Here is a 55514-nt window from a genome sequence, read left to right on the forward strand (position 1 = left end):
GTTTAATGAGCTCGTCGGCGAGCGCCCCCTGACCATGGGCGGGTCTGTCTTCCCGTCGTCTCCTGCACCAGGCCAAGGCATAGTCTCGCCACCGCTTGTCTGCGCGAGATTCGTTGCCAGCGATGACGTTTAACCGCCGATCAGCTTCCTCTTCTTCGGCTTGATGGTGGGCATCAATGGATCTCGAGTGTAGCTGTCGCAGTCGGTGCTCCGCCATGAACTGCCCCAAGTCAAAGCCGAGCTTTCCCGCCACTCCTAGCGTTTTATTCGGATCAGAGAATTCATCCCAGTTTCGACGCAGAACATCTTGGGCGTGGACATAGTTGATAACCCACAACGCCCAATGAAACGGAGCCCCCAGCGGAAAGGCCTTCTGAAACCTCCGACCATTGCCTTCGCTGTTTTGGCAAGAGCGCCACGTTACCTTCGTGGGGATCTGCGCCGACTCGCAATCTGAGCGGCTTTCGCTGCGGTCGAGGTGCCCGTGCTCAGGAATAGGTGCCCAACACAGTTTGGGGCCTATCCACGCCCAAGCGTGCCCAAAGCCGCTCCCATCACCAAATGAGATTCCGACGCGGCCCCGCTCTGTCTCAACCCCCCAATGAGATGGAAAGTCGTGGGCGTGGAGAATCTCTGATGCTTGACGGCGGGCGTCGAAATCAATCCAGCTATCCCCGCGCGCCTCAGTCTGAAGGTCGAGATAATTCCAACGGCGATCAATCTCAATGGGGAACAAGCGACTAGTCGAACTGCCCTGCCCCCCGAGGAAGGCCACTCGCCGCCGATCGATTCCGGAGCCGGCCCAAACGACCTCTCCAATGGATACTGGCTTCAGCTCGCTGCCGTCACTATTCATGGGCAGGTTGACGACCAGCGATCCGTCGTCCCCACCTTTCATGGACGCATCGAAACTTGGCACCGTGACGCTCTCGACAGACGGAACGTCAATCAAGAAGGGCCCACCGCTTTCTCTCCCTCGCAAATGATAAGGCGGCCGGGGCTGAGGGGCTTTGGCTTGCGCCACCGTCTTGATCGGGCGCCACTCTAGCTCCGCTTCTCGACCATCGTCATAGATGAACTTTGGTCCATTCATTGCGAGCCCCCGGAGCGCCGGCACGCGAACACGAGCTGGGCGCCAGTGCGATCTTCCGCGTGAATGATTTCCACGTGGTGGGTCGAGAACGCTGACAGGACACGTTCGATTGAGGCTCGCCGCATCGGCCGCCCGTTCTCAAAGCGGGAGAGCGTGCCAGCGGCGATACCGCTGGCCGATGCGAGATCTTCGAGAGCCCAGCCCAAGAGCGCCCGGCCGGCGCGACACGCCTCTGCAGTCAGCATCAGAAATCGAAACCCCCAGCGTTCTCACGATTGGATGCGAACATACCAAGAAAGACGGGTTTGCCAAATTCAAAGCGTCATATATCTTGACGCTATAGGCGTGGCGACGGAATGCGCGCGCTTGAGGAAAGGGGACAGGAAATGCACAACAACGAGAGACGAGCGGTTATCGAAAACCTTCTTGTGCGCGGACCAATTCAGCCGGCAGAACGAGAAGGCAGCTTGGCCGTGCAATGGAACGAGTTTCTGGAAAGACGAGCCCGCCAGGACCGCGCCCTTGATGCTTTCGCTCCAGCAGAAACAGCACACAGGGACACGCAGAAGGACGCGAGTATATCCGCTGCCGGGCGCGCGATCGTCGAACTGAACTACGTCACCGCAAAAGCCAGCCTGTATCGGGCCTCAGATGCGCTGAACGAGACCGCAAGAGCGATCATGGACGGGCCCTTCCATACTACTCAGGACATGCGCATAGCGCTCTCCGTCGCGGTCCTGGACGAATGGATAGACGATCCAGAAGGCATCGAAGCGATCCTGAAAATCGCCGCCGCTCTCATCGATCGCGAATACGCGGCCGCGTGACGCCGCGGCTCAGATCAGAAAGGAGATTGTGAAATGTCGGATATCCCAACAGGAACTTGCCAGTCCACTGAATTGGGTAAGCGGGTCCAGGTAGCGCTAAGCGGCTGGCAGATCGATACGACCGCGACACCCGAACAGATCGAGACCCAGGAGGAGATCTGTTTTAACAGGGTGAAGGCTGCCGAAGAGGCCGCATCCTGGGCGAGACCGGACAGCGCTGGAGGGGCATTGGTTCATCTCCTGCTCGCGGCCAGTGACGTGGAGGATTTGCCCAGGATGAACCCCATGTATCTCGACCGAACGGAGCGGACAGTTTGCCGGAACCTCTATGCTGTGCGCGATTTTCTCTTGCGTCAGATAAGTGACGCGGAACGGAGCGCCCTTCACAAGCTGATAGAGACTTACATGAGGGAAGACCCGCGCACGGTGAACCCGCTCCTGGATTCTGGCAGAGCGGGGCTGACAGCATAGAACGTTGGCGAGGGGTCAATGTAGTTCGAAACCGCCAAGCCCCAAGTCGGCTTGAGCGGGACAGCCCCCGCCAGGGGACCCCTCATAAGGCCCCAGCGAATGCCGTTCGCTGGGGCCTTTTCGTGTCTCAGGCGAGGATCTGCACCCTGGGCAGGGTGAACGAACCGAGCGAAAGGTGACTTGTCCGTCTAATGGTCTGATTTTGCGGGGTCCCTATGTCATCGTTCCGCGCAAAGGTGACATTGTGGAATGTCGCTCAATGTCATCAATCTCCGGAAGGGTGACTTTGGAGAGGGGTTGACCCGCCTGGAGTGCGTTTCACCGCCCTTCCTCGCCCATTACTACGGGGATGGGGGCCACACTAGCGCGGGGATTTTTCCCTGAGTTGGTTGGGCTGATACCGGAGTGCCGTTCAGATCCATCAAAATCGAGCCGGCCGAACGCCGTTCGGTGAGGTCGGGGGATCCCAGCAGTTCCCACCAGTTCCCACTTTCAAGATTCATGTGTGGTGTAGCGTTCTGGCCTTTCCAGGCATGCTATCCGGGCTGGTCGGTTCCCACGGTTCCCACCGTTCCCACCAAAAGTGTCAACCGGTCGCACCGATCCGCGTGACCGGTGTTGACACTCTGTACGACGAAGACGGCTACTGTATTGAATTGAAGGGAGTTTCGGCAGTATAGGCGCCCAACTGAAAGGGCTGTTCGACGATGGTCAACCAAGGGCGTCAACCATGTTGACGCGCTCTGTGTCTGCAAAACGTCCGCGGCTTGATGCCCCGTATACGGAAAAAGCCCAGGAAGGACCCGCGACCAGCTCGAGGGTCAGCGGGCGACGAGACGGTGACCTGAACTGCAAAACGCTGAATCTCGCGCGCATGTGGCCTCCCCACCCGCCACCGCGGCGGCGGAAGAGGGGCGGCTTACGCCTTCCTCAGGCTGACCACCTCGCCAGATTGTCCCTTCAAGGCGGCCTCTGTAGCGCTGGCCGTACGGTCAGCGGCTTGTTTGACGGGATCGTCGGCCAGGTGAGCGTATTGCGCCGTCGTCTTCACATTCCGGTGTCCCAACAGCTTGCCAATCAGCTGAAGCGGCATGCCCCCAGCGGCGGCCGTGCTGGCATAGCTATGGCGAAGATCGTGCAGACGCACATCGTGAAGTCCGGCTTCTGTCCGGATCCGCCGCCACACAGCCGGCGTGCCGACATAGGGCTTTGCGGGATCGCCTTCGGACGGGAACACGAAGGGCGACCCGTCTGCCCGGTCGATCGACTTCAGGCATTCGAGCGCGGCCGCACCCACCTGGACGACTTTGGCGCCGGTCTTGGAGTCGCCCAGGAAGAGGCAGGATCGGCCGAAATCGACCTCTGACCAGCGCAGCTTCTCGATCTCGCCCTTCCGCGCGCCGGTAAGCACCAGAAGGCGAATGATGTTCTTGCCCTTGGCATTGGCCGGAACGTCCATAAGGGCTTTGCCAAGATCCCCCATTTCCTTGGCTGACAGGTAGCGCTGTGACTGGCCGTCTTGGAAGCGCTTCACGCCCCGAACCGGATTGGAGGGGCATAGGCCGCGCTTTACGGCGAAGGCGAAGACGGCGCCCAGCTGCCCCAGCGTGCGAGAAGCAACGCCCTTGCCGCCTCTGGCAACCGGGTCGGTGCGCTTCCGGTCCCCGCCGTCTCGTTTCACGGCCGTTCGCCCGTTCGCAACGTCCTGCTGAAAGCGTTCGATATCGGCAGAGGTCACGGCGGAAATACGCTTTCTGCCCAGCAGCGGCTTGACATGGCGCTCGATGCGCTGCCGGTCATTGAGCAGCGTCGAGGCCTTTTTCGTGGCCGCGCCTTCCTTCAGATAAAGATCGCACAGATCGGCCACGGACATTTCAGAGCGAGCGTCCGATCTGTCGCCGGCCGGGTCGCCGCCCAGCCGAACCGAGCCCAGGAGCTTCGAAGCTTCGGCCCGCGCTTGGTCAGCGGTGATCTCGCCATGCCGGCCGATCTTGTATTCGCGCTGGGGCGCGCTCCTGCCGCCACCGCCAGCACGATAGGTGATGAAATAGGTTTTGCGGCCGCTCGGCATGATCCTCAGGCCAAACCCGGCGAGGTCCTTATCCCAGACCACATACTTTGTGGCGGCCGGGGTTGCGCTATCGACCACCCGCTTCGTGATTCGTTCGCGTCGATTGAGGCTCATCTGATCAGGTTCCCGCAAGAATTCCAGCACCGTCCCAGCACCGAGAAGGTAGGGCGCTGCGATCCATGAGATAACCAGTATCACATAAGCCGCTCTAAATCAGTGGGATAGTTTAGTCAGTAGTCCCGCAGGAAATCCCAGAGAATGAGGAACATTCACCTTGCCAAGGTGAATGTCGTGAGTTCGAATCTCATCGCCCGCTCCATTCTTCCTTCGGATCATTTTCAGACCGTACGCCGCCAGCGTCACGTGACCCGTGCGTGTTCGGCCAGAAAATCGAGGAAGACGCGCACCCGTTTGGGCAGCAACTCTCCCGCGCCGACATAGACAGCGTAAAACTCCTCGACGTCCGTTTCGCAGATATAGTCTTGCAGAACGGGCACCAGGCGGCCGGCGGCGATGTCGGAGCGAACGGTGAACTCCGCTAGCCTGGCAAGACCGGCGCCTCCGAGAGCGAGGGCGCGGAGACTCTCCCCGTCGCTGGCCAGGATGCGCCCGTCCGGTGGATAGCGGCGTTCGACGCCATCTACGCGAAAGGGCCAGGCTGAAACGGCACGTTCATAGCAGAAGCCGAGGCGGGTATGGCGGCCCAGATCGGCTGGCGTTTCCGGCTGTCCGTGACGCTCGATATAGGCGGGCGCTGCAACGATCCGGTTGCGGCTTGTACCCAGTTTGCGTGCGATCAGGTTGGACGATTTCAGAGGACCCGCGCGGACGGCGATATCGGCGCGCGCCTCCATCAGGTCGACAACATGGTCGGTGAGCGCGAGATCGACGCCGACCCTCGGGTGGCGGGCGAGAAAGTCCGGCAAGACCGGTGCCAGGACGTGGGTATTGAAGGACGCGCTGGTATTGAGCCGCACACGCCCCGTTGCCTCCTCTCCGGACGCCACGGCGCGCTCGGCTTCCTCAATGTCCGCGAGGATGCGGCGCGCATGCTGGTAGAACAGATCGCCTTCCGGAGTGAGGCGCAGCCGCCGGGTTGAGCGCGCCAGCAATTGCGTGCCGAGGCGGGCTTCCAGGCGCGAGACCAGCTTGCTGACTGCGGATGGCGTCATGCGCCGCTCGCGCGCAGCGGCGGACAGGCCGCTCTGTTCCACCACCGCAACGAAGACCTCCATCTCGGCGATGCGATTGATCTCGCGCTGCGTCATGTGAATTCAATTCATATATGAGTTTCTTTTTCCCAGTCTAATTCAATCTTCCCGGAGGAGCCATCTAGAGCCGCACCAGAAGCCGGATCGACGAGGTTCCTCATTCATGCCCCGTGCCCTCTACGCTCTCATGGTCGGTGCCTTTGGCATCGGCGTTACCGAATTTGTCATCATGGGTTTGCTGCTGGAGGTCAGCACAGATCTGGGCGTCAGCCTTTCTGCTGCCGGACTGCTGATCTCCGGCTACGCGCTGGGGGTGGTCGCCGGGGCGCCCCTCCTGACCGCACTCACGGCGGGCCTGTCACGCAAATCGGTCCTTCTGGCCCTCATGGCGATTTTCACCATCGGCAATGCAGCCTGCGCCATCGCGCCGGACTATGGCCTGCTGATGGTGGCGCGGGTCCTGACCGCTTTCGCGCACGGCACATTCTTCGGGGTCGGCTCCGTCGTAGCGGCCGGACTCGTCGCGAAAGACCGTCAGGCATCGGCCATCGCGATCATGTTCACCGGCCTCACCCTTGCGAATATTCTCGGAGTTCCGCTGGGAACATGGCTGGGTCAGCAGCTGGGTTGGCGGGCGACTTTCTGGGCGGTCTCTATTGTCGGACTGCTGGCCATAGCCGTCATTGCCCGCTTTCTGCCCCATGCCCCGGCACCAGGGCGTGCCGGGGGCTGGCGAGCGGACTTCGCTGCCGTGTCGCGACCAGCGGTGCTACTCGGCTTTGCGACCACGACTCTGGGCTTCAGCGGGGTGTTCGCGGTTTTCACCTATATCGCGCCGCTGCTGACCCGCGTGACGGGTTTTGCTGAACCGGCACTCTCGCCTCTTCTCCTGGTGCTTGGCGGCGGGCTGATCGCGGGAAACCTGCTCGGCGGCCGTCTGGCGGACCGGGCGCTGGTGCCGGCGCTCATCGGGACGATCCTCGCACTGTGCGCGGTTCTGGCCTCGATGAGCGTCCTGCTTGAGAGCCAGCCGGGAGCGGTCGTGGCGATTGCCCTGCTGGGCGTTTCCGGATTTGCCACGGTTCCGCCGTTGCAGCTGTGGGTGATGCAAAGAGCGCATGGCGCAAGCCAGAGCCTCGCCTCAAGCTTCAATATCGCGGCGTTCAATCTGGGCAATGCGCTGGGCGCCGGCCTGGCAGGCCTGGCTCTCGACAGCGGTATGCCGCTGCGAGCCCTGCCGCTTCTTGCTTCTGCCTTGCCGCTGCTGGGTCTCTTGCTGGCCCTGGCGGCATTGCGGGCCGGCCGGAACCGGCCGTGTCCCGCGCAGGCGCTCTGATCCCTTTCACTCACAGGAATTTTCAAGATGGAATATCGACATCTGGGCCGTTCGGGCCTGCAGGTTCCGGCTCTCAGCTTCGGCGCCGGGACGTTTGGCGGCACCGGCCCGCTCTTCTCCAACTGGGGCCGCACGGGCGAGACAGAAGCGGTCCGGCTGATCGATCTCTGTCTGGAGGCGGGCGTGAACCTGTTCGATACGGCCGACGTCTACTCTGACGGTGCCTCCGAGAGCATCCTGGGTGCGGCGCTGAAGGGGCGTCGCAATGATGTGCTGATCTCGACCAAGGCGACCTTGCCGATGGGCGAAGGCCCCAATACGGCCGGCTCGTCCCGTCAGCGTCTGATTGACTGTGTCGAAGCAGCGCTGCGTCGGCTGGGGACCGACAGGATCGACATCTTCCAGCTTCATGCCTTCGATGCGTTCACGCCGGTGGAAGAAGTCCTCTACACGCTGGATATTCTCGTGAGGGCCGGCAAGCTGCGCTATGTAGGCGTTTCGAACTTCTCGGGCTGGCAGGTGATGAAGTCGCTCGCGGTGGCGGAGCGCCACGGCTGGCCGCGCTATATTGTGCACCAGGTTTATTACTCGCTGGTCGGCCGCGCGTACGAATGGGACCTCATGCCGCTGGGGCTGGATCAGGGGCTCGGCGCGATGGTGTGGAGTCCGCTCGGCTGGGGCCGTCTTACCGGGAAAATCGCTCGAGACCGTCCGCTCCCGGAGGGCAGCCGCCTGCATGAGACCGCGGGTTTCGGGCCTCCGGTCGATGACGAAAGGCTGTACGACATCGTGGATGTGCTCCAGGCGATCGCCGGCGAAACCGGAAAGAGTGTGCCGCAGATCGCCATAAACTGGCTGACGCGCCGCCCGGGGGTCTCGTCAGTCATTCTTGGCGCCCGGAACGAGGCCCAGCTGGTGGACAATCTTGGCGCGGTCGGCTGGACGCTGAGCGACGCGCATATGGAAAGGCTGGACGCCGTCAGTCGTGTGCCGGCGCCGTATCCGCACGCCCCCTATGAACGTCAGGACGGTTTTGCACGCCTGAACCCGCCGGCAGTCTAGGCGCTGGGTGGGGCGCACGAAAAAGGGCCCGGCGAGATCGCCGGGCCCTTTCTCAGCAGGATCTGTCTGCGTTCTAGTCTGCCAGCGAGCGCAGCAGGTCGATGACGCGGCGGCGGACCGTCTGGTCCTTAATGCCGGCAAAGGCCTGGGCCAGGGCGAGGCCGTCGGGGCTGGCGATGAAGTCGTAGAGCGTGTCGGATTCAGGGCCCTTCAGCTCGGAGGAGCCGTCTTCCTCGAGGCCTTCGAAGAAGTAGGACACCGGAACTTCCATGACCTTGGCGACATGGAAAAGCCGGCTTGCACCGATACGGTTCGTGCCGCGCTCGTACTTCTGGACTTGCTGGAAGGTAACGCCCAGCTTTTCGCCCAGCTCGGACTGGCTCATTTCCATCAGACTTCTGCGCAGGCGCAGACGCGCTCCGACATGCTGGTCAATACTCGTTGGGCCCCTGGCACTCATGGCATCCTCACGGTTGTGGTCTAATGACGTCTATGCCGCAGAACTCACGCGGATGACAGAACTCTTCGCGAAACCAAGGATTGTTTCTACGATTGAATATGTCGGTGATCCAGTCGCCAACACACTTTATTCTGCCAATCCCCTGACTTCCGGGCATATATTTCAGCCAGACCCTGATATCCTGATGAAAGTCGTAGTCGAGTACTACCAATTCATCGGCATAAAGGGCGGCAAGATAGGTCGGTGCCATGGCGATACCGCCGCCATGGCGTACCACCTCAAATAACACCGAACTGAGGTCGGTGCGGAAGGAATATTTAATAAGAGTATCTGCTGCCTCGGCTTTTTCGCCCCACAACGAGAGCGAGCGGTCATACTGTTCCAGCGTCGCGAACCTCAGGTTCATGACATCGACAAGGGACCGGGGTGCACCATAGGTTTCAATAAATTCCCGTGATGCTACAGGCATATAGTGCAGGGTCGCCAAAAGCTCGGCCTGCGTGTCCATGGTCTTTTCCGGCACGAAAGTGACGGCCAGGGACGACGTATTTTCTCCGACCGCAGCCGAGTGGTCGCCGAGCAGTTTCAGATCGATTGCCGGATGGGTCCGCTGGAATTCCGGCACGTGTCTTGCCAGCCAGAAGCTCGACAGCCCGTCCGGCGCGCGCAGGGCGACCTCGCCTTCGATCGCGCGGTCGCGACCGGCGATCCGGGTCTCCAGCTGGTGTGCCGAGCGCTGCATGGTCAGCACATAGTCGAAGGCGCTTTCCCCGGCCGGTGTGAGCATGATCCCGCCGGCATGCCGTTCGATCAGCTGGCTTCCCAGCCGGCTTTCCAGCTGGCGCATGCGCTTGGAAATGGTGGATTGCTGGCAGCCGAGTGCCGTGGCGGCCGCGCTCATCGATCCCGTCGTCGCCACCGCATGGAAAATCTGCAAGTCGTCCCAGTCGAACAGGTTCCGCCGGAGAAGGGTATCTGTTTCCTGACTATCCACTATTCCAACTTTGCAGAAGTCGCCGTCAAGGCGGGGTGTTAACCATTGGGTAACCGTGTTGGCATGAGGAGCGCGACGGTGACTCAGGCAACCCACACTAGTCAAACCCGGACCGGGTTTCAATTTCCCCTGAAGCGGTTGGATCAGGCTTTTGCATCAATGGATTTCGAGCCTGTCACCCTCGACAGGATCGACGAATTTCATGCGCTTGCGGACGCGCTTATAGAGGGCGAAATCGCGAGCGCTGAAGATATCGCGCGTGTTCAGGGCTGGACGCAGAGATCGCTTCACATGCGTGTTTGGAATGGCACCCCTGACGGATTCGTCGCGTCTATCCCGCTGAGCGAAGAAGGCGTGTCTGCGCTGCTTGCTGGGGAGTTCGGTTTCGCGAACGCGCAACGAGACTGGGTCTGCGGTCTGGAAGAAAAGGCAGCCGCGCTCCTGTCCTGGGGGCTGGCCGGACGCACACCGCATGCCCAGGCGGCGGCCCTGCGGGCGCTGCTGGTGGGCTGGCGCGGCTTCTATTCGGATGTGCGGGTCTATGCCCGGGCGCGCACCACGGAGGGGCAGGCGCTGATGCGGCGGCTCGGCTTCGAGGAATGTGCAAGGCCGGACGGGATCAATCCGCTCTATGGCAGCACCGGCTTTCCCGACAAGCTCGGCGCCATGCTGCTGCGGCACAGTATTCTTGGGAACTGGGAGGCGCCGCGATGACGGATGCGACGGACGGGACGGTAATCGAAGTCACGGTGGCCCGCACGCTCGACCAGGTCGTCATGGCGATGACCCTGCGCGGCGTCATCTATCTGGGCGAGCAGGAAGCGCCCTATGCCGAAGAGTATGACGGCAACGACCTGGTGGCGGCCTCGCACCTGATTGCCTGGAAGGGGCGCGAGCCGGTCGGCGTGCTGCGCCTGCGCTGGTTTGCCGACTTTGCGAAGGTGGAGCGTGCGGCGGTGCTGCAGCAATACCGGCGTGACGGGGTGATGCGGGTGCTGATGCAGGAAGCCTTGCGCTACAGCGCCCGCCGCGGCTATCGCCGCGTCATCGGGCATGCCCAGCTCAACCGGGTGAAATACTGGCGGACGCACGGTTTCCGCGTTCGACCTGAGCGGCCGGAATTCTATTTCTCGGACTATGCCTATGTCGAGATCGAGCGCGAGCTGATCCCGCCGGTCAATGCGATCACGGCGGATACGGATCCGATGGTCCTGATCCGGCCGGATGGCGAGTGGGACCGGCCCGGTCCGTTCGACCTGTCGCTCGAACGGCTTGAGGCCGAAAAGGAACAGGCCAGGAAAGACAAGAAGAAATCGGAGGAGGAAGCGGCATGACGAACGCCCATAAGCCGGCGCTGATCCTGCTCGACTGCCAGCGTGACCGGGTCGAGGGGCCGGATGGCCGGATCGATGCGGACAATCATGCAACCATGACCCGGATCGAGGCGCTGCTGCGCCGGGCCCGGGCCGATGGCTGGTCGATCTGCCATTGCCAGCACGCCATCACAGATGGCGTGCGCGCGGACCGCACGCCGGTGCCCGCCTTGCGTCCGTTGACGCGGGAACCCGTCTTCGTGCGGCGGGGCCTGTCGGCGTTTTCAGACAGCTATTTTCATCAGTTCATGGCGCGCAATACCGGCCGGGACTGTCTTCTTGTCGGGTTTTCCGCGCCCTTTTCGATCCTGGCGACGCTGTTCGATGCCCAGACCCGCGACATTCCGCTGACCCTGGTGCCCGAAGCCGTGGGGGCGCTGGCCGTTGCGCCGCGCGATGTCGCGGAAACCCGGGCCCTGGCGTTTGACCTGGCGGGCCGTCTGGCGCCGTCACTCAGCCTGGACGCCATCGACCGGCAGTGGCCGCGCCTGGCCGAAACGGCAGGCTGAGCCCGCTTTCCGGGGCGGGCCGCCGGGCTTCACGAGAGTGTGACGGGCCGTGCCCTTGGCGCGGAGAATGGGGCGCGCCATATCGGTTTTCGAACGCGGCGGAAACTGCTGTGTCCGGGCCGGCGATTTTCGACACTGACGGTCTTGGATTCAGTCCGGGCGTTCCTACATGAATAAGCGAGTGGCCGCCCTGCCCTGTTCTCCTCCCCTCGAGCGGGCAGGAAGACGGCCGCTCCAGACGATCAGGCCTCAAACGAGCGTCCCCCCAGCCTGCCGATGAGGTCTGCCAGGCACCGCCGGGTTCCCTGTCCCTACCCGGCGGTGCCGCTATCGTCACCGCTGCCGCTGGTGGCATGAAATCCCGGCCGGGATGGCCCCGCCTCTCCCAAAATCTGCGCTCTTGCCAAAAAGAATGGCTTGTTTGCGTTTTCAACGGTGTACATGGCTTGCGTGTGGGGAAAACAGGGCTAGGCTCGCCTCAAGAACCACAACAGACCACAGGGAGCGCCACATGGGGGCGGTCGTCGGAGTCGCGCACGCGTACACCCGTGACGAATTCATGGAGGCCGCGCGTTCGCGCTGGCAGGATCGCTATGGCAGCGAGTGCGGAGAGACGGGCACGTCCTTCTTTTCGCAGATCTACGACGATGCCCTGGCCGAAGACCTCGAACAGGTTGCGGCCGCCGATCTGGCATCCATGTGCGTCGATTTCTGGCATTATGGCGAACAGCGCAATGGCGAGGAGATTCTCGTCCGGATGCGCACGGCCACTCGCGACGACGGCAGCGAGCTGCCCCGCGACGTGTTGGAGATCATCGGCCGTGACCGGCCCTTCATCGTCGACAGCGTGATGGGCGAAATCGGTGCCCAGGGTTACGACATCCTGGCGATGTTCCACCCGATCGTTCAGGTGCGCCGTGACAATGACGGTGCGCGGGTCGACCAGGGCGGGCGCTGTCTCGCCGAATCGATGATCCAGGTACATCTGCCGCCGCTGGACGATCTGTCCCGCCGCACGCTGATCGAGGGCGTTACCGCGACCCTCGACGATGTCCGCGTCACAGTCGAGGACTGGGCCGACATGCGCGCCCAGATGGACGAGGCCATCGCCCATCTCGCCCAGGCGACCACGAACGCCTCGCCGGAAGAGCTTACGGAGGCCTGCGAATTCCTGCGCTGGCTGCGCGACGACCACTTCGCCTTCCTGGGCTGCCGCATCTATGACTTCGAGGTCGACGAAAACGGCGGCATGGCCCAGCGCCATCCGCGCGTGCGTCCGGAGACCGGCCGCGGCGTGCTGCGCGATCCCGATCGTCATGTGCTGCGCAAGGGCTCCGAGCCTGCGGTTCTGACACCGGCCATCGAAACCTTCCTGCGCGAACCCAGCCCGATCATTGTCGCCAAAGCCAACATGAAGTCGCGCGTCCACCGCCGCGTCTACATGGATTACATCGGCGTCAAGCGCTACCGCGAAGACGGTGCCGTGATCGGCGAGATGCGCTTTGTCGGCCTGTTCACCGCCGAGGCCTATGACCAGTCCGCCGCGCAGGTGCCGCTGATCCGCCGCAAGGTGCGCCGCGTGCTCGAGCGTGCCGGCAAGACGCCCGGTACCCACAGCGCCAAGAAGCTGCGCAATACGGTCGAGAATTTCCCGCGCGACGAGCTGTTCCAGACAGACGAGAACGACCTGCTGGAAATCTGTCTCGGTATTCTGCACCTGCATGACCGGCCGCGCACCAAGCTGTTCATCCGCCGCGACCAGTTCGACCGTTTCGTGTCGGCGCTGCTCTTCGTGCCGCGCGAGCGCTATTCCTCGAAAGTCCGCGAGCAGGCCGGGGAGCTGATCCGCGACGCGTTCGGCGGCCGCCTCTCGGCTTTCTATCCGCAATTCGGCGACGGTTCGCTGGCCCGGGTGCACTACATCATCGGGCTCAACCCGTTCGATCACCCGGAACCGGAAGTCGGCGAACTGGAACGCCGGGTCGCCCGTCTGGCCCGCACGTGGGAAGACGATCTGGAAACCCATGTGCGCCGCAACGCGCCCGAGGATATCCGCCTGCGCATGCCGTCCTATCAGGATGCGTTCAAGGCCGGCTATCGCGAACTCTACGATCCGGAAGACGCCCTTGCCGACGTGATCAAGCTGGAAGGGCTGGACACGCCCAACCAGGTCGCGGTGCGCGTCTATCGCGAAGCCAATGACCCGGACAATGAGCTGCGGCTGAAAATCTACCGCGTCGGCAAACCGGTTTCGCTGTCCCGGGTGATGCCGGTTCTGGAGAATCTCGGCCTTTACGTGGTGCAGGAGACCGGTTTCCCGGTGGATCGCCGCGCCAGCGATGGCCAGGGCGTCGACCGGGCCTATGTGCACGACTTCGAGATGAAGTCCGACGCGCTGAAGGGCCAGGACGTCAAGGCACTCGCGCCTGTGCTCGAAGATGCGCTTCTGGCGATGGCTGACCGCCGCGCCGAGGATGACGGGTTCAACCGCCTGATCGTCGAGATCGGCGTGACCTGGCGCGAGGCGGCTTTCCTGCGCACCTGCGCGCGCTATCGCCAGCAAACGGGGCTCGACCCGTCCCAGGCGATCCAGGAAGAGGCGCTGGCCGCCTATCCGGACATTGCCCGCGGCCTGCTGGAACTGGCCCGCGTCAAGTTCGATCCGGCCTTCACCGATGACCGCAAGACGCGTTCCGATGCTGTCTGGGACGTCGAGGAGCGGATCGGCAAGGCGCTCGATGGCGTCAAGAGTCTCGATCACGACCGGGCCCTGCGCCGGATCTTCCATCTGATCCGGGCGACGTTGCGTACGAACTTCTACCAGCTCGGCGCCGACGGTCAGCCCAAGGCGCGGATCTCGATCAAGATTGCCAGCGAACTGCTCGAAGAGCTGCCGCTGCCCAAGCCCTATCGCGAAATCTTCGTCTGGGCACCCGATGTCGAAGGGGTGCACATCCGCTTCGGCCCGGTTGCCCGCGGCGGCCTGCGCTGGTCGGACCGGCGAGACGATTTCCGCACCGAAGTCCTGGGCCTGGTGAAGGCCCAGCAGGTGAAGAATGCCGTCATCGTGCCGGTCGGTTCGAAGGGCGGTTTCTATCCCAAGGCCCTGCCGCGCAATGGCAGCCGCGACGAGATTTTCGAAGCCGGACGCGAGGCCTACAAGACCTTCATCCGCGGCTTGCTCGACATCACCGACAATATTGTCGACGACGTGGTCAGGCATCCCGAGGCGACGCTGTGCTGGGATGATGAGGATCCCTATCTCGTCGTTGCCGCCGACAAGGGCACCGCGACCTTCTCGGACACGGCCAACGGGCTGGCGACCGACGAGTTCGATTTCTGGCTCGGTGACGCCTTCGCCTCGGGCGGTTCGGCCGGCTACGACCACAAGAAGATGGGCATCACGGCGCGCGGCGCCTGGGAATCCGTCAAGCGCCACTTCCGCGAGATGGGCAAGGACATCCAGTCCGAACCCTTCACCGTGATCGGCGTCGGCGACATGTCCGGGGACGTGTTCGGCAATGGCATGCTGCTGTCGAAACAGATCCGTCTCGTGGCGGCCTTCGACCACCGCGACATCTTCATCGATCCCGATCCGGGCGATCCGGAGACGATGTGGAATGAGCGCAAGCGTCTGTTCGACCTGCCGCGTTCGTCCTGGCAGGACTATGACACCTCGCTGATTTCAAAGGGCGGCGGCGTTTTCTCGCGGGGCGAGAAGTCGATCAGGCTGACCGACGAGATCAAGGCGCTGACCGGCCTGACAAAGGATGCGGTCAGCCCGACCGAGCTGATCCACGCCCTGTTGAAGGCCGAAGTCGAGCTGCTGTGGTTCGGGGGTATCGGCACCTATGCCAAGGCGACGCACGAGCAGCACTGGGAAGTCGGCGACAAGACCAATGACGGTCTGCGGGTCAATGCCGACCAGGTGCAGGCAAAGGTCATCGGTGAGGGCGCCAATCTGGGCTTCACCCAGGCGGCGCGGATCGAATACGGCCGTCTTGGCGGCCGGGCCAATGCCGACTTCGTCGACAACTCGGCCGGCGTCGACAGTTCCGACCACGAGGTCAATATCAAGATCCTGCTGCGTCCGATGGTCCGCAATGGCGAGATGAGCCGGGAAGACCGCGACACGCTGCTGGAATCGATGACCGACGATGTCGCGGAACACGTGCTGCGCCACAATTACGACCAGACTCTCGCCCTTTCCATGGCCGAGCATACGGCCGAGGCCGATCTGGATGCGCATGAGCGTTTCATGCTGTCCCTTGAGAAGCAGGGACGCTTGGACCGTGAAGTCGAGGGCCTGCCCTCTTCCGAAGGCATGCGCGCGCTCAAGGGCCGTGGCCAGGGCCTGACCCGGTCCGAGCTGGCGGTGCTGAACTCCTATGCCAAGATCACCCTGTTCGATCAGCTGGTTGCCTCCGACGTGCCGGACGATCCGCACTTCCGGGACATGCTGACCACCTACTTCCCGGAGGGTGTCCACAAATTCTCGGCCGCGATGGACGGGCACCGCCTGAAGCGCGAAATTGTGTCGACGGTGCTGGCCAACGAGATGATCAATCTGGGCGGTCCGACCTTCATCCACCGGGCGATCGACTCCACCACGGCGACCGTGCCGGCGATTGCCCGCGGTTTCGAGGCCGGACGGGGCATTTTCGGCTTTGCCGAACTGACGGCGGCGATCAATGCGCTGGACAACCAGGCTCCGGCCGACGTCCAGATCAAGCTGCACGAGGAGATCATCCGTCTCCTGCGCCGCCAGACCTACTGGCTTGTCCGCCGCGGCCGCAATGAGGCCACGGCCAATGCCAGCTCGATCTCCGACGTGATCGCCTCCTACCGGCCGGGCGTGCAGGAATTACGCTCCATGGTGCACGAGATCATTTCCGAGCACGAACGCGCTGGCGTGAAGAAGCGCAAGTCCGCCTTCGTCAAGGCGGGCGCTCCGGCCGAACTGGCCCAGTCGGTTGCCGAATTGCGGCCGCTGACCTCGTCGACGGACGTGATCGACATGGCCAATAATTTCGACTGGCCGCTCGCTTCGACGGCCTACATCTACCACGCGGCCGGTGCGCGTTTCCGCTTCGACCGTCTGCGCGGTCTCGGCCAGGAGGTCTCCTCGGATCTGCACTGGGACCGTCTGGCCGTGCGGCGCCTGATGGAAGACTTCTACGCCAACCAGCAGGCGGTGACGGCGTCGATGATGCGCTTTGCCCGCCAGGCCGGCGGGTCGCTGGAAGCGGGTATCGAGAACCCCTCCCGCGACTGGGCTGATGCGGTCGTCGAAGCCTGGAATACGGTCAATGAGGAAGAGGCCGGCCGGGTCGACTCGGTGCAGCGGCAGCTGGACGAGTCCGGCGCGTGGACCCTGTCCAAGCTGGCGATCGCCTCGACCCAGATCGGCGAGATGGCGGCGGTCGCTCAGCCCTGATCGCGGAGGTCGCGGTCAAGAATATCGACGATGCGGGCGCGCGCGCGGGCTGCCGCGTTCGCATCGTATTCCATCCGCGGATCCGGCGGTGCGGCCGGCTCGTCGAAGGCATGGGTGATGCCAGGCCAGGTGACATGATCGACCGGGTGTCCGGCCGCCTCCGCGCGGTCGAACAGGCGTGTACAATCGCCTGTCGGGGCCACCATGTCGCGTTCCGCCAGGATGGCGTGAATGGCAATGTCTGACGGGAATGCCCGTCCGTCGGCCCGCACCGGAAATCCGCAATAGGGATAGAGCAGGATGGCCGAACGCACGCCGGCCAGGGGCGGCGTCGTCACGCCGGCAAGGCCGGGCGGAACCCGGCCCTCGCCGGCATAGTCCAGCGCATCCAGCACGGTCCAGCCGCCATGGCTCCAGCCGATCAGGGCGAGGCGGGTTTCGTCGATCCGTGCATCCTCGCGGGCCAGCATCAGGGCGGCCTCGATATCCGAAGCCCGTTCGCGGCCCCACAGGCGCAGCGCGGTGCAGACCTGGCTCATCGCGGCAAGCCGGCCGATGCCGCGGGCGCTGTTGGAATCCACCGTGATCACGCCATAACCGGCCTCCAGAAGGGCGGCGGCATAGTCCGGCTGGACCTGGCGCAATCCGCCACAGCCATGCAGCAGGATCGCTGCGGGCACCGGCGTTTCGGCATCAGCGGGTATTTCGATCGTGGTGTGCGGCCGGATCAGCGCGACCTGGTCGGCGATATCGCGCCGGGGCGTGGTGATCCCGGTCGCCTGTCCGATGGCGCAGCCGCCCAGCCCGGCGAGCAGAAGGATGAGCGTGGCCAGTCCGCCGCGCAGGATTGTGTTTCCCGACATGAAAAGACCCTGGCGGGCAGCGCCGGCCAGGGTCAATGAAAAACGGATTCACGCGCAGTGGCGCGACAAGCCCCGCCCTAGTGGCGGAAATGGCGCATGCCCGTGAAGACCATCGCGATGCCGGCCTCGTCGGCGGCAGCAATGACTTCCTCGTCGCGGATCGAGCCGCCCGGCTGGATCACGGCCGTGGCGCCGGCTTCGGCCGCGGCGTGCAGGCCGTCGGCAAAGGGGAAGAAGGCGTCAGACGCACAGACCGAACCCTGGGTGCGCGGCTCGTCCCAGCCGTTTTCCTCGGCGGTTGCTTCAGCCTTTCGAACCGCCAGACGTGCCGCTTCCAAACGGCTGGTCTGGCCCATGCCGATGCCGGCGGTGGACAGGTTGCGGGCATAGACGATCGCGTTCGACTTGACGTGCTTGACCACTTTCCAGGCGAACATCAGGTCGGCCAGCTCGGCTTCGGTGGGTTCGCGCTGGGTCACGGTCCTGAGGTCCTTCACCGAGATCATCGCGGTATCGCGTTCCTGGACCAGAAGGCCGCCGGCGACGGTCTTGGTCAGCCAGCCGGACTGTTTGGCGTCGGGCAGGCCGCCGGTCAGCAGGACCCGCAGGTTCGACTTGCCGGACAGCACCGACAGCGCGTCTTCGTCGGCGTCCGGTGCGATCACCACTTCGGTGAAAATCTTCACCAGCTCGCCGGCCGTGTCGGCGTCCAGCTTGCGGTTCATGGCAACGATGCCGCCGAAGGCGGAAATCGGGTCGGCCGCAAAGGCCTTCTCATAGGCGACGGCGAGATCGTCGTGCGTGGCCACGCCGCAGGGATTGGCGTGCTTGACGATGACAACGGCGGCCTTGTCGGCCGGATCGAACTCGCCGGCCAGTTCGAAGGCGGCGTCGGCGTCGGCCAGATTGTTGAAGCTCAGCGCCTTGCCCTGCACCTGGCGGGCTGTGGCGATGCCGGGCCGGTTTTCCGGTGTGGCGTAGAAGGCGGCACTCTGGTGCGGGTTCTCGCCATAGCGCAGCGGCTGGGCGAGCTTGCCGCCGAAGGCGCGCCAAGCCGGGCTGGTATCTTCCAGCGTGTCGGCAAACCAGTTCGAGATCGCCGCATCATAGGCGGCCGTGCGCGCATAGGTCTTGGCCGCCAGGCGCTTGCGCAGCTCGAGCGGCGTGTGGCCTTCATGAGCCTCCATGGCGGCGAGCACGGCGTCGACATCCTCGCCATCCGTGCACACGCTCACCCAGGCATGATTCTTCGCCGCGGCGCGCAGCATGGCCGGCCCGCCGATATCGATATTCTCGACGCAGTGGGCCTCTTCGGCACCCTTGGCGACGGTTTCCTCGAACGGGTAGAGATTGACATAGAGCAGGTCGATATTCGGGATGCCGTGATCGGCCATCGCAGACCGGTCCTCGCCATTGTCACGCCGGCCGAGCAGGCCGCCATGCACGCGCGGGTGCAGTGTCTTGAGACGGCCGTCCATCATTTCAGGAAACTCGGTCACCTCGGACACGTCACGGGCCGCGATACCGGCTTCATTGAGGGCGCGCAGCGTGCCGCCGGTGGACAGGATTTCCACACCGGCATCGACGAGCCGGCGGGCTCGCTCGACCAGTCCCGTCTTGTCGGACACGGAAATCAGGGCGCGGCGCAGAGGCGCAAGATCAAGGTCGGACATGGCTGGGGCTCCGTTGTAACCATCCGGATGTGCGCGGCGAGGTATCTATCACGGCGCAGCAAGTCAATCCGCGGCCGTGGCAGGCCGCAGGGCGCACAGGGCGCCCAAAGCTTCGGAAACGGCTGCGGCGTCACCGCTGCGCGCCGCATCGAGCAGGCATTCCAGTTCGGCGGCCACCGCCCCGGTATCGAGGACCGGGCCGGTGATCGACCAGACACCGTCAATCGCCGTCGGTTCGCGGCGTTCGAAGGCGTAGACGAGGTTTTCATGGCGCTTCTCCCCGGGCCGCAGGCCGACGATCGAGATCGCACCGGGCGCGTCCGGGTCGCGGCCGCGCAGGCGCAGGAGCTGCCGCGCCAGGCGCAGGATGGAAACCGGCTCGCCCATATCCAGCACGTACAAGGCGCCATTGAGGTCGGCGTCGAAGGCGGTCTGGGCCGCGGCATCGAGCACGAGGCCGGAAGCTTCCTCGACCGTCATGAAATAGCGGGTGGCATCCGGATCGGTCACGGTGACCGGGTCGCCGGCCTCGATCTGGCGCTCGAACAGCGGCACGACCGAGCCGGTCGAGCCGAGCACATTGCCGAAGCGCACGACGCAGATGCGGGTGTCGGAACCCTCGGCGGCAGCCGAGCGGGCATAGAGTTCGGCGGCGCGCTTGGTCGCGCCCATGACATTGCCCGGATCGACGGCCTTGTCGGTCGAGATCAGGGCGACGATGCGGGCGCCGTAGCGTTTGGCCATCTCGATCGTGTTGACCGTGCCGATGACATTCGTGCGCACGGCCTCGCCCGGATTGAGCTCGCTCATCGGCACGTGCTTCAGCGCAGCGGCGTGCAGAACCACATCCGGGCGCTCTTCGGCGAAGGCGGTTTCCAGACGCTGGGTATCGCGGATATCGCCCAGCATGGCGCGCCATTGCATATGCGGCCGGTGGCGGGCGAATTCGAGATCGATCTCGTAGAGATTGGCCTCGGACGCGTCGAAGAAGATCAGCTTTTCCGGATTGAGCGTCGCGGCGAGCCGAGCCAGCTGCGAGCCGATCGTGCCGCCGGCACCGGTGATCATGACGCGGCGGCCCTCGATGAGCGGCCGGGCCGGCTCCAGGTTTGGCGGCCGCGGCGGACGGTTCAGGAGGTCGGCGGCTTCCACCGGCGAGAAGGCGCCAGGACCTTCGGACGGACGGGCGCGGGACAGTTTGGCGCCGGTGCGGGCGGCCACGCGGATCAGCTCGTTGACGACTTCCACATCGGTATTCGTGCCGGCCAGAACCAGGCGCGGCGCCAGGGTTTCGGCCTGGGCCAGCCGGTTCAGCGCCGGGGTCAGCGCATGCAGGCCGCCCAGCACGGGCACGCCGCGAATGGCGTGACCGGTGAGCTGCGAGCCCGGCTCGATCAGGCCTTTCGGCCGGAAGGGCGCAGATCCGTTGCGCCGGACAATGTCGCGCAGGGCCTCATCCAGATCGGCTTCCGAGCCGACCAGGATCGCGGCGGGCTTGGAGCGGTCTTCCACCTGCAGCACACCGCGCAGGCCCTGGGTACGGAAGGCGGCCAGCAGGAAGCGCGGCGCCAGCAGGAGGCCGATCAGGATCGGGATATCGATCAGGATCGCCGTCCGCGGAAAGCCGTCCAGCCGGTTGATCAGGAACAGCATCGGCAGGAAGACCAGATTGGCCACCAGGACCGAGCGGACGATGCGGGCGGCATCGTTCAGCGCGGTATAGCGCCACAGGCCGCGATGCAGGCCTTCCAGTGGGAAGACGATGGCACAGGCCAGGGCAAATACGGCCACTGACTGCAGCATCACCTGGTCGGGCGGACCGTCCGGTTCGAACCGGTAGCGCAGCAGCACTGCCGCCCACATCGAGAAGGCGCCGGCGGCGAGATCGAACACGGCCACCGCCACCATCGACAACTGGTTGCGCGTGGCGGTCAGATTGCCTGAAACGGTTTGACGCGCTCGCCTGCGGCGTCCGTCCTGAGGACGCGGTGTGCTCATCCGGTTTCCCCTTCTGCGCCGCCGACCTGGCCGAGACGCTGAAAAGCCCAGCGAACGCGATTGGGCGGCCGGTCCCCGGCACCAAAGGGTTCTGCTTCTCCCTGTACTACAATCTGCGTGGCGCGTTGTGGAGGTGCGCCCGCAGCCAGATACACAGAACGCTCCAGCCGGATCGGGCCGCCATCGGTCCGGAACCGCCAGCCATCGCCATTGGGCTGGACCAGAAGCGCGCTCATGGAATCGCGCGACAGGGAGGCGCGGACTTCGGGGTGCAGGTGGAAGCGGATCGCAAAGCGCCAGCGCACATCGACATCGTCCGGCGCACCATCATTGACGGGCCGGAACAGCGCATCCTCGCCGCGCACATCGCCGCCATCGGCCGCCAGGAAGATCCGCCGCCGGTGCGACAGGCCGTAATCCTCGCGATAGCCTTCGTGAATGCCTTCAAGCCAGATGCCCATCTCCTCCTCATTGCGCCGGGCCGAGACCGAGGCCGGTGCTGTGGCGAGGCGCGGACCCAGGAGGTCGCGCTTCCAGCCGGGCGGGAAGAGGCGGGCCGAGGAGGTTTCGTCGAGGATGAGGGTGGAGTGGGCCGCCGTCGCGCGCACGGCCTCGCGCCAGCTGGCGGGCTGGTCGTCGTGCCAGCCGCAATTCACCACCAGGCGGCCACCGGACGTGCACAGCTCGAAAGCCAGGGCACTGGCATGGGCGCCGGTGCTTAGCGGACCCTTCGGGGCATTGCCGACATCGAGCAGCACGGTGGCTTCGCCGGCTTCGGCGCGGTGATAGCCGGAATGGGGGGCAAAGCCGAAGGGGCGTGCGCGGGTGTCGTCATGATCGAGCGCGGCTTTCAGCGCGTGGCGGTCGCCTTCGCCGCCGCCATGGAAACTGGCCAGCCCGTCATCCGACATGCGGAAGAAGCGGACCATGGGCGCCAGCCGGTCGATGGCGCGGCGCACCTCCTGCGGCAGGTCGGCACCGGCGGCCTGGGCCGCTTCGCGCACGGTGACGAGGTCGATCAGGGCTTCCGCGCAGGCGCGCGGCGAGCGGGTGACATGACCGCCATCGGGCAGGATCTGGCGCTGGACCTCGCGGGCAAGCGCCTGGAAGCCGGCGCGTTGCAGGGCATCGCGGCCCGGCAGGCACAGACCGGTCAGGGTGAGCGCGGCGGCGCTTTGCAGGCGGGTCGTGCCGTCCGGCGCGATCGCGATCGAGCGTTGCAGATAGCGCGCCTGGCGCAGCAGTGAGCGGAAACGGGCCTGGCGCGCCTTGCGGCTGTCCTCGTCGCCATTGAACAGGGCATCGCCGCAGCGCAGCCAGTTCAACAGGCGCATCGACAGGATGTCGTGCGACCAGGCGAAACTGTTCCAGCGGCCGAAATTATCGATCCAGCTGTCGACATAGCGCCGTATCGCGTCGGGACCGGCTTCCGGGTCGGCGGCGAGGCAGTCGCGCATCCAGCCGAACGCATGCAGGCGGCGGGCGAAGGCGCGGGTCGGTGCGGGTTGCAGCCAGGTGGCGGCGGGACCGTCGGTCGACAGGCTTTCCCCGGCCAGGGTGAAGTGGCCGTTCAGGATCGCTTCGCCGCGCTCGCGATTGGGGGCGTAGACATCTTCGGGCAGCACGCTCAGCGCGTCGGGCAGCCCGCCCAGATCGCTCAGCCCGGATGGCAGGCCGATGGCGTGCAGCGTCGAGGAGGCCTCGCGCCGCAGCGCCATGACGGTGGCAGCGGTATAATCGGACAGACGCACCGCACGAGCCATGACGATCAGCCGCGAAGCGCTGTGATATTGTCGCGATAGGCGTCGGGCCCGCCGCGGAATACCGCCGATCCGGCGACCAGCGCGTGGGCGCCGGCCGAGATACAGGCTTTCGCCGTGTCCGGATTCACCCCGCCATCCACTTCGATCAGGGTCGCTAGGCCGCGACGGTCGATCGACTGGCGCAGGCCCTCGATCTTGCGCAGCTGGCTGTCGATGAAGCTCTGGCCGCCAAAACCCGGATTGACGCTCATCACCAGCACCAGGTCGAGCTCGTCGAGGACATAGTCCAGCGTCTCGCCCGGGGTGGACGGGTTGAGCGCGGCGCCGGCCTTCTTGCCGGTGCTGCGGATCTTCTGGACCGTGCGGTGGAAGTGCGGACCGGCTTCGGGATGTGCCGTGATCAGGTCGGCCCCGGCCTCGGCAAAGGCGTCGATATACGGATCGACCGGCGTGATCATCAGATGCACGTCGAACGGCTTTTTCGAATGCGGCCGCAGCGCTTTGACGACGCCCGGCCCGATCGTGAGATTGGGTACGAAATGACCGTCCATGACATCGACATGGATCCAGTCGGCCCCGGCTTCGTCAATCGCACGAACCTCTTCGCCCAGCTTGGCGAAATCGGCCGAAAGAATTGACGGCGAGATGATTACGGAAGCGCCCATGCAAGTCCGATAACAGGGGGGCCGGACCGGCGCAAGACGGCCGGTGGTCCGTCCTTCGCGGCAGGCGGCCGGTTAACTGCGCTTTTCGAAGCGGGCGGCAAAAAACCCGTCCATTCCGCCGCGGTCTGCCCACAGGGCCGGGGTCAGGCGCAGCCAGCCTTCCGGCGTGATGGCTTCGGCCAGGCCGGGCACTTCCCCGTCCTGGATCGCGACGGGCTTCAGGTCCTTGCGGGTTTCCAGCAGGCGGGCGGCGAGCTGTTCGCCCTCTTCCGGCTGCAGCGAGCAGGTACAGATCACCATCCAGCCGCCGGGACGCAGCATGCGGGCGGCGGCGCCGGCCATCTCCAGCTGCAGCCTGGACATGCGCTGGACATCGCCCGGCTTCTTGATCCAGCCGGCTTCGGGATGGCGCCGCATCGTGCCGGTGGCCGTGCAGGGCGCGTCCAGCAGGACCGCATCGGCCGGGCCCTTGGGCCGGAAGCGGCGGACATCCTCGACCGCGACCGCGGCGCGCAGCCCGGTGCGCGAGAGATTGTCCCGCAGGCGTTTCAGCCGGCCCTCATTATCATCGACAGCCGTGACGCGGGCGCCCAGCGCGGCGAGCTGCAGCGTCTTGCCGCCGGGGGCGGCACACAGGTCGGCGACGTGGTCGCCGGACTTCACGCCGAGCAGGGTGGCCGGGATCGCGGCGGCGGCATCCTGGGCCCACCAGGCGCCTTCGCGGAAGCCGGGCAATTGCGTGACGTCGCCGATCTCCTTGCGGCGCAGCGTGCCGGTCGGCAGGATTTCCGCGCCCAGCGCCTCGGCCCAGCGTTCGCGCTCGAGCGGGTTCTTCACGGTCAGGTCCAGCGGCGGCGGCTGCATCTGCACATTGGCGATGCGCGACAGCGTGCCGGGGCCGTAGGCCTTGCGCCAGGAACGCGACACCCAGTCGGGAAGATTGTCGCGCGGGGCGGTGCGGGCGGCGAGGTCCGGCCCTTCCGTGCTGACCTTGCGCAGGACGGCATTGACCACGCCCTTCAGCCCGTAGGTCTCGGTCGTGTCCTGGCACAGGGCGACGGTGGTGGAGACGACCGCGTGCGGCGGACCGTCCATCCACAGAAGCTGGGTCGCGCCGGTGACCAGAAGGGCGGCAGCGTATTCCGTGGTTTCCTCGAGCGGCTTGGCGAGGAATTTGTCGAGCACTTTGCGGGTCTGGCCGAGGCGGCGGAATGTGGTCGCCAGGATGGCGCGCGCAAAGGCCCGGTCCCGGTCGCTCATCTTGCGATAGCCGGGCGTGTGCTCCAGCGCGGGTTCCAGGGCGCGCCGGTCGCGCAGGATGGTGGCATAGGCCAGGGCGCCGCAGCGCCGCGGGGGCAATCCGTCTTTCATGGCGCGGGAGCTAGCACGCGCAGGCGCGCCCGTCTAATGCGATGCGCGGCATGATCAGGGCTCGCCCCGCTTGCGGGGGAGCTGCCCGCGTAGCGGGCTGAGGGGGCGGCGCAAAGCGCCGCGGAGCGCGTAAGCGCGCAGACTCTCCCCCATCGCCTCACTGCGCTCGGCACTTCCCCCGCTTCGCAGGGGAAGCCTTTACCCCCACGGACCGCGCGGCGCCCAGGGGCCGGAGCGGACCGGGGCGGCGGCGCCGGCCATTTCGCGCAGCCTGGCGATCCGGTTGGCGGTGTCCGGGTGGGTGGAGAAGAGATTGTCCATCCGCTGGCCGTTCAGCGGGTTGATGATGAACATGTGGGCCGTCGCCGGATTGCGTTCGGCGCTGTCATTGATGGTGCGGCGGGCCGTGCGCTCGATCTTTTCCAGCGCGCTGGCCAGCGCCATCGGCTTGCCCATGATCTCGGCGCCGATCCGGTCGGCCTCGTATTCGCGGGCGCGGCTGATCGCGCTCTGCACCAGCATGGCGGCCATGGGAGCAAAGATCATCAGGGCGATCGAGCCGATCAGCCCGGCGCGGTTATTGCCGCCGAAGAAGAGCGCGAAATTCGCCAGCATGCCGATCGCACCGGCCAGGGTGGCGGTGACGGTCATGGTCAGCGTGTCGCGGTTTTTCACATGGGCGAGCTCGTGCGCCATGACGCCCTGCACCTCTTCCCGGTCGAGCCGGGCGATGAGGCCGGTCGTCGCGGCGACGGCGGCGTGACCGGGGTCGCGGCCCGTGGCGAAGGCGTTGGGCTGGTCGCTCTCGATCACGAAGACGCGCGGCACCGGCAGGCCGGCGCGGCGGGCGAGATGTTCGACATCGGCGGCATACTGGCGCAATTGCGGATGGCGTTCGTCCGGACCGATCTCGCGGGCGCCGTGCATGCGCAGCACCATGTCGGCACTGTTCCACCAGGCAAACAGGTTCATGCCCCCGGCAATGACCAGGGCGATCATCGCGCCGGCGGCTCCGCCCAGCACATAGCCGATCGCCATGAAGAGGGCGGTCATGCCGGCGAGCAGGAGGAAGGTACGTAATCCGTTGGCAGTCATGGTTCTGGCAGCATCCATTCTTGGCGACAGGCCCCTGTCGGACTAGATAAATGGGATGACCCAGAATGAACGGCAAGACGGGACGGACATGGCGGGAATCCCTGCTGATGCGGCGCCCGGCAAGACATTGAGCCCGGCCGCCCGGCGGGCGCTGGAAGAGGCCGAGGCGCGCCGAAAGGCGCAGGTGGAGGCCGAGCTGCCACCGGAAACCGGCGGACGCCGCAACGGGCCGGAACCCACGCGCTATGGCGACTGGGAGAAGAAGGGCATTCTAAGCGACTTCTGAGGGGGTGGGGACAGGTGTGTGCTTATCCCCGGTTTCGCGTGCCGGGTGCACGGGCTTCGCAAGGCTGACCGTCCGCGATACTGTGCCGGAATGGCACACGCTTTACGCCCTGTTTTCATGGTTTTGGCGACCGCCCTCCTGGCGGCTCCGGCGGCATTTGCGCAGACCGGCAGCGCGCCGGCGCGGGAGTGTTCGCCCGAGGATATCCGCCAGGCCCTGGCGGGGGCGTATACTGGCCCTGCCTGCCGCTTCACCCAGATGCCGGATGAGGCGCAACGCCCTCATTCGTCAGGGTTTTCCGCCGATGCGGCCCGGCTGGAAGGGGCACCGCGGCAGACCCGTCGCACAGACGTCGCACAACTGCACCATTCGTATGACATAGCGGCCACATACGAGACCCGTTACAGCGACACCCCGCGACACCCTGTGACACAGACCGCGGATTTCGCGCCGGCTCGCCGCGAGACCGTCACCCTGGATCCGAGCTTTTTCACCGGACCGCTGGCCGGCGGGGTCGAGCGTCCCTTCACGCCGCTTTACAGCTATCGCGGGATCGTGCTGATTGCCGCCTCGGGCGAGGTGCGCACGCGTCTCGCCGGCATGCCCCACGCCACCAGGCGGGTGCGCGCTATGGATACGCAGGCGCGTGCGGCTGTGCGGGCCTATCCTTACGATTAGGCGGGTTTCGGTTCGGGCGGATGCCGATTGCGCCTATCCCCACCGACCGTCATCCAGACGAAAGTCAGGACCCAGTTCATAGGGCGGGGCTGGTGCAAATTCGCGCTCATCCCGCACGACGGCCTGATGTGATCCGAACCCATCTCGCGCAAATCGCGCTTTGCGATCTGGGTCCTGACCTTCGTCAGGATGACGAGGTTTGGTTGAACAGGGAGGAAGCACCCATTTCTCCCGGCCACCCGCCTTCGCGGGCGCAGGCTACAGCCTGCGCAAGCAGGCTGCAGATCCGGGATCGACCGAAGGTCTCTTCAAGCGATGAGTTTCCCGTCGGTCCCGGCGCTTCGCCCGGCCTGCGCCGGGCTTTCAGCCGGGAAAAACGTGGAGGCGGTATGGGTAAGCGCGAACTCGCACCTACTTCGCGCTATGAACTGGGCCCTGACTTTCGTCAGGGTGACGGCGGATGGGAGCGGCCGGAATGGTGTCTATCCATCCGCGATGACAGCAGAAAAGCGTGAAGCGCTCAGGCCGGGACGCCGGCCATCTCTTCCACGATCGCCCGGGCGGCGGCGGCGGGATCTTCGGCGGCGTTGACGGGGCGGCCGACCACGAGGTGGGTGGCGCCCTGGGCGAGGGCTGCGGCCGGGGTGGCGACGCGTTTCTGGTCGCCGATATCGGCGCCGGCCGGCCGGATGCCCGGGGTGACGATCAGGAAATCATCGCCGAAGCGCTGGCGGATTTCGGTGGCTTCGTGAGCGCTGGCCACGACACCGTCGACACCGGCCTCGAGCGCCTGTTCCACACGGCGCAGGACGAGATCGCGGGCGCCATAGGCATAGCCCATCTCGGCCAGCATGGCGTCGTCATAACTGGTCAGCACGGTGACGCCGAGAATGCGCAGTTTCGACCCTTCGCGCCCGGCGACGGCGGCGCGCATCACCGGCGGTTCGGCGTGCACGGTCAGCAGGTCGGCGCCGCCGGCGGTGATCGACCGGGTCGCCTTTTCCACCGTGGCGGGGATGTCGTGCAGCTTGAAGTCCAGGAAGACGTCCTTGCCGGCACCCTTCAGGCGGCGGCAGAGGTCCATCCCGCCCACGGGGAGCAGCTGGAGACCGATCTTGTAGAAGCTGACGGCATCGCCGACGGCCTGGGTGATCGACCAGGCCTGGTCGGTCGTCGGCACGTCGAGCGCGACAATGAGGCGGGGATCTGCAGTGTGTGACATGGGCGCTTTCTAGGTCGCATTGCCCGAAAAGATCAAGCGCAGACCGAGTCCGCCGAACGCCGTGGCGGCAACGCCGTTGAGCACGCGGCGGGAAATCCGCGAGGATTTCAGCTGCTGCTGGGCGGCGCCGGCGGCAAACACGATCACGGTCAGCACGCAGCCGCCGATGGCGAAGAAGACCAGGCCGAGCGTCAGCATCTGCAGCCAGACCGGACCCAGTTCGGCATTGGTGAATTGCGGCAGCAGCGCCAGGAAGAAAAGGCCGATCTTGGGATTGAGCAGATTGGTCACCAGGCCGCGGCGGAAGGCGCGTGCGGCGCTGCCGGCGCCCTCGGCCTCGATCGGCGCATCCAGGCTGCGAAAGGTTTTCCAGCCCAGCCAGATCAGATAGGCGGCCCCGGCATAGCGCACGGCTGTCAGGGCATGTTCGGAGGCGGCGATCAGCGCCGCCAGCCCGCCGGCAGCGGCAATCGTCCACACCAGACCGCCGGTGCAGATGCCTGCGACAGCGCCCAGACCGGCGCGCGGCCCGCGCGAGGCGGCGGTGGCGAGGGTGAAGGCCATGTCGGGACCCGGTGTCAGGGCCAGGGCGATGCCGGCGGCCAGGAAAAGCGGGAAAAGCGAGAGGTCAAGCATGGCGGACTCCGGGCCGGTTTCCGGCACTATGACGCCATCCCGCCGCTCTGGCGAGCGTTGTCAGTCTGCGGCGACGCGGGTTCAGTCGGTCGCGACGCCGGCGAAGATGTGGAACGGGTAGTCCTCGATCAACCGCCGGGAAAACTCGATACCACGCACGCAATTGCCCTGCCGGTCGAGCCGCGGCGAGAACAGCGCGATACCGGCGATACCGGGTATGACGATCATCAGACCGCCGGACACACCGGACTTGGCGGGCAGGCCGACCGAGAAAGCGTATTCGCCGGAATAGTCGTACATGCCGCATGTCAGCATCAATGACAGCGTATTGCGCACGATGCGCGGGTCGATCACCCGGTGGCCGGTGAGCGGACACACCCCGCCATTGGCCAGCATGGCGGCTGCCACTGACAGGCCCTGACAGTCCAGCGTCAGCGAACAGGTGCGGAAATAAAGATCGAGCGCGGCTTCGGTATCGGCGCCTTCGGGAAAGGCGTCATGCTCGTCCATCAGCTTGACCAGGGAGAGGTTGCGCGCCGCCGTCTGGCGTTCGGAGTGATAGACGGCTTCGTCAAAGCCGCATGCCGCTCCGCCCGCTGCCGAGGCCACGAAGCGCTGCACCAGGTCCTGGCGGTCGGCAACGGTGCGCGAGGGGCGGATCATGGCGGTGCACATGATGGCGCCGGAATTGATCATCGGATTGTGCGGCCGGTTGTCCGGGTCCAGCGCCAGCTCGTTGAAACGGCGGCCCGAAGGTTCGCGGCCGACATGGCGGTGCACCTGGTTCTCGCCGTTCAGCGCCAGGGCGAGGGCATAATTCAGCGGTTTCACCACCGATTGCAGGCAGAAGGCCTGCTCCGCATCGCCCAGCGCGAGACGCTGGCCGTCCAGGCTGCACACGGCCAGGCCGAACTGGTCCGGGTCCTGGCGGGCCAGTTCGGGGATATAGCTGGCCACCGTGCCGGCGCGGTTCTCGCGGGCATAATCGAACAGATTGGCGATGCGGCCGGAAAACCCGCCGAAACCGGCAATGGCCAGCTGGCCGTCCAGCGCGCGCTCCATGAGGCGCAGCGCGTCCGCCGGGATTTCCGCGCTGCCCTCGAACACGTCCGGTTTCAGCGGACGGGTCTCCCCTTCCAGCGCCGCTTTCAGGCCGGCAAGGCGCGGAATGGCGAGATCGATCCCCTCGCGCGCCAGCCGCTCCGCCAGCGCCTGCGTCGTGCCGATCCCGGCCTGTTTCGCCGTGCGGCACAGCGCACGCAGCCGCTCATCCTGCGCCGCCCGGTCACTGCGATCATGCTCGAAGCGCGCACGGCGCCCGCGAAAACGGGAAAATCGGGACAGTCCGGACCGGTTCATACGGCGAGCATGACGCGGATTGCGTGTGTGTCCAAGCGGGGTTGGCGGTTTGTCCGATTTCGCCCCGTGCGGCCTCACTCGCCGTCATCCTGACGAAGGTCAGGACCCAGTTCATAGAGGGAGATTTGGGCTTTAGGGGCTCGGATCGAGCGGTGCCTTCACGAGGGATAGGTGCGAGGTCGCGGCCACTGCGCTCTATGACCTGGGCCCTGACCTTCGTCAGGGTGACGGTGTTTGTTGCGGCGTTTGCGCTTTCTACTTCCAACTCTCTCCACTTTTCCCGGCCACCCGCCTTCGCGGGCGCAGGCTTCAGCCTGCGCAGGCAGGCTGTAGATCCGGGACCGACCGAAGATCATTTCAAGCGATGAGCTTCCCGTCGGTCCCGGCGCTTCGCCCGGCCTTCGCCGGGCGTCCGGCCGGGAAAAATGTGGGGGAGAAGGCGGTCTTTGCAGTGCCAAACCTGTGCACCCGATCATTCCCCTTGCGTGCGCACGGGCTTGGCGGTAGGCGAACGGCAGACGAAAAGGAAATGCGCCATGCCTGCCAAAAAGCCTGTGAAAAAGGTTGTTCTTGCCTATTCCGGCGGTCTCGACACGTCGGTGATCCTGAAATGGCTCCAGGATCAGTACGGCGCGGAAGTCGTGACTTTCACGGCCGATCTGGGCCAGGGCGAGGAGCTGGAACCGGCGCGCAAGAAGGCCGAAGCGGCCGGCGTGAAGGACATCTTCATCGAGGATCTGCGCGAGGAATTCGTGCGCGACTTCGTCTTCCCGATGGTGCGCGCCAATGCGGTCTATGAAGGTCTTTACCTGCTGGGCACCTCGATCGCCCGGCCGCTGATCTCCAAACGTCTGGTGGAGATTGCCCACGAAACCGGCGCCGACGCCGTGGCGCACGGCGCGACCGGCAAGGGCAATGACCAGGTGCGGTTCGAGCTGGGGGTCTATGCGCTGGACCCGGACCTGCGCGTGATTGCACCCTGGCGCGAATGGGATCTCAATTCGCGCACCAAGCTGATCGCCTATGCCGAACAGCACGGCATCCAGGTGGCCAAGGACAAGCGCGGTGAGGCGCCCTTCTCGGTCGACGCCAATCTCTGGCACACCTCGTCGGAGGGCAAGGTGCTGGAAAATCCGGCCGAGGAAGCGTCCGACATCGTCTTCCAGCGCACGGTCGACCCGGTCGATGCGCCGGACACGCCGGAATATGTCACGATCAGCTTCGAGCGCGGCGATGCGACGGCGGTGAACGGCAAGGCCATGAGCCCTGCCACCCTCCTGACAGAACTGAACGAGCTGGGCCGCAAGCACGGGATCGGCCGTCTCGACCTGGTGGAGAACCGCTTTGTCGGCATGAAGTCGCGCGGCATCTACGAGACGCCGGGCGGTACCATCCTGATGGCGGCCCATCGCGGCATCGAACAGCTCACCCTCGACCGCGGTGCCGCGCACCTGAAGGACGAGCTGATGCCGAAATACGCCAAGCTGCTCTATGAAGGCTTCTGGTTCTCGCCGGAGCGCGAAATGCTGCAGGCGGCGATCGACAAGAGTCAGGAGTATGTCACGGGCGATGTTCGACTGAAACTCTACAAGGGTTCGGCCAATGTCGTCGGCCGGTCTTCCGACCACACGCTGTATTCCGAGGCGCATGTGACCTTCGAGGAAGACGATGTCTACGACCAGAAGGACGCCGAGGGCTTCATCCGCCTCAATGCGCTGCGCCTGCAGCTGATGGCGCGCCGCAAGCGCCGTCTGGGCCGCAACGACTGACCCCGGCGGAGCGCAATTTCCCTGTTCCTGCCGCCTGTTCGCCGCATTCCGTCGCGATGAATGAAAAATTCATTGCGCCGGGCGGCGCTTTACACCGCCACCCCCCGGGGCAAGGGTTACCGACTGCCGGCAGCGAGGCCGGCGGCGGATATGGAGCAGAGCGGGCGTTTGACCATGTGTACCCCGGTCAGGGGCGGGTGAGGACATGCACTCGGCCCTGCTGACGATATTGCTGGATTTGCTCTTCGTCGCGGCCGGGACGGTCGCGGCCGCCTATCTGTGGACGCATGCCCGGTCGATCGAGTTCGCCGGCGCGGTGCGCGCCGTGCAGGTGCTGTCCGTCGGTATCGTGCTGTGGGCCGCCTATTATCTCGCCGATGCCCTCCTGCACATTGCCGGCCCGCTGGTACTGCCGCCGGATGTGCTCGCTGTCTGGGTGGACCTTGCCGGCCACCGCATCCGTCCGCTGTCCGATGCCGTGGCCGTCGGCCTGATGCTGATCGGCTTCGTGATGCTGATCCGGCGGCTGGGACGGCTCCTGTCGCGGATGCGGCGCTCGGCGAGCCGGATGCAGGTCGAGCTGTCCTCACGCGATACGCTGGAGGCGGAACTCAAGACCGAGGCCGAGATGCAGCGTGCCCTGCGCCAGTCGAAATCGGAATTCCTCTTGGGGCTGAGCCATGAGCTGCAGACCCCGCTGAACGGCATTCTCGGCCTGGCCAGCCTCTTGGCCAATACCGAGCTCGATGCCGAACAGCGCCGCCTGCTGACCACGCTGGAACAGTCGGCCCAGTCGACGCTGCACCGGGTCAGCGATGTGCTGGACCTGTCGCTGCTGGAAAACGGCAAGGTGGAATTACGCAGCACGGTGTTCGAGCCGTGCGAGCTGATCCGGTCGGTGACCGGCCTGTTTGCGCCGCTGGCGGCCGAGCGCGGCCTGGAACTGGGCCCGGCCTGCGGTGATGACGGCAAACAGCCGATGATCGGCGATCCGGGCCGGATCAAGCAGATCCTCACCCATCTCGTCTCCAACGCGATCAAGTTTACCCCGCAAGGGCGGATCACCGTCCATGTGAAAGCCGAGCCCATCGATCCCGATCATGCGCGCCTGACCTTCACCGTCACCGATACCGGGATCGGCATGACGCCGGAAGAGCTCGACCTCGCGACCGAGACGCGCACGCTGCGTACCGGATCTGGCAGCGGGATCGGCCTGTCGATCTGCCGCCGCCTGGTCGATCTGATGGAGGGCGAGCTGACCTTCGACAGCACGCCGGGCGAGGGCACGCAGGCGCGCGCCTGCATTGTCGTGCAGGTCGAGCCGGACACGGTTGAGGTCTGATCTGCGGGCGAGGTCTGAGCCCCGGCGGCGCGCCGGGCCGCAATCTGTCCGCTTCCTCATGGAAGGGTAATTTGCCTGCCGGGCTGTCGCGGCTAGTCTCGCCCGGACAAGGGGAGGTTCATCATGATCACGACTTATCTTTCCGCACTCATGCTCACGGCTGCGGGCCTGGACGGCGCCGCTGCGGCGGATTTCGACCGTCCGGCCCTGCTGGAACTGGCACCGGCGGACGTGCAGGCCGATATCGCCGCGTCCGGCCGCCACATCCTGGTGGTGCGGCATGCCTACAAGATCTCGCCGGACTGCAACGGCATGGAATGCCCGCTCAGCGAGGCGGGCGAGGCGATGGTGACGCGGCTGTCCGGCCTGCTGGGCGAGGCGCCGGTCGACCGGGCCTATGCCAGCGCCGCCTGCCGCACCCGGCTGACGGCGGCGGCCGGCCATGCCGAAGTGGTCGTGCACCAGGCCGTTGACGGCTATGCCGCCGACTGCACGCCGGGCGCCACGATCGAACGCCAGCGTTCCGCGGCCTTCGCCGAAGCCCGCGATGGCGAGGCCCGCTGGACGCTCGCCGGCGAGCATTCCAACACCTCCTGCCTGTGGCTGGCCGAGTTTGCCGGCGTCTCCGCCGCCGAAGCCGCCGGCTGCGAAGAGGGCCGTCTGCCGGAAACCGCCTATGGCGACATCTACTGGCTTTACCAGTCCGGCGGTGACTGGCAGCTCGCCGTGCTGCCCGGCGCCTTCAGCGTCGATGCCGAGTGATGCGTCTGCTCTTCGTGTGCACCGGGAATATCTGCCGTTCGCCGACGGCGGAAGCGGTCGCACGGGCACGGATCGAGGCGCTGGGGCTGGACTGGAGCGTCGATTCCGCCGGCACCAGCGGCTGGCATGAAGGCGAGCCGCCGGATCCGCGCAGCCAGGCGGCGGCCGCCGCCCGCGGCTACAGTTTCGACGGGCTCGCGGCGCGGGCCCTGGTGGCGGAAGACTTCACCCGCTTCGACAATATCCTGGCCATGGACAGTGGACATGACAGCCATCTGCGCCGTCTTGCACCACCGGGCGTGTCGGGCCGGATTTCCCGCCTGATGGACTGGGCGCCGGACAAGCAGATGGGCGATGTGCCGGACCCATATTATGGCACCGATGCCGGGTTCGAGGATGTGCTCGATCTGGTTGAGGCCGGGGTGGACGGGCTGATTGCCGCGCTGCGTGCGCAGCCCGGTCAGGCCAGCGGGTAATCGGCCTCGGCTTCGTAGATATTGGCGTCGCCGCGCGTGATCCAGCTGGAATAGAGGCTGAAATGCGTGGCCATCCAGGCCTCGGTCTCCAGATCGCTGGCGCGCTGGGTAAAGCGGTTGGCCTTGTCCACGGGCGTGCCCTGCAGATAGGCGATCGTCATGTGCGGGTGGAAATTGCGCGTCTCCGGCTTCAGACCGGCGCGCCGCGCCGCCCGCTCGCACTTGCCCGCCAGCGTGGCAACGGCCTCGCCGGCCTCGACGCCCAGCCAGAGCGCGCGCGGATCGGCCTTGCCGAACCAGCCCGCCCCCTTGAGCCGCACGGTGAAGGGGTCCATCCGGATATTCGCCAGCTCGGCATCGAGATCCTCGGCCGTGCGCTCGTCGATCTCGCCGAAAAAGCGCAGCGTGATGTGGAAATTCTCCACGGGCCGCCAGCGCGCGCCCGGCACGCCCTTCTGCAGGCGCACCAGTCCGGCGCCGATGTTTTCGGGCACGGGCAGGGCGGCAAACAGGCGCAGGGACATGGTCCGGAACTCCGCAACGGGCTCTTTAGTGCCTAGGACAGTTTGTGCCGGCTCGGCAATGGCGCCCGGGACGTGTCAGCGTCTGACAGGGGGGACGCGACCCCCGTTGCGTCCCGCCTTGCCATTTTCGCCGGTCGCCCCGATATTGCCCGTCAAAGCGCCCTGTCGGCGCGCGGCGTGTTTCCGCACGCCCTGACTACGAGAGAGACGTAACGATGAACGACTTTTCCCGCACCTATTCCGGCGCCCAGTCGATGGACATGTCGCGGGATGCCGGCCTGCGCAAATTCATGCTCGGCGTCTACAACAAGATGGGCCTGGGTCTGCTGATCTCGGCCGCTCTGGCCTATGCGGTCGGCACTGTGACGCCCCTGACCATGCTGGTCTGGGGCACGCCGCTGCTCTTTGTCGTGCAATGGGGCCCGCTGGCCCTGCTGTTCGGCTCGATGTTCTTCATGCGCAATCCCTCGCCCACCGGCTCGGCCTTGCTCTACTGGGCAATCGTCGCCCTGATCGGTACGGGTCTGAGTGTCTGGGTCGTTGCTGCGGGCGGGTACGCGCCGGAAGGTATCACCACGTCGGGCGGCCGCACGCTGGCGATCAGCTGGGCGACCATCGTCCAGGCCTTCACCATCACCGCCGGTGCCTTCCTGGGCCTGTCGGTGTTCGGCTATACGACGAAGATCAACCTGCAGCCGATCCAGTCCTTCCTGTTCATGGGTATGATCGGCGCGATCATCCTGGGTGTGCTGAACGCCTTCTTCTTCCACTCGGCCGGCCTGGAACTGCTGCTGCAGTTCGGCGTGCTGCTGCTGATGGCGGGCGTGACGGCCTGGCAGACCCAGAGCCTGAAAGTGATGTACTATCAGGTGGCGGGCGACCAGCGCTCGATGGCCGTGCTCACCAATATGGGCGCGCTGAACCTCTACATCGCCTTCATCAACATGTTCCAGATCATCCTCTCGCTGCTCGGCAGCCGCGAATAGGATCAGCGGACATCGCACAGAAAACGGCCCCCGGGGAAAACTCCGGGGGCTTTTTTGTGGGTGTTGGGGGGCCAGGCGCGCTGTCATCCCGGCCGTATGGCCTGCGCAGGCAGGCCGGAGGGCCGGGACCCATACGCTCGCTGTCTGCCGAAAGCAGGTTCGATACCGACGACATCTGGGCACGCACCGGGATTATGGGTCCCGGACGTGCGCCCCGCCTGTACGGGGCATTCATCCGGGATGACAAGTGTCGCTGAAGTTTCAGTCCACCACGTGGAAGCGCTTCTTGTCGAAGATGCGCAGGACCTGGGCGAGGTCGTGGCCGCGCTTGAGGATCTGGCCGTCCATGCCGACCACCTTGTAGGCGCCCTGGCGCTGGGCGTCGGCGGGCGTCTTGATCACGGCATACATCGGCATCTCGCTGTGCCGGCGGAAGATCGAGAACACGGCCTGGTCGCGAAGGCCGTCAATCGCATAATCCTTCCATTCGCCGCGCGCGACGAAATGGCCGTAGACGCGCAGGATGGTGTCCAGTTCCCGGCGCTGCCACATCACCGATTGTGGCGCCGGACGCACGCTGTGAGGGCTTGCTGTCACCCGCATTCTCCCATGGGTTGAATGGCCGTTTACAGCTTACAAACATTTCACGCGGTGCCGCAAAGTCGCCACATTCCCGACCAGTTCCCGCCATACCGCGAAGCCACCGTCCAACGCGTCGGCCGGTCGCGTCAACGTTCCGGATCCTGGATTTAGACAGCCCCCCCAGCCCCCCGGGTCAAGGAGCGGCGGTCCGGTCGACACCCTCACCCCCTCTTTTGCCCGCCTGTTTCGCCTCTGGCCAAGCGCGCGCCGGCACGCTAACGCTAGGGTCCTCTCAGCCTGGAGTCTCCGAGCGTTACATGCTGGTTGCCGACCATCTGACCAAGGATTTCGGACCGCGGCGCGCCGTCGACGACGTCTCCTTCACGCTGGAGCGCGGCGAGGTGCTGGGTTTTCTCGGCCCCAATGGCGCGGGCAAGACCACCACGATGCGCATGCTGGCCGGCGCGCTGGAAGCGGATGAGGGCCGCGCCTCGATCGCCGGGCATGACTGCGTCGCGGCACGCCTGGAAGCACAGGCCCGGCTGGGCTATCTGCCCGAGGGCGCGCCCGCCTATCCGGCCATGTCGCCGCGCGATTTCGTCGCTTTCAGCCTGCGCGCGCGCGGCTTTTCCGGGGACAGTCTGAAACGCGCCGCCACGCTGGCGCTGGAGCGTGCGAATCTGGGCGGTTATGAGCATCAGCCGATCGGCACGCTGTCCAAGGGCTATAAACGCCGCGCGGCGCTGGCGGCCGCCATCGCCCATGATCCGCAGGTGCTGATTCTCGACGAACCGACCGACGGGCTGGACCCCAACCAGAAGGACGGGGTGCGCCAGCTGATCCGCGACATGGCACCGGACAAGGCGATCATCATCTCCACCCACATCCTCGAGGAAGTGCCCGCCGTGTGCTCGCGCGCCATCGTGATAGCCCGCGGGCGGCTGCTGTTCGACGGTTCGCCGCGCGAACTCGCCGAGCTCGCTCCGGAACGCCAGATCGAGGCCGCCTTCCGCCAGCTCACCCTGGCCCCGGCCGGTGATGGCAATACGCCGGAGGCGGCCGCGTGATCCACACACTCTGGGCCATCTACCGGCGCGAACTGGGTGCCTATTTCCTGACGCCGCTGGCCTATGTCTTTCTGGCCGTGTTCGGCTTTGCCGCGCCGGCCTTTGCCTTCCATGTCGGCCGTTTCTTCGACACCAACCGCGCCGATCTCGCCCCGATGTTCGACTATCTGCCCTGGCTGCTGGTCATCCTGATGCCGGCGCTGGCGATGCGCGCCTGGGCCGAGGAGCGCGATCGCGGCACGCTGGAATTCCTGATGGCCCTGCCGATCCCGCTCTGGGCGACGGCGGGCGGCAAATTCCTCGCTGCCTGGACGATGGCAGCCCTGGCCATCGCGCTGACCTTCCCGATGTGGATCGCGGTCAATTATCTCGGCGAGCCGGACAATGCGGCTATCGCCACCGCCTATCTGGGCACGCTGCTTCTGGCCGGGGCCTATCTGGCGGTCGGCCAGGCCCTGTCGGCCACCACGGCCAACCAGGTCGTCGCCTTTGTGCTCGGCGCCGGAGCGGCCTTCCTGCTGACCATGGCGGGCCTGCCCTTCGTGTTGTCCGTGCTGGGCGCCAGCGCCCCGGCAGCGGTAACCGAATTCGTCGCCGGCCTGTCGGCGCTGGATCACTACAACGCCTTCCGCAATGGCGTGATCGGCCTGGCGGACCTGGTCTACTTCCTCGGCCTGATCGGCATCTGCCTGACCATGGGCGGCGCGCTGGTGTCCGAACGGCGCGGAGGCGGCCGATGAAACGCGCCCTCTTCACGCCGCTGATGCTGCTGGCGCTCGCCGTGATCTTCCTGGCGGGCAACCAGATTGCCGGGCTGACCCTGCGCAGCTGGCGGCTCGACCTGACCGAACAGGGGCTCTACCGCCTCTCGCCGGGCACGGAGGAGGTGATCGCCCGCCTGACCGAGCCGGTGGAGTGGCGCTTCTACTATTCCCGCGCCGAGGCCGCCCAGTATCCCGCGATCCGCGCCTATGCCAGCCGGGTGCGCGAAATGCTGGAAGCCTATGCCGACCGCTCCGGCGGCATGATCCGCCTGACCGAGATCGACCCGCAGCCCTTCTCGCCGGACGAGGATGCCGCGCTGGAGGCGGGGCTTCAGGCTGTACCGACCGAGGCCGGCACCTCGCTCTATTTCGGCCTGGTGGCGCGCAATTCCATCGACGAACAGGCGGTGATCCCGGTCTTCCGCGAGGATTCCGAGGCGCGGCTGGAATACGATCTCACCCGTGTCATCTCCGATCTGGAACGGCCGCGCCGGCCGCGTATCGCCGTTGTCACCAGCCTGCCGATCACGCCGGATACCGGTGCGCCCAACCGTTTCGTCACCGAGCTGAGCGGCGCCTATGAGATTGTCTGGGTGGATCGCGATTTCCAGGACCTGCCCGAGGCCGACGCACTCCTGCTGCTGCATCCGGGCGAGCTGAGCGAGGCGCAGCTCTACCGTATCGACCAGCATGTGCTGACCCGCGGGCGGCTGCTCGCCTTCATCGATCCGCTGGCACATGTCGCCCTGCGGCCGGGACCGGACGGTCTGCCGCCGATCCGCGCACGGCGGTCTTCGGATCTGGGGCCGCTGCTGGCACGCTGGGGCGTGCGCTATGACGCCCAGAGCGTCGCCATGGACCGGGCGCTCGGCCTGCCGGTCGAGATTGTCGATGCCGACGGGCGGGCGCGCCGCCGCGCCTATCCCTTGTGGTTCTCGGTCGGCCAGGCCCAGCTGTCCGGCGAGGACCTGGCCACGGCCACGCTCGATCTGGGGATCAATTTCGGCTCGCCCGGCTATCTCGAACCCGTCGGCCAGCCCGGCATGACCGTGACACCGCTGGCCGTCACCTCGCCGGAAGGTGCCGCTGTCGATGCCGATATCGCTGCCGGTGCGCCGGGGCCGGACGATCTTCTGCGCGGTTATCAGCCCGCACCGGCACCGCTGGTGCTGGCCGCACGCCTGTCCGGCCTGCCGGAGACGGCCTTCCCGGACGGCCCGCCCGCAGGCGACACGCTGTTCAGCCCGGCCGATCATGTCGGCCAGGCCGATGCGCCGGTCGACATCACCGTGGTCGCCGACGCCGACTGGCTGGACGACACTTACTATGTCCGCTCCGACCCGGCAGTCGGCGACATGATGGTGGCCGACAATCTCACCCTGGCGCTGAACCTGATCGACATGGCGGCCGGTGACCGGGCGCTGATCGAGGTGCGCTCGCGCACGCCCTCGCTGCGGCCGATGAGCCGGGTCGACCGGCTGCGCGAGGCGGCCGAGACCCGCTATCTGGAAATCCAGGATGCGCTGGAGCAGGAAATCGCCGATGCCGAGGCGCAGCTGGACAGTCTGACCGGTTCGGGCCAGGCCTCGGCCTTCCTGTCGGCCTCGGGCGCGGCCCAGCGCGAGGAGGCCGAACGCCTGCGTCACCAGATCGCCGAGACGCGGGCCGAGCTGCGCGCCGTCGAGCGGGATTTCCGCCGTGATATCGACGCGCTGAACGCCACACTGCAATTCTGGACCATCGGCGTGCCGCCGGTGCTGATCATCCTGGCCGGGATTGCCGGTGCGCTGGTGCGCCGCCGCCGGGGGAGGCCCTCATGAGCCAGCGGATGGACCGGCAGCGCGGCATGCGGCTCGCCATTGCGGGCATACTGGCGCTGGGACTTCTCGGCCTCGCGGCCGGGCTGACCTGGAACCAGGCGCGCCAGGCCTGGCAGCCGGAGGTTTCCGGCCCGGTCCTGCCCGACTGGCCGCAGGCGGTGAGCGAGGCCGCCGAGATCGAGATCGACAGTGCCGAAGACCATTTCACCCTGACGCGCAGCGAGACGGGCTGGATCATGCCCAGCCGCGACGGCCATCCCGTGGTCGCGGGCCGGCTGGCTGAACTCGACGCTTTCCTGGCGGGGCTGGACTATGCCGGGGCGCGCACGGCGGATCCGGCCAAACATGCCCGCCTGGGCCTGGGCGGCCGGGGCGAAGAGGGCGAGGCGACCCGGGTGACGGTGCGCGACGCTTCCGGCGCCGTGCGGGTCGATATCCTGCTGGGACGCGAAACCGAGACCGGCATTTATGTGCGCTTCCCGGGCCGCAACCGCACCTATGCGGCGCGCCCGGCCGAAACGGCGGCCAGCCTGCCACCCATCGCCGAGGCGGGGCACTGGCTGGATCTGGATTTCCTGGAACTGGGCGCCAACGCCATCGCCGTCAGCACGATCGTGCCGGAAGCGGGCCCGGCCTACCGGCTGGAACGCCCCTCGCCAAGCGTACGCAGCTTCGCCCTGCGCCAGCCGGGCGGCTGGACGCTGATCACGGCGGCGGCGGGCAATGGTCCGGCCAGCGCGCTGGCGCGGGTGCGCTTTCGCGATGTGCGCGCAGCTTCGCGCCTTGAAGGCGAGGTCGTCGCCCGCCATATCGCCGAGACCTTCGACGGCGTGCGCGTAAGCCTGGACGTGCTGGCGCTGGGCGAAACGCGCTGGGCGGTGTTGCAGGCGGAAGCCCTGACCGACGATGCCCGCGACGCGGCCGGGGCGATCAATGCGGCAGCGGACGGGTGGGCCTTCCTCCTGTCGGACCTGACGCTGGACCGTCTGATCCGGCCGCTGGACCAGATTGCCGATCCCAGGCGGGAGACCGAAACCGATGCAGCTGAACCAGATAACCCTCCCCGTCAGTGACATCCCGCGCTCGAAGGCCTTCTACCTTCAGCTCGGTTTCCGGCTCCTGGTCGACAGTCCGCACTATTGCCGCTTCCTGGCGCCCGAGGGCGACACCACGTTCTCCATCCATGTCGAGACCGGGCCGGTCCATCCCGGCGCGGTGATCTATCTGGAAGACGCCGACATGGATGCGCGCGTGCGCGAACTGGAGGCGAAGGGCCTGGTCTTCGAGACACGGCCGGAAGACCAGTCCTGGCTGTGGCGCGAGGCGATCCTCACCGATCCCGACGGCCACAAGATCAAGATCTACCATGCCGGCGAAAACCGCATCGACCCGCCCTGGCGCGTGAAGCCGGAGGCTTAAGCACGGCACGTGCTGCCAGCGAGATGCGGTGGTCCTTCCCCTTGATGGGGAAGGTGGGCCAGCGCACAGCGCTGGGTCGGAAGGGGTGAACCCCGGTGCCGGTCCTTATAGTGCATGGTCTCGGATATTTCGCGCCCACCCTTTCCGCCCCTGCGGGGTACCTTCCCCATCAAGGGGAAGGACAAGAGAGCTCCGGATTCGTGTCGAATGGCCCGATTTGCCCCATGAATGGCCTTTGGGCCATAACGGGGTGAGGCTAGGGTGGCGGGCATGGATACACCGCACACCATCGTTTTCCTGATCTATCCCGGCTTCCAGCTGCTCGACCTCACCGGGCCGCTGGCCATGTTCTCGGCCGCCAACCGGGCCGCAGGCCGCCGGCTCTACGATATCCGCGTCGCCGCACCGCAGGCGGGCAATGTTGCGAGCTCGTCCGGGCTGGCCGTCGCCGCCGGGGACAGTGCGGCCGCCGCAGCGGCCAGGCTGGGCCCGGGCTCTACCGCGATCGTCGCCGGCGGCGAGGAACCGGGCGTGCGCGCGGCACTGGACGAAGCGGATGTGCAGGCCTTCATCGACACGGCTTTCGATCGCGCCGGACGCATCGCCTCGGTGTGCTCCGGGACTTTCCTGCTCGCCCGCCGGGGCCATCTGGACGGCTGCCGTGTCACCACGCACTGGCGGTCGGCAGCCCGGCTGCAGCGCTATTATCCTGCGCTCGAAGTCGAGCCCGACGCGATCTTCGTGCGCGACGGCAAGGTGTGGACTTCGGCCGGCGTGACGGCGGGGATCGATCTCGCCCTCGCCCTGATCGAGACCGATCATGATCGCGATCTCGCCCTGGCCGTGGCGCGCGAGAATGTCGTCTACCGCATGCGGTCCGGCGGGCAAGCACAGTTTTCCGCCGATCTGGCCGCCCAGGGCGCCGATGATCGCCGGCTGGCGCGCCTCGCCGAGGCGGTGCGGGCCGCGCCGGAGCGTGACTGGTCGGTCACCGCGATGTGCGACACGCTCGCCGTCTCGCCGCGCACGCTGAGCCGTCTGTGCCGCCGCGAGATGACCACCTCGCCGGCCGCTTTCATCGAACGCGTGCGGATCGATCTGGCGCGCTGCCTTCTAGTCGAGACCCGCCAGCGCATCGACATGGTGGCGCAGGCCTGCGGCTTCGGCACGCACCAGCGCATGGACCGCGCCTTCATGCGACAGCTGGGCGTCACGCCCAGCGATTACCGCGCCCGTTTCACCTCCCCCCTGAAAGAAGAGGCCTGATCATGACCGCCACGCTGAATATCGGTTTCCTGCTGTTCGACGATATCACCCAGCTGGACTTCACCGGCCCGCTGCAGGTCCTGTCCCGCGTGCCCGGCGCGAAAGTGCACCTGGTCGGCAAGACGCTGGACCCTGTACGCACAGATTGCGGCCCCTTCATCCTGCCGGACACGACGATCGCCGCCTGTCCCGATCTCGACATGATCTGCATTCCCGGCGGATTCGGCGTGGATGCGGCGATGCAGGACGCGGAGATCGTCGATTTCGTCAAACGCCAGGGCGCCCAGGCGCGCTATGTCACCTCGGTCTGCACCGGCGCTTTCATCCTGGGTGCAGCGGGCCTGCTGGCGGGGCGTCAGGCAACCACGCACTGGCGCTATCACGAGCTGCTGGCAGCCTTTGGCGCCGAACCGGTGAAGGCGCGCGTGGTGCGCGACGGCAATCTCTTCACCGGCGGCGGCGTGACGGCGGGGATCGATTTCGCCTTCACCGTCGTCGTGGAACTGGCCGGCGAGACCGTCGCCCAGGCGATCCAGCTGGGCCTGGAATACGATCCGCATCCGCCCGTCGATTGCGGCAGCCCGGACAAGGCCTGCCTGCACGTCCGCGGCGCTGTGGAACAGCGTTTCGCCCCGCGCGTCGAGGCTTTCGAGGGGCTGCTGCGCGAGATGCGGGCCGCCGAGGCGGTTTAGGGGGCAAGCGTTGTCATCCCGGATGGATGCCCGGCGAAGGCCGGGCGCAAGTCCGGGACCCATAACCCCGGTGCTGGCTGGGCTGTCGCGTATGTCGAGCCTGCTTCCGGTCAAAAACGAGCGTATAGGTCCTGGCCCTTCGGCCCGCCTGCGCGGGCCATTCGGCCGGGATGACAGGTGGGATAGGCCGGGAAGGAAGCCCCTACTCCTCCACCCGCATCAGCCGGTCGGCGGCGGCGCGGGCGAAGCGCAGGGTGAGGGCCTTGCGGCGGGCCGGGGCGAGGGCGAGGACGGGGCTTTCGCGCACCACAGCCCCGCCGAACCCGTCGGCGATGATCAGGCCGGCATGTTCGGGGATGAGGTCGTGCGGGAAGCGCTGGGAGACGGCGAAATACAGCCGCTCGCAATAGCCGGCATAATTCTCCCACTTGTTGTCGGCGCGGAAGTCGGCAATGCCCGACTTCACCTCGACAATGGTGATCTCGCCCTTGCGGCCGAGCGCGGCGAGATCGGCGCGGCGGCCGTCGGGCAGGATGAATTCCGGGATCGCGCTATAGCCCATCTGCCAGAGCAGGCGCGCCGCCCCGCGCATCAGCGCCTGGGCGTCGTCGATATCCGGATTGGCGGCGGAGGCAACGTCGGACAGGTCCATGCCGCAAAGCATGTTCCATATTTGTTCGCGGCGCAAGCCTGCCGCGGAAACGGACTGACAGCGCCCGCCGTGGCCGGTATACGGGGACCATGACCCGATCCCTGCCCCACGACCTTTTGCCGCCCTCCCTGGAAGATTTCGAAGCCCTGGCGGGCGGGGCCTGGGAGGGTCTGCCCGACGGCTTCCGCAAGATGTGCGGCCGGGTGGAGATCTTTGTCGCCGACTTCGCCGATGGCGAAACCCTCGACGCGCTGGGCATGGCGGACGCGTTTGAACTGACCGGCGTCTATATCGGTGTCGACCTGGCGCGCAAATCGGTGATCGATCCTTCGCCGGAACCGGACCGGGTCTTCCTGTTCCGCCGCCCGATCCTGGACGAATGGGCCGAGCGCGGCGACATCCCGCTGGGCGAGCTGATCGCCCACGTCCTCGTGCACGAGATCGGCCATCATTTCGGCCTCTCCGACGAAGACATGCACCGCATCGAGGATGAGGGCTGATGAGGAATAGCGATACGGCAGTAAAGGTTGTCGACTGCGTTGCCGACTTTGTGCGGGCGGTCGAGAGCTACGACCACCAACTCGAAACGTCGTGGGTATTCAGAGGGCAAACGCAAGACTGGGATCTGATACCAAGCGCAGCGCGACACGGTTGGTATAATTTTGTGGAACTGGACCTAGTCCAACGGTGGCATCGGGAAGCCGCAGGCATTCTAGGACTCGAGGATCGCGCCGATTTAGTCGAATTGCTCCCCCATGCTCAGCACCACGGCGTTCCGACGCGGTTGTTGGACTGGACTGAAAATCCGCTTGTAGCGCTCTGGTTCGCAGCAATCGACGGCATTGAACTTACATACCGTTATGCGAGCGTAGACGAAGCCGCTAAGAGGCGTGAAGAAATTTTATCGCAGATTTCGAACGGATATGTGTATATAACCACGCCTTATAACATAACAGACGGCTCGAAAGACATACTGAATTCAAAAGAAACAAATTTCATATTTCCAAAATTTAAAAACCCCAGAATGAATGCGCAAAAATCTGTTTTTTCATCGCATAGTCTTCCGTTTAATGATTCCATTGGTCAATTTATGTTCATCAATAAAATACAAGTTCGTGACTTCGCGAAAGGAAAAATTCTAATAGAATTAGACAGATTGGGTATAAGTTATTCAACAATATTTCCAGATATTGAAGGATTGTCGTTGCAGTACAAATGGAACGCGCGTCGAGAAAATAGACGAATTCGCTCACCCAAGCAGGCCTAATTCAATCCAGAAACGCCTCGGCCCAGGCGGGTACGGCGGCGCTGGCCGGGCCGGTGATGTGGCTGTCGAAGACGGGCGAGGTATCGGTTTCCGCGAGGTTGATCTCGGTGAGATGGGCGCCGGCGCGGCGGGCGATTTCGGAGAAGCCGGCGGCGGGATAGACCGTGCCGGACGTGCCGATCGCGACGAAATGAGTGCAGGCCTCCAGCGCCTGGAAGATCAGGTCCATCTCCAGCGGGATTTCGCCGAACCACACCACGTGCGGCCGCAGGAAGCCGGGCTGCTGGCAGCGCGGACAGGGCGTGTCCGTACCGATCTCGCCGAAGGCCGTGGCGACCGTGTGGCAGGCCTCGCAACGCATCTTCTGCAACTCGCCATGCATGTGAATGAGGCGCTGCGAGCCGGCCTGCTCGTGCAGATCGTCGACATTCTGGGTGACCAGCAGGAAATCGCCGCCGTGCGCCAGCCAGTCGCGCTCCAGCCGGGCCAGGGCCGCATGCGCCGCATTGGGTGAGGCGTCTGCCAGATTGGCGCGGCGGGCATTGTAGAATTCATGCACTTTGAAAGGCTGGGCCGCGAAGGCTTCCGGGGTCGCCAGCGCCTGCCAGTCAAACTTCGCCCACAACCCGTCCGTATCGCGGAACGTGCCTAGCCCGGACTCCGCCGAGATCCCGGCGCCGGTGAGAATAACGAGCGAGCCTGTCATGGGGCCGAGTTAAGCGGGATTGGCGGGTGAGGTGAAGGCTTGCCTCACATTCTTTGTCATCCCGGCCGGATGGCCCGCGCAGGCGGGCCGCAGAGGCGGGACCCATACTCGTGTTTTGAGCCGGAAGCAGGCCCGGCATCGGCGACACCCGGGCGAGCACCGGGGTTATGGGTCCCGGACTTTCGCCCCGCCTGCGCGGGGCGTTCATCCGGGATGACAAGTGTGACGCCGACAAACGCAAACCAAAAAACCCCGCCGGTTTCCCGGCGGGGTCTTTGAAATCGCGCGAGGGCGGAAGCCTATTTCTTGGCTTCGCGCTTCTCGATGCCGCGGCCGGTGACGCGTTCGGCGATACGGGCCGACTTGCCGCGACGGTCGCGCAGGTAATACAGCTTCGCGCGGCGGACCTTGCCCTTCCGCTTGATCTCGATCAGCTCGACATTCGGCGAGTAGACCGGGAAAACGCGCTCGACACCTTCACCGAAGGAAATCTTGCGGACAGTGTAGCTCTCGTTCAGGCCGCCGCCATTGCGGGCGATGCAGACGCCTTCGAACACCTGGATCCGCTCACGGTCGCCTTCCTTGATGCGAACATGGACGCGCAGCGTGTCGCCGGCGCTGAAATCCGGGATGGTCTTCTCGCCCAGAACGCGGGCGGCTTCTTCTTTTTCAAGCTGCTCGATCATGTTCATCGTGCATTCTCCTTGCGCGCCACGTACCTCGCCCAGAGGTCGGGGCGCCGCGCCTTCGTAATCTCTTCCGCCTGTTCCCGGCGCCAGGCCTCTATCCGGCCGTGGTGCCCCGAGAGCAGGACTTCGGGGATCTCTTCATCCTCGAACACGCGCGGACGCGTATAGTGAGGATATTCGAGGAGATCGCCCTCGAAACTCTCATCTTCGGCCGAGGCCGGATCACCGAGCACGCCGGGGAGAAGTCTCACACAGGCCTCGATGAGAACCTGGGCAGGGCCTTCGCCACCGGCCAGAACGGCATCGCCGACACTGACCTCTTCCATCCCGCGACTGTCGATGACCCGTTGATCGAGCCCTTCGAACCGGCCGCAGAATACGACAACGCCAGAACCGGCCGCCCATTCCCGGACCCGGGATTGAGAGAGCGGTCGTCCTCGCGGCGTCAAATAGATCAACGGCCGTTTCCCGCCTTGCCAGCGAGACTGCACCGTATCAATCGCCTCCGCGGCTACATCCGGCCTGAGCACCATACCAGCGCCTCCGCCGGCCGGGGTGTCGTCCACGGAGCGGTGCTTATGACGGGAAAAATCCCGGATGTCCACAGTTTCCAGCGCCCACAACCCACGATTCGCAGCTGCGCCGATCAGCGACACGCCAAGCGGTCCGGGAAACGCCTCCGGAAAGAGGGTCAGGGCCGTTGCAGTCCACGGCAGGGAAGGGACAGGCGCGTCAGTCATGGCGCGCGGGTTTAGCAGGGATGGGGGCCAATGGGGAGGGGATTAGCAGACGAGGCGCAAAATCCCGGTTATCGAAGGCCTCATTCCCGCGAACACAGGCTGGGCAGGCGTGACGGGTCGGGCATGGGGCTTGGGGGTTCGGCATACTGGGCTTGCCCCGGGCGCCCGACGATGACGTGTGCGGTGTCGAGGGTTTGTTCATCGATGCAGTACCGCACGGCGACCGGAAGATAGCGCCAGGTCTGTACGCCCTCGCGCCCTGCTCGCGTCAGCCGTCGTTCAGAGCCGGAGGCATCGCCGAAGCATTCCACCTCGACATCGGCGGGCCGGCCGTTCGGGTCCGGTTCGATGGCGAAGGCACAGAGCATGTGCCGGACGCCGCGCTCGACGGCGCGCGTCGGCATCTGCATTCCTGACCCGACAACGCGTTGTCCGGGAAGCGGGGTCCAGCCAGTACCGGAGTTCTGAAAATGGATCTCTTCGGCGAAGGTCAGCGTCCGGTATCGCATCGGGCGGATGTCGAGGTCTAGGGCGGCAAGGGCGCCGTCTGCGGCCTGTTGCAGGCCGGGGAGGTTGGCCGGGCATTCGGCCCGGAAGCTGTCCGGCCCACGGCGTTCGGCATCCTCGCCTTCGGCGATCAGCGCACAGCTGGCCTGTTGCGGGCCCTCTTCATCCATGTGGGCGATGGCCAGCAGCCCCGCTGCGCCGAGAAGTCCTGTCAGCCAGCTCATCCTGTCCCTCCGGTCTCTACCCCAGAGTTGCAGCCTTGTGTGCTACGTTCAAGTGGAGACGCACCCATCCGGGAACAAAGCGGGGACCGGGCCGTTGGTCGGGGTGAAACCTGATCCGGAGATACCGCCATGGTCCGCCTGTTCCGCATGCAAACCGCCGCCTGCCGTTTTCTGGGGCTGGGCGCTGTCAGCGTCCTTGCGCTGGCGGCCTGTTCTGAAGGGGCGACCGGGCCCGGCGCGGCCGGAGACGCGGAACCGGGCGTCGAGATCGGCACGCTCACCGCCGACGATATCCGCGGTACCGACCTGCCGGGCGAGCTGGCCTGCGCCTTCGACATCGACGACACGCCGCAGCCGGTGATGCTGGTGCGCGCGAATGTGGTGGACGAGGAATTTTCCGAAGGCGTGATCAAGGTCGATGGCCGCATCGAGCCGGTGCGCAGCCAGACGCCCGGCGGCTTCAATGCGCTGCTCGACGGCGAGACCCTGGCGGGCGGCGGCCTGACGGTGGATGTGATCGTGACAGGCGAGCCGGAGACGGCGGGCGAGGAATCCCCGCCCATGCCGGCGCGCCTAGTCTATCTCGGCGATGATGGCGCCCGCATGGTGGTCGAAGGCGAGTGGCGCTGCGGGCCGTAGAGTCTGTCTCCGGTTTCCCCGGACCCGTTCCGGGGTCTGGCGGCGCTTCAGAGGCGGACTCAACCAGGCCCCGGCACAAGGCCGGGGAAAGTGAAAAGAGATAAGCGAAGAAGACGGCAGGCGTGAAACCCGCTACTCTCCCGCCTCTTCCTCGGCCTTGCTCCCGACTTCCTCGGGCGGGTCGATCGTGATCACGCCGTCGCTGATCGAGATATGGGGCACGAAGTCGCGGGTGAAGGGCAGCATCCAGGGGCCGTTGCGGCCCGGCGTGCCGGTGATTTCCAGCAGGTCGCCCGAACCGAAATCATGGATCGCCCGCAGGGTGCCCATGGCGCTGCCGTCCAGCGCCTGCACCTTCAGGCCGATCAGGTCGGCATGGTAGAATTCGTCATCCTCCAGCACCGGCAGGGCCGCGCGGGGGATGTGAAGCCGGGTGCCCTTGAGGGCCTGGGCCTGGTCGCGGGTCAGGTTTTCGGCAAAGCGGACGATGAAACCGTCCTTCACCGGACGCCAGCTCTTGGGCGTCAAAAGGACCGCACCATCGGCATCGCGGAACGCACCGTAGGAAAAGGCGGCGTCCGGCTCGCCGGCAAAACTCTTCACCTTGCATTCGCCCTTCACACCATGCGCACCGGCAATGGCGGCGATGAAGACAAGGTCGTCGGCGGTCTGGGTCATGGTTTTGGGTCCGGCTCAAACCATCCTTCCCCTTGATGGGGAAGGTGGGCCGCGGCGGAGCCGCGGGTCGGAAGGGGTGAATCCCGGTGCAGGCAAACTCGCCAACCCCTCGCCCCCACCCCCTCCACCACGGCTGTGCCGTGGTCCCCCTCCCCCATCAAGGGGGAGGAGGGGTGTCATCGGTTGGCCGGAAAAGTCCTATTCGGACTTCTCTTCTTCGGCAGCAGCCTCTTCGGCCGGGGCTTCCTCGGCTTCAGCAGCCGGCTCTTCAGCCGGGGATTCGGCAGCCGCCTTGGCTTCCTCTGCGGCAGCCTTCTTGGCTTCTTCCTTCTCGAGGCGCTCGGCTTCGCGCTCCTTGGCCTTCTCGCCCGGCTCGCCCTTCTTCGGGTTATTGCCGTGTTCCCAGGCCCAGGCATCGGCCTCGAGCTGGTTCAGGAAGCGGCCGACGCGGTCGGTCGGCTTGGCGCCCTTGGCGATCCAGGCCTTGGCCTTTTCCATGTCGATCTTCACGCGCTCGCCATCCTTGGGCAGCATCGGGTTGTAGGAGCCGATCTTCTCGATGAAACGGCCATCGCGCGGGGCGCGGCTGTCGGCAACGACGATGCGGTAGTAGGGACGCTTCTTGGCGCCACCACGGGCGAGACGGATTTTCAGAGCCATTGTTCGATTTCCTTCGGGTCTAAAGCTTTGAAACGGGGATTACTTCTTCGGGAGGCCGAGCGGCAGGCCGTCCGGTCCCAAGGGGCCGCCGCCGCCCAGTCCGGGCAGTGACGAGCCTGAATTCTTCGAGCCGGAACCGCCAAGGCCCGGCAATTGTGCGCCTGCGGGGGGCTTGCCGCCCAGCAGGTCCTGGGTTGCCCGGCCCATATCGGCCGGGTTCATGCCGCCCGGCATTCCACCCATTCCACCGGGCATTCCGCCCATCATGCCGGCGAGGCCGCCGCGCCCCTTCTTGCCGACCTTCTTCATCATGTCGGCCATCTGGCGGTGCATCTTGATCAGCTTGTTGACGTCGGCGACGGTGACGCCGGAACCGGCGGCGATGCGCTTCTTGCGCGAGGCTTTGAGGATTTCCGGCTTGGCCCGCTCCTGCGGCGTCATCGACAGGATGATCGCCTCCTGGCGGGAGAGCATCTTGTCGTCCATGCCGGCGGCGGCCATCTGCGATTTGGCGGCCTTGTTCATGCCCGGCAGCATGCCCATGAGGCTGCCCAAACCGCCCATCTTCTTCAGCTGGCCGAACTGTTCGCGCAGATCGTCGAGGTCGAACTTGCCCTTGGCCATCTTTTTGGCGAGGCGTTCGGCCTTGTCCTGGTCGACGTCCTGGGCGGCCTTCTCGACCAGCGAGACGATATCGCCGCGGCCCAGAATGCGGCCGGCCAGGCGTTTTGCGTCGAACGCGTCCAGACCGTCCGGCTTTTCCGAGACGCCGAGGAATTTGATCGGCAGGCCCGTGACATGGCGCATGGAGAGCGCCGCACCGCCGCGGCCGTCGCCATCCATCCGGGTCAGCACCAGGCCGGTCAGCGGCAGGCGTTCGTGGAAGCGCTTGGCGGTCTCCACCGCGTCCTGGCCGGTCAGCGCGTCGGCGACCAGCAGGGTTTCGCGCGGGCGGGTGACGTCGGCGATCGATTTCGCCTCGGCCATCATGTCCTCGTCGATCGAGGTACGGCCGGCGGTATCGAGAATGACGACGTCATAGCCCTGCAGCTTGCCGGCATTCATCGCCCGCTTGGCGATGTCGACGGCGCGCTGGTTCGCCATGATCGGCAGGAAGCCGACGCCGACCTGAGCGGCCAGCTGCTGCAGCTGTTCCATGGCCGCCGGGCGGCGCGTGTCCAGCGAGGCGAGCAGGACTTTCTTCTTGTGGACGTCCTGCAGGCGCTTGGCGAGCTTTGCCGAGGTGGTGGTCTTGCCCGAGCCCTGCAGACCCGCCATCAGGATGGCGACCGGCGGTTCGCCCTCGACCATCAGGCCGGGCTGTTCGCCTTCGCCGCCCAGAAGGTCGACCAGGGCATCGTGGACGATCTTGACGACCTGCTGGCCCGGCGCGACGGCGCGGATCACGTCTTCGCCGACGGCGCGCTCGCGGATTTTCGCAACGACATCCTTGACCACCGGCAGGGCCACATCGGCCTCGAGCAGGGCAACGCGGATCTCGCGCAGCGCTGCATCGACGTCCTTCTCCGACAGCACACCGCGGCCGGTGAGCTTGTCGAATACGCCGCCAAGTCGTTCTGTCAGTGCGTCGAACATGCGTTCGTCCTCAATTCCGTTTCATCCTGCAAGGCCACAGCCCGGACGTGCGATCAGCCGCACGCGCAAAGCGTCGCCGCCCCGCTGAGCGAAGACTTCGCCGAGCGGGGTTCTCGCCGGCCTCCCCCGTCAGTTGGGACGGATGTGCCGGTAAGACAAGCGTGTGAGCTTGCGTGATGAAGGCGGGGCAATACGCGGCAGGGCCTGCAGAGTCAAGCCTGCCTCAGATGCGGCGGGCCGTATGGCCGTGGATCAGGCCGCCCTGGTAGAATTGCGCGGGCTCCGAAAATCCGGCCGCGGCGATCAGCGCGGCGAGGTCCGGCGGCGGCAGGAGGCCGACCGATTTGTCCAGATTGGTGCGGTAGGCGGCGACGCTGTCATCGTCCAGGCCTGCCGAACGCAGTGTGGACAGCCAGACATGCTCCAGCGCATCGAAGGTCGCGGCCTTCCGGTCACCGGCAAGATCGGCATTGATCAGGATGCCGCCGGAGCGCAGGCGTTCGGCGATGCCGGTGAAATACGCCAGGCGCTCGGCGCGGTCGGTGATGAAGTGGGAGGCGAGGATGGAGGTGGCCGCGTCGTAAGTGATGCCGTCATCGAGTTCATCGACATAGCCTTCGAAGAGGCGCACACGGTCGGCGATGCCGGCCGCCTCGACCTCGCGCTTGCAGACAGCGAGCATGTCGGCGGACGGGTCGAGTGCCGTGAAACGCCAGCCCGGGGCGAGGCTGGCCAGATGCAGCACTTCCTTGCCCGTACCGGCGCCCACGCAGAGGATGTCCGCTGTCCCGGGCAGGTCCTGCAACAGCAGGCGCCCGGCCAGAAGGTGAAGCGCGTCGCGCAACGCCGCCATGGGTTCGTTGCGGGCGTCATAGTTGGCGGCCATGTCGCCTTCGAAGGCGGGATGGATCTGACGGTCGGACATGCTTCCCCCTCAAAATGTGATAACATCACATATCGGGAGCCCGGTTGCGTCTGTAAAGGCTTGGGTGTGAGACCGGGGCGGATTTATCGCTGTCGGGGGATGCGCTGTTGCCGGATCAGCCGGCAGCCTTGGCTTCGTGGATCGCCATGACGGGCTGCGGCGCGGCTTCGCGGAAGCTGACGGCCGGACGGTCAGAGCTGGCCGACAGAAGGGCGCCGAAAACGGACGCGAAGACCAGTCCGGCGGTCAGCCAGATCAGTCCGGATTTCGCGATCGTTCCCAGTCCGTAGTCAGCCTTGCTCATCGTCCTCACTCCACTTGTGGCGGCCAAGCCGCCTCCCGTGTCGCTACACGGGCGATTCCAGCGTTGAATCGTTTAACGAAACCTTTCCGGCATCGGTTCCGTTGAAAGCGTCGTTAAGACTTCGACAATTCACATCGAATTGCGGCGGAACCGGCCGGTGACGGTCAGATGGGAAAGGGCCCGGCCGGTTTCAAGAGGCCGCCAGGCGGCGGAACAGTTCCGGCGCGCGCCAGGCGAACCAGATCGCCGTCCAGACATTGCCCAGCACGAAAACCGGCGCGATCCAGACGATGCGCAGGATCCAGCGCCGCTCGAAACGGCCGATCACGATCGCGGACAGGATGAAGCCGATATAGAGGTCGGCCAGGATCACGCGGCCCCAGGGGCGCGTGAGCAGCCAGTCACCCGCCGCGGAAAAATCCCCGGTTCCGACAGCGAGGGCAATCAGGGCCGCCAGAACCAGGGATAATGCGAGCAGGAAAAGGCGGGTCATGTGGGGGACTCCTTCTCCCGTTCGCGAGGGACAAGGAGGATACGTCCGCAAGCGCGGTATGGATCACCCGGCCTCGTCGGGGCCTGGTTCGGCCGACCAGTCGGCGATGTCGCAGCGCGCCACCGGTTCGCGGGACTGGGCGGGAAAGCGGGCCAGCCAGCAATCCTCGAAGACCGAGCAGTAGCAGACATCGAACCGCAGATCGTGCCGGACCGAGTCGAGCGCCTGCCAGACAGCGTGGCCGCGCGGCCGGGTTTCGGCGTCGGGGCGGTCGAAGGCGATGAAGTTGACGCGCTCCTGCGGGGCGAGGAAGCGTGACTGGACGTCGTCGAAGACCAGCGCCATCTGCCCGTCACGGAAGGCCTGGTGCATATAGCCGAGCCGTTCGTCTGCGGGGACGCTGTCCGGCGCACAGCAGCGCGCAAGGAATTCCGACGTGTCGCGGATCGGCTCGCCCTGCCAGCGCATGCCGAAATAGCGGATTTCCGCCGGCCCCAGACCGGTATTGTGGACGGTGATGGTCATCACCCAGCTCTGACGGTCCTCACCGACATTGCCGTGGCCCACCTGGATCACCGGCATGACCGAGGCCTTCATGGTGCGGTCCATGACAATGCCCTGGAAGACCGCCACGAAGAGCGAGGCCAGCGAGATCACGACGACGCTCGCCGCGACGACGAGTTCGATGGTGCGATAGTGCATTTTCATGGCCGTCCCCGGTGCCGTGATTGCATCCGCGGACCAGCCTAGTCAGGACAGGCGCTGCCGCCAAACATTTTGCGGCCGGCCGTTACGCCGCCCGGATGGTGGCGAGGAAGCTGTCGACCTGGTCGCGCAGCATTTCGGACTGGCGCGACAGGTCCTTGGCGGCGTCGAGCACCTGCACGGATGCGGTGCGGGACTCGCTGGCGGCCTCGTTCACGCCGGCGATATTGACCGTCACGTCCCGGGTGCCGGTGGCGGCTTCCTGGACATTGCTGGCGATCTCGCGTGTGGCGGCGGCCTGTTCTTCCATGGCACCGGAAATCGAACCGGCAATCCGGTTCAGGTCGGCAATCGCCTCGGCGACCGAACCGATGGCTTTGGCCGAGACGCCGGTCGCGCTCTGGATTTCCTCGATCTGCTGGGAGATTTCCGTGGTGGCGTTGGCGGTCTGGGCAGCCAGCTGTTTCACCTCCTGGGCGACGATGGCAAAGCCCTTGCCGGCTTCCCCGGCACGGGCCGCTTCGATGGTCGCATTGAGGGCCAGGAGGTTGGTCTGCTCGGCAATGTCCTGGATCAGTGACACCACTGTGCCGATGCGATTGGCGGCCTCGGTCAGCGCCTCGACCCGGCGCACGGTGACGCTGGCCTCTTCCTCTGCCGTGGTGGCGCGCTGCGAGCTCTCGACCGCCTGGCGGCCGATCTCGCCGATGGAGGCCGACATTTCCTCGGCGGCCGTGGCCACAGTTTCCACATTGGCGGTCGCCTGTTCGGCCGATGCGGCGACGGAGACGGCCTGATTGCTGGTCT

56 protein-coding genes and 1 tRNA gene (2 of these 57 only partly in view) are annotated in these 55514 nt (G+C 65.7%); 26 read left to right on the plus strand and 31 right to left on the minus strand.

All coding sequences use genetic code 11. From position 1 onward, the window contains the following. Positions 1 to 1093 carry the 5' portion of a hypothetical protein gene (locus JJ918_RS00840; protein ID WP_291882061.1) on the minus strand. Its footprint begins 152 nt before the window's first position, so 1093 of the gene's 1245 nt are visible here — the first part of the coding sequence; the start codon lies at positions 1091 to 1093; its stop codon lies off the left edge, out of view. Next, complete coding sequence (locus JJ918_RS17195; protein WP_367277610.1) at positions 1090 to 1338, minus strand: helix-turn-helix domain-containing protein; 249 nt, start codon at positions 1336 to 1338, stop codon at positions 1090 to 1092. The genes JJ918_RS00840 and JJ918_RS17195 overlap by 4 nt, the downstream gene beginning before the upstream one ends. Positions 1339 to 1449: 111 nt before the next feature. On the opposite strand from JJ918_RS17195, the gene JJ918_RS00845 reads away from it, so the two are divergent. Continuing rightward, positions 1450 to 1920, plus strand: coding sequence for a hypothetical protein (locus JJ918_RS00845; RefSeq protein ID WP_291882063.1), 471 nt, complete (start codon positions 1450 to 1452; stop codon positions 1918 to 1920). Between the two features lie 33 nt (positions 1921 to 1953). Next, complete coding sequence (locus tag JJ918_RS00850) at positions 1954 to 2391, plus strand: hypothetical protein (RefSeq protein ID WP_291882065.1); 438 nt, start codon at positions 1954 to 1956, stop codon at positions 2389 to 2391. Between the two features lie 919 nt (positions 2392 to 3310). Here JJ918_RS00850 and JJ918_RS00855 read toward each other — a convergent pair. After that, complete coding sequence (locus tag JJ918_RS00855; RefSeq protein ID WP_291882067.1) at positions 3311 to 4576, minus strand: site-specific integrase; 1266 nt, start codon at positions 4574 to 4576, stop codon at positions 3311 to 3313. A gap of 102 nt (positions 4577 to 4678) precedes the next feature. Between JJ918_RS00855 and JJ918_RS00860 the strand changes: the two genes are divergently transcribed. After that, positions 4679 to 4781, plus strand: a tRNA-Gly gene (locus tag JJ918_RS00860). Positions 4782 to 4821: 40 nt separating this feature from the next. On the opposite strand, the gene JJ918_RS00865 is transcribed toward JJ918_RS00860, so the two are convergent. Next, on the minus strand, positions 4822 to 5730 hold the full coding sequence (locus tag JJ918_RS00865; protein WP_291882070.1) for a LysR family transcriptional regulator: 909 nt from the start codon (positions 5728 to 5730) through the stop codon (positions 4822 to 4824). A gap of 106 nt (positions 5731 to 5836) precedes the next feature. Between JJ918_RS00865 and JJ918_RS00870 the strand changes: the two genes are divergently transcribed. Both JJ918_RS00870 and JJ918_RS00875 read left to right on the plus strand, forming a co-directional pair. Beyond that, on the plus strand, positions 5837 to 7009 hold the full coding sequence (locus tag JJ918_RS00870; RefSeq protein WP_291882072.1) for an MFS transporter: 1173 nt from the start codon (positions 5837 to 5839) through the stop codon (positions 7007 to 7009). 27 nt (positions 7010 to 7036) lie between these two features. Continuing rightward, on the plus strand, positions 7037 to 8071 hold the full coding sequence (locus JJ918_RS00875) for an aldo/keto reductase (RefSeq protein WP_291882074.1): 1035 nt from the start codon (positions 7037 to 7039) through the stop codon (positions 8069 to 8071). A gap of 73 nt (positions 8072 to 8144) precedes the next feature. Here the strand turns inward: JJ918_RS00875 and JJ918_RS00880 are convergent, their stop codons facing one another. Continuing rightward, on the minus strand, positions 8145 to 8531 hold the full coding sequence (locus JJ918_RS00880) for a helix-turn-helix domain-containing protein (RefSeq protein ID WP_271187202.1): 387 nt from the start codon (positions 8529 to 8531) through the stop codon (positions 8145 to 8147). Between the two features lie 7 nt (positions 8532 to 8538). Then, entirely contained in the window at positions 8539 to 9525 is a 987-nt protein-coding gene (locus JJ918_RS00885; protein WP_291882077.1) for a LysR family transcriptional regulator, read from the minus strand. Positions 9526 to 9684: 159 nt separating this feature from the next. On the opposite strand from JJ918_RS00885, the gene JJ918_RS00890 reads away from it, so the two are divergent. The 4 genes from JJ918_RS00890 to JJ918_RS00905 all read left to right on the plus strand — a co-directional run bounded on the left by JJ918_RS00890 (position 9685) and on the right by JJ918_RS00905 (position 16844). After that, on the plus strand, positions 9685 to 10239 hold the full coding sequence (locus JJ918_RS00890; protein WP_291882079.1) for a hypothetical protein: 555 nt from the start codon (positions 9685 to 9687) through the stop codon (positions 10237 to 10239). Beyond that, positions 10236 to 10859, plus strand: coding sequence for a GNAT family N-acetyltransferase (locus JJ918_RS00895; protein WP_291882082.1), 624 nt, complete (start codon positions 10236 to 10238; stop codon positions 10857 to 10859). The genes JJ918_RS00890 and JJ918_RS00895 overlap by 4 nt, the downstream gene beginning before the upstream one ends. Then, the gene (locus JJ918_RS00900) at positions 10856 to 11407 is read left to right on the plus strand and encodes an isochorismatase family protein (RefSeq protein WP_291882084.1); all 552 of its coding nucleotides are present in this window, start codon (positions 10856 to 10858) and stop codon (positions 11405 to 11407) included. Before JJ918_RS00895 ends, JJ918_RS00900 begins: the two co-directional genes overlap by 4 nt. Positions 11408 to 11918: 511 nt before the next feature. Beyond that, positions 11919 to 16844 (plus strand): NAD-glutamate dehydrogenase, encoded by a 4926-nt coding sequence (locus JJ918_RS00905; protein ID WP_291882087.1) that lies wholly within the window; start codon positions 11919 to 11921, stop codon positions 16842 to 16844. Here JJ918_RS00905 and JJ918_RS00910 read toward each other — a convergent pair. From JJ918_RS00910 to htpX, 7 genes are all read right to left on the minus strand, one after another. Then, positions 16835 to 17707 (minus strand): dienelactone hydrolase family protein, encoded by an 873-nt coding sequence (locus JJ918_RS00910; protein ID WP_291882089.1) that lies wholly within the window; start codon positions 17705 to 17707, stop codon positions 16835 to 16837. The two genes, JJ918_RS00905 and JJ918_RS00910, sit on opposite strands and share 10 nt — an antisense overlap. A gap of 77 nt (positions 17708 to 17784) precedes the next feature. Continuing rightward, positions 17785 to 19380: a bifunctional phosphoribosylaminoimidazolecarboxamide formyltransferase/IMP cyclohydrolase gene (purH, locus tag JJ918_RS00915; protein ID WP_291882091.1), complete on the minus strand. Its 1596-nt coding sequence runs from the start codon at positions 19378 to 19380 to the stop codon at positions 17785 to 17787. 63 nt (positions 19381 to 19443) lie between these two features. After that, positions 19444 to 21378 (minus strand): nucleoside-diphosphate sugar epimerase/dehydratase, encoded by a 1935-nt coding sequence (locus JJ918_RS00920; protein ID WP_291882093.1) that lies wholly within the window; start codon positions 21376 to 21378, stop codon positions 19444 to 19446. After that, positions 21375 to 23141 (minus strand): heparinase II/III family protein, encoded by a 1767-nt coding sequence (locus JJ918_RS00925; RefSeq protein ID WP_291882094.1) that lies wholly within the window; start codon positions 23139 to 23141, stop codon positions 21375 to 21377. Before JJ918_RS00925 ends, JJ918_RS00920 begins: the two co-directional genes overlap by 4 nt. Before the next feature lie 5 nt (positions 23142 to 23146). Then, positions 23147 to 23806 (minus strand): ribulose-phosphate 3-epimerase, encoded by a 660-nt coding sequence (rpe, locus tag JJ918_RS00930; protein ID WP_291882097.1) that lies wholly within the window; start codon positions 23804 to 23806, stop codon positions 23147 to 23149. Between the two features lie 72 nt (positions 23807 to 23878). Further along, positions 23879 to 25177, minus strand: a complete 1299-nt coding sequence (locus JJ918_RS00935) for a transcription antitermination factor NusB (RefSeq protein WP_291882100.1) — start codon at positions 25175 to 25177, stop codon at positions 23879 to 23881. A 198-nt stretch (positions 25178 to 25375) separates the two neighbouring features. After that, positions 25376 to 26272 carry a zinc metalloprotease HtpX gene (gene htpX / locus JJ918_RS00940; RefSeq protein WP_291882102.1) on the minus strand — a complete coding sequence of 299 codons (897 nt, stop codon included), beginning with the start codon at positions 26270 to 26272 and terminating at the stop codon, positions 25376 to 25378. An 88-nt stretch (positions 26273 to 26360) separates the two neighbouring features. Between htpX and JJ918_RS00945 the strand changes: the two genes are divergently transcribed. After that, on the plus strand, positions 26361 to 26558 hold the full coding sequence (locus JJ918_RS00945; RefSeq protein WP_291882105.1) for a DUF1674 domain-containing protein: 198 nt from the start codon (positions 26361 to 26363) through the stop codon (positions 26556 to 26558). A 426-nt stretch (positions 26559 to 26984) separates the two neighbouring features. After that, positions 26985 to 27236 carry a hypothetical protein gene (locus JJ918_RS00950; RefSeq protein WP_291882108.1) on the plus strand — a complete coding sequence of 84 codons (252 nt, stop codon included), beginning with the start codon at positions 26985 to 26987 and terminating at the stop codon, positions 27234 to 27236. Between the two features lie 520 nt (positions 27237 to 27756). On the opposite strand, the gene pyrF is transcribed toward JJ918_RS00950, so the two are convergent. The 3 genes from pyrF to glsA form a co-directional block, all read right to left on the minus strand. Beyond that, positions 27757 to 28458 carry an orotidine-5'-phosphate decarboxylase gene (gene pyrF, locus JJ918_RS00955; protein ID WP_291882111.1) on the minus strand — a complete coding sequence of 234 codons (702 nt, stop codon included), beginning with the start codon at positions 28456 to 28458 and terminating at the stop codon, positions 27757 to 27759. A gap of 9 nt (positions 28459 to 28467) precedes the next feature. Continuing rightward, positions 28468 to 29094: a LysE family translocator gene (locus tag JJ918_RS00960; RefSeq protein ID WP_291882112.1), complete on the minus strand. Its 627-nt coding sequence runs from the start codon at positions 29092 to 29094 to the stop codon at positions 28468 to 28470. Positions 29095 to 29175: 81 nt separating this feature from the next. Continuing rightward, a complete protein-coding gene (gene glsA / locus JJ918_RS00965) occupies positions 29176 to 30453 on the minus strand; it encodes a glutaminase A (protein WP_291882115.1) in 1278 nt (425 codons plus the stop codon). A gap of 536 nt (positions 30454 to 30989) precedes the next feature. Here glsA and JJ918_RS00970 point away from each other — a divergent pair. The 4 genes from JJ918_RS00970 to JJ918_RS00985 all read left to right on the plus strand — a co-directional run bounded on the left by JJ918_RS00970 (position 30990) and on the right by JJ918_RS00985 (position 34802). Further along, the gene (locus tag JJ918_RS00970) at positions 30990 to 32222 is read left to right on the plus strand and encodes an argininosuccinate synthase (RefSeq protein ID WP_291882118.1); all 1233 of its coding nucleotides are present in this window, start codon (positions 30990 to 30992) and stop codon (positions 32220 to 32222) included. 205 nt (positions 32223 to 32427) lie between these two features. Further along, entirely contained in the window at positions 32428 to 33564 is a 1137-nt protein-coding gene (locus JJ918_RS00975) for a HAMP domain-containing sensor histidine kinase (protein WP_291882121.1), read from the plus strand. Positions 33565 to 33687: 123 nt separating this feature from the next. Continuing rightward, positions 33688 to 34326: a hypothetical protein gene (locus JJ918_RS00980; RefSeq protein ID WP_291882124.1), complete on the plus strand. Its 639-nt coding sequence runs from the start codon at positions 33688 to 33690 to the stop codon at positions 34324 to 34326. Beyond that, positions 34326 to 34802, plus strand: a complete 477-nt coding sequence (locus JJ918_RS00985; RefSeq protein ID WP_291882126.1) for a low molecular weight protein-tyrosine-phosphatase — start codon at positions 34326 to 34328, stop codon at positions 34800 to 34802. Before JJ918_RS00980 ends, JJ918_RS00985 begins: the two co-directional genes overlap by 1 nt. Here the strand turns inward: JJ918_RS00985 and thpR are convergent. Further along, positions 34787 to 35326, minus strand: coding sequence for an RNA 2',3'-cyclic phosphodiesterase (thpR, locus tag JJ918_RS00990; protein ID WP_291882128.1), 540 nt, complete (start codon positions 35324 to 35326; stop codon positions 34787 to 34789). The two genes, JJ918_RS00985 and thpR, sit on opposite strands and share 16 nt — an antisense overlap. A gap of 215 nt (positions 35327 to 35541) precedes the next feature. Here thpR and JJ918_RS00995 point away from each other — a divergent pair, with 215 nt between their 5' ends. After that, a complete protein-coding gene (locus JJ918_RS00995) occupies positions 35542 to 36312 on the plus strand; it encodes a Bax inhibitor-1/YccA family protein (protein ID WP_291882130.1) in 771 nt (256 codons plus the stop codon). A 261-nt stretch (positions 36313 to 36573) separates the two neighbouring features. Here the strand turns inward: JJ918_RS00995 and JJ918_RS01000 are convergent, their stop codons facing one another. Next, positions 36574 to 36915, minus strand: coding sequence for a DUF2794 domain-containing protein (locus JJ918_RS01000; RefSeq protein WP_291882132.1), 342 nt, complete (start codon positions 36913 to 36915; stop codon positions 36574 to 36576). Between the two features lie 296 nt (positions 36916 to 37211). Between JJ918_RS01000 and JJ918_RS01005 the strand changes: the two genes are divergently transcribed. The 7 genes from JJ918_RS01005 (at position 37212) to JJ918_RS01035 (ending at position 43922) form a co-directional block, all read left to right on the plus strand. Further along, positions 37212 to 37961: an ABC transporter ATP-binding protein gene (locus JJ918_RS01005; protein ID WP_291882134.1), complete on the plus strand. Its 750-nt coding sequence runs from the start codon at positions 37212 to 37214 to the stop codon at positions 37959 to 37961. Then, entirely contained in the window at positions 37961 to 38701 is a 741-nt protein-coding gene (locus tag JJ918_RS01010; protein ID WP_367277615.1) for an ABC transporter permease, read from the plus strand. The genes JJ918_RS01005 and JJ918_RS01010 overlap by 1 nt, the downstream gene beginning before the upstream one ends. After that, positions 38698 to 40545 carry a Gldg family protein gene (locus tag JJ918_RS01015; protein ID WP_291882138.1) on the plus strand — a complete coding sequence of 616 codons (1848 nt, stop codon included), beginning with the start codon at positions 38698 to 38700 and terminating at the stop codon, positions 40543 to 40545. Before JJ918_RS01010 ends, JJ918_RS01015 begins: the two co-directional genes overlap by 4 nt. After that, the gene (locus tag JJ918_RS01020) at positions 40542 to 41618 is read left to right on the plus strand and encodes a DUF4340 domain-containing protein (protein WP_291882139.1); all 1077 of its coding nucleotides are present in this window, start codon (positions 40542 to 40544) and stop codon (positions 41616 to 41618) included. The genes JJ918_RS01015 and JJ918_RS01020 overlap by 4 nt, the downstream gene beginning before the upstream one ends. Then, the gene (locus JJ918_RS01025) at positions 41584 to 41964 is read left to right on the plus strand and encodes a VOC family protein (RefSeq protein WP_291882142.1); all 381 of its coding nucleotides are present in this window, start codon (positions 41584 to 41586) and stop codon (positions 41962 to 41964) included. Before JJ918_RS01020 ends, JJ918_RS01025 begins: the two co-directional genes overlap by 35 nt. A gap of 270 nt (positions 41965 to 42234) precedes the next feature. Then, positions 42235 to 43230: a GlxA family transcriptional regulator gene (locus JJ918_RS01030; protein WP_291882144.1), complete on the plus strand. Its 996-nt coding sequence runs from the start codon at positions 42235 to 42237 to the stop codon at positions 43228 to 43230. A 2-nt stretch (positions 43231 to 43232) separates the two neighbouring features. After that, the gene (locus JJ918_RS01035; protein ID WP_291882147.1) at positions 43233 to 43922 is read left to right on the plus strand and encodes a DJ-1/PfpI family protein; all 690 of its coding nucleotides are present in this window, start codon (positions 43233 to 43235) and stop codon (positions 43920 to 43922) included. Between the two features lie 202 nt (positions 43923 to 44124). On the opposite strand, the gene mmcB is transcribed toward JJ918_RS01035, so the two are convergent. Further along, positions 44125 to 44574, minus strand: coding sequence for a DNA repair putative endonuclease MmcB (gene mmcB, locus JJ918_RS01040; RefSeq protein WP_291882149.1), 450 nt, complete (start codon positions 44572 to 44574; stop codon positions 44125 to 44127). 89 nt (positions 44575 to 44663) lie between these two features. Here mmcB and JJ918_RS01045 point away from each other — a divergent pair, with 89 nt between their 5' ends. Beyond that, positions 44664 to 45074, plus strand: a complete 411-nt coding sequence (locus JJ918_RS01045; RefSeq protein ID WP_291882151.1) for a metallopeptidase family protein — start codon at positions 44664 to 44666, stop codon at positions 45072 to 45074. Further along, a complete protein-coding gene (locus JJ918_RS01050) occupies positions 45074 to 45841 on the plus strand; it encodes an FRG domain-containing protein (protein ID WP_291882154.1) in 768 nt (255 codons plus the stop codon). The genes JJ918_RS01045 and JJ918_RS01050 overlap by 1 nt, the downstream gene beginning before the upstream one ends. Before the next feature lies 1 nt (position 45842). Here JJ918_RS01050 and JJ918_RS01055 read toward each other — a convergent pair whose 3' ends face one another. The 4 genes from JJ918_RS01055 to JJ918_RS01070 all read right to left on the minus strand — a co-directional run bounded on the left by JJ918_RS01055 (position 45843) and on the right by JJ918_RS01070 (position 48707). Further along, positions 45843 to 46547 (minus strand): NAD-dependent deacylase, encoded by a 705-nt coding sequence (locus tag JJ918_RS01055; RefSeq protein WP_291882157.1) that lies wholly within the window; start codon positions 46545 to 46547, stop codon positions 45843 to 45845. A gap of 299 nt (positions 46548 to 46846) precedes the next feature. Continuing rightward, on the minus strand, positions 46847 to 47239 hold the full coding sequence (gene rplS, locus JJ918_RS01060; RefSeq protein ID WP_291882159.1) for a 50S ribosomal protein L19: 393 nt from the start codon (positions 47237 to 47239) through the stop codon (positions 46847 to 46849). After that, on the minus strand, positions 47236 to 47976 hold the full coding sequence (gene trmD / locus JJ918_RS01065) for a tRNA (guanosine(37)-N1)-methyltransferase TrmD (protein ID WP_291882161.1): 741 nt from the start codon (positions 47974 to 47976) through the stop codon (positions 47236 to 47238). The genes rplS and trmD overlap by 4 nt, the downstream gene beginning before the upstream one ends. Before the next feature lie 80 nt (positions 47977 to 48056). Continuing rightward, positions 48057 to 48707 carry a hypothetical protein gene (locus tag JJ918_RS01070; protein ID WP_291882164.1) on the minus strand — a complete coding sequence of 217 codons (651 nt, stop codon included), beginning with the start codon at positions 48705 to 48707 and terminating at the stop codon, positions 48057 to 48059. A gap of 129 nt (positions 48708 to 48836) precedes the next feature. Here JJ918_RS01070 and JJ918_RS01075 point away from each other — a divergent pair, with 129 nt between their 5' ends. Continuing rightward, positions 48837 to 49346: a hypothetical protein gene (locus JJ918_RS01075; RefSeq protein WP_291882168.1), complete on the plus strand. Its 510-nt coding sequence runs from the start codon at positions 48837 to 48839 to the stop codon at positions 49344 to 49346. 132 nt (positions 49347 to 49478) lie between these two features. Here JJ918_RS01075 and rimM read toward each other — a convergent pair whose 3' ends face one another. The 8 genes from rimM to JJ918_RS01115 all read right to left on the minus strand — a co-directional run. Then, positions 49479 to 50024, minus strand: a complete 546-nt coding sequence (gene rimM / locus JJ918_RS01080; protein ID WP_291882171.1) for a ribosome maturation factor RimM — start codon at positions 50022 to 50024, stop codon at positions 49479 to 49481. A gap of 198 nt (positions 50025 to 50222) precedes the next feature. Beyond that, complete coding sequence (rpsP, locus tag JJ918_RS17200; RefSeq protein ID WP_367277611.1) at positions 50223 to 50684, minus strand: 30S ribosomal protein S16; 462 nt, start codon at positions 50682 to 50684, stop codon at positions 50223 to 50225. Positions 50685 to 50723: 39 nt separating this feature from the next. Next, entirely contained in the window at positions 50724 to 52280 is a 1557-nt protein-coding gene (ffh, locus tag JJ918_RS01090) for a signal recognition particle protein (protein ID WP_291882174.1), read from the minus strand. Positions 52281 to 52503: 223 nt separating this feature from the next. Next, positions 52504 to 53205, minus strand: coding sequence for a class I SAM-dependent methyltransferase (locus JJ918_RS01095; RefSeq protein WP_291882177.1), 702 nt, complete (start codon positions 53203 to 53205; stop codon positions 52504 to 52506). 115 nt (positions 53206 to 53320) lie between these two features. Further along, a complete protein-coding gene (locus JJ918_RS01100; RefSeq protein WP_291882183.1) occupies positions 53321 to 53509 on the minus strand; it encodes a hypothetical protein in 189 nt (62 codons plus the stop codon). A gap of 190 nt (positions 53510 to 53699) precedes the next feature. After that, positions 53700 to 54002 carry a hypothetical protein gene (locus JJ918_RS01105; protein WP_291882186.1) on the minus strand — a complete coding sequence of 101 codons (303 nt, stop codon included), beginning with the start codon at positions 54000 to 54002 and terminating at the stop codon, positions 53700 to 53702. A gap of 63 nt (positions 54003 to 54065) precedes the next feature. Continuing rightward, complete coding sequence (locus tag JJ918_RS01110) at positions 54066 to 54710, minus strand: hypothetical protein (protein WP_291882189.1); 645 nt, start codon at positions 54708 to 54710, stop codon at positions 54066 to 54068. A gap of 82 nt (positions 54711 to 54792) precedes the next feature. Beyond that, positions 54793 to 55514, minus strand: partial view of a methyl-accepting chemotaxis protein gene (locus JJ918_RS01115; RefSeq protein WP_291882193.1) — the 3' end only. 1423 nt of this gene lie beyond the right edge of the window; only the last 722 of its 2145 coding nucleotides appear in the window; the start codon falls outside the window, past its right edge; its stop codon occupies positions 54793 to 54795.

The sequence above is a fragment of the Maricaulis sp. genome (genome assembly GCF_017642925.1).
GTDB lineage: Bacteria > Pseudomonadota > Alphaproteobacteria > Caulobacterales > Maricaulaceae > Maricaulis.

Coding starts and splice junctions, on each gene's coding strand:
- JJ918_RS00960 (WP_291882112.1), bottom strand. CDS start 29,094: ATGCTTGACCTCTCGCTTTTCCCGCTTTTCCTGGCCGCCGGCATCGCC.
- rplS (WP_291882159.1), bottom strand. CDS start 47,239: ATGAACATGATCGAGCAGCTTGAAAAAGAAGAAGCCGCCCGCGTTCTG.
- JJ918_RS00845 (WP_291882063.1), top strand. CDS start 1,450: ATGCGCGCGCTTGAGGAAAGGGGACAGGAAATGCACAACAACGAGAGA.
- JJ918_RS00995 (WP_291882130.1), top strand. CDS start 35,542: ATGAACGACTTTTCCCGCACCTATTCCGGCGCCCAGTCGATGGACATG.
- purH (WP_291882091.1), bottom strand. CDS start 19,380: ATGTCCGACCTTGATCTTGCGCCTCTGCGCCGCGCCCTGATTTCCGTG.
- JJ918_RS00935 (WP_291882100.1), bottom strand. CDS start 25,177: ATGAAAGACGGATTGCCCCCGCGGCGCTGCGGCGCCCTGGCCTATGCC.
- JJ918_RS17195 (WP_367277610.1), bottom strand. CDS start 1,338: ATGCTGACTGCAGAGGCGTGTCGCGCCGGCCGGGCGCTCTTGGGCTGG.
- JJ918_RS00890 (WP_291882079.1), top strand. CDS start 9,685: ATGGATTTCGAGCCTGTCACCCTCGACAGGATCGACGAATTTCATGCG.
- JJ918_RS01025 (WP_291882142.1), top strand. CDS start 41,584: ATGCAGCTGAACCAGATAACCCTCCCCGTCAGTGACATCCCGCGCTCG.
- JJ918_RS01020 (WP_291882139.1), top strand. CDS start 40,542: ATGAGCCAGCGGATGGACCGGCAGCGCGGCATGCGGCTCGCCATTGCG.
- JJ918_RS01075 (WP_291882168.1), top strand. CDS start 48,837: ATGGTCCGCCTGTTCCGCATGCAAACCGCCGCCTGCCGTTTTCTGGGG.
- JJ918_RS00895 (WP_291882082.1), top strand. CDS start 10,236: ATGACGGATGCGACGGACGGGACGGTAATCGAAGTCACGGTGGCCCGC.
- JJ918_RS01035 (WP_291882147.1), top strand. CDS start 43,233: ATGACCGCCACGCTGAATATCGGTTTCCTGCTGTTCGACGATATCACC.
- JJ918_RS00985 (WP_291882126.1), top strand. CDS start 34,326: ATGCGTCTGCTCTTCGTGTGCACCGGGAATATCTGCCGTTCGCCGACG.
- pyrF (WP_291882111.1), bottom strand. CDS start 28,458: ATGTCACACACTGCAGATCCCCGCCTCATTGTCGCGCTCGACGTGCCG.
- mmcB (WP_291882149.1), bottom strand. CDS start 44,574: ATGGACCTGTCCGACGTTGCCTCCGCCGCCAATCCGGATATCGACGAC.
- trmD (WP_291882161.1), bottom strand. CDS start 47,976: ATGACTGACGCGCCTGTCCCTTCCCTGCCGTGGACTGCAACGGCCCTG.
- JJ918_RS01000 (WP_291882132.1), bottom strand. CDS start 36,915: ATGCGGGTGACAGCAAGCCCTCACAGCGTGCGTCCGGCGCCACAATCG.
- JJ918_RS01045 (WP_291882151.1), top strand. CDS start 44,664: ATGACCCGATCCCTGCCCCACGACCTTTTGCCGCCCTCCCTGGAAGAT.
- htpX (WP_291882102.1), bottom strand. CDS start 26,272: ATGACTGCCAACGGATTACGTACCTTCCTCCTGCTCGCCGGCATGACC.
- JJ918_RS01055 (WP_291882157.1), bottom strand. CDS start 46,547: ATGACAGGCTCGCTCGTTATTCTCACCGGCGCCGGGATCTCGGCGGAG.
- JJ918_RS00945 (WP_291882105.1), top strand. CDS start 26,361: ATGGCGGGAATCCCTGCTGATGCGGCGCCCGGCAAGACATTGAGCCCG.
- JJ918_RS00905 (WP_291882087.1), top strand. CDS start 11,919: ATGGGGGCGGTCGTCGGAGTCGCGCACGCGTACACCCGTGACGAATTC.
- JJ918_RS00910 (WP_291882089.1), bottom strand. CDS start 17,707: ATGTCGGGAAACACAATCCTGCGCGGCGGACTGGCCACGCTCATCCTT.
- JJ918_RS00980 (WP_291882124.1), top strand. CDS start 33,688: ATGATCACGACTTATCTTTCCGCACTCATGCTCACGGCTGCGGGCCTG.
- JJ918_RS00875 (WP_291882074.1), top strand. CDS start 7,037: ATGGAATATCGACATCTGGGCCGTTCGGGCCTGCAGGTTCCGGCTCTC.
- JJ918_RS00870 (WP_291882072.1), top strand. CDS start 5,837: ATGCCCCGTGCCCTCTACGCTCTCATGGTCGGTGCCTTTGGCATCGGC.
- rpe (WP_291882097.1), bottom strand. CDS start 23,806: ATGGGCGCTTCCGTAATCATCTCGCCGTCAATTCTTTCGGCCGATTTC.
- JJ918_RS01005 (WP_291882134.1), top strand. CDS start 37,212: ATGCTGGTTGCCGACCATCTGACCAAGGATTTCGGACCGCGGCGCGCC.
- rpsP (WP_367277611.1), bottom strand. CDS start 50,684: ATGGCTCTGAAAATCCGTCTCGCCCGTGGTGGCGCCAAGAAGCGTCCC.
- ffh (WP_291882174.1), bottom strand. CDS start 52,280: ATGTTCGACGCACTGACAGAACGACTTGGCGGCGTATTCGACAAGCTC.
- JJ918_RS01015 (WP_291882138.1), top strand. CDS start 38,698: ATGAAACGCGCCCTCTTCACGCCGCTGATGCTGCTGGCGCTCGCCGTG.
- thpR (WP_291882128.1), bottom strand. CDS start 35,326: ATGTCCCTGCGCCTGTTTGCCGCCCTGCCCGTGCCCGAAAACATCGGC.
- JJ918_RS00865 (WP_291882070.1), bottom strand. CDS start 5,730: ATGACGCAGCGCGAGATCAATCGCATCGCCGAGATGGAGGTCTTCGTT.
- JJ918_RS01095 (WP_291882177.1), bottom strand. CDS start 53,205: ATGTCCGACCGTCAGATCCATCCCGCCTTCGAAGGCGACATGGCCGCC.
- JJ918_RS00900 (WP_291882084.1), top strand. CDS start 10,856: ATGACGAACGCCCATAAGCCGGCGCTGATCCTGCTCGACTGCCAGCGT.
- rimM (WP_291882171.1), bottom strand. CDS start 50,024: ATGACCCAGACCGCCGACGACCTTGTCTTCATCGCCGCCATTGCCGGT.
- JJ918_RS00855 (WP_291882067.1), bottom strand. CDS start 4,576: ATGAGCCTCAATCGACGCGAACGAATCACGAAGCGGGTGGTCGATAGC.
- JJ918_RS01050 (WP_291882154.1), top strand. CDS start 45,074: ATGAGGAATAGCGATACGGCAGTAAAGGTTGTCGACTGCGTTGCCGAC.
- JJ918_RS01070 (WP_291882164.1), bottom strand. CDS start 48,707: ATGAGCTGGCTGACAGGACTTCTCGGCGCAGCGGGGCTGCTGGCCATC.
- JJ918_RS00850 (WP_291882065.1), top strand. CDS start 1,954: ATGTCGGATATCCCAACAGGAACTTGCCAGTCCACTGAATTGGGTAAG.
- JJ918_RS00925 (WP_291882094.1), bottom strand. CDS start 23,141: ATGGCTCGTGCGGTGCGTCTGTCCGATTATACCGCTGCCACCGTCATG.
- JJ918_RS01110 (WP_291882189.1), bottom strand. CDS start 54,710: ATGAAAATGCACTATCGCACCATCGAACTCGTCGTCGCGGCGAGCGTC.
- JJ918_RS00920 (WP_291882093.1), bottom strand. CDS start 21,378: ATGAGCACACCGCGTCCTCAGGACGGACGCCGCAGGCGAGCGCGTCAA.
- JJ918_RS00880 (WP_271187202.1), bottom strand. CDS start 8,531: ATGAGTGCCAGGGGCCCAACGAGTATTGACCAGCATGTCGGAGCGCGT.
- JJ918_RS01100 (WP_291882183.1), bottom strand. CDS start 53,509: ATGAGCAAGGCTGACTACGGACTGGGAACGATCGCGAAATCCGGACTG.
- JJ918_RS00975 (WP_291882121.1), top strand. CDS start 32,428: ATGCACTCGGCCCTGCTGACGATATTGCTGGATTTGCTCTTCGTCGCG.
- JJ918_RS01030 (WP_291882144.1), top strand. CDS start 42,235: ATGGATACACCGCACACCATCGTTTTCCTGATCTATCCCGGCTTCCAG.
- JJ918_RS01105 (WP_291882186.1), bottom strand. CDS start 54,002: ATGACCCGCCTTTTCCTGCTCGCATTATCCCTGGTTCTGGCGGCCCTG.
- glsA (WP_291882115.1), bottom strand. CDS start 30,453: ATGAACCGGTCCGGACTGTCCCGATTTTCCCGTTTTCGCGGGCGCCGT.
- JJ918_RS00970 (WP_291882118.1), top strand. CDS start 30,990: ATGCCTGCCAAAAAGCCTGTGAAAAAGGTTGTTCTTGCCTATTCCGGC.